The organism is Occallatibacter sp. FHG110214_02, assembly GCF_059115385.1.
The window spans coordinates 1-57671 of record NZ_JBZYWK010000004.1 but is presented as its reverse complement, the minus strand read 5'-3'; the positions used below and the strand labels follow the sequence as shown (position 1 = coordinate 57671).

Here is a 57671-nt window from a genome sequence, read left to right as displayed (position 1 = left end):
CCACCTGTTGCTTCACTGCATCAATCAGCACCAGCGTTCGGTGAGCGTCTTGCCCTTTGTAAATCTCGGGATCAACCCAGATAGAAAAGAACTCCGCGCCTAGGTTGCCCTTTTTCGCGGATTCAAGGTTGAGCTGTCCACCCTTCAGCGGATCGCTCATGTCGAAATTCTCATCAACAAACCGCTGCGTTGTGTCGGCATGCGTGTCAATCACAATCGCCGAGCGGTGTACTTCTTCAGGCGTAAGCTTTTTGGTCATCTTCGGGGAGGTGTTCGTCTTTGCAACAGGTTGAGATGCAGCCTGGGCCATCATCATGCCCGGCAGAACAGCAAGTAGTGTAAAAGTCGAGACGGATTTGCGCATAGGCTTGGCGTAAGTATAGCCCGTCACCACTCCAGCCCATGGGTCTTATTCTCTCCGCCGCCGTCCAGCCCCTTTGCGTGCGCCAGTCACATGCCGCTTGTTCAGCTGTGTCTCACGCAACTCCCCGCGTCTTCCGCGTGCGCGCCGTCGCGGAGGATGCAACACCGCGTATACCTTCCGCTCCGCTGCCGTAGGGCTCGTAGCATATCGCGGATCAAACATCGCCACCACAGCCGTTGCTCTGTCCTTATAAGCCCGCGCCCAGCGGCTATCCAGCAAGCTTTTTTGCACGTCATGCCAGTACTGCGCACTCGGCGCAACCGCCGTAATGTTTCCGGCATCATCCGTCTGCTGCCGGTTAATCAGCCCCAGAAACGTCGTGAACTCTTCCATATTCACGCCCATCTGGTACACAAGCTGCGTCATCCCCATCTGCTGGCTGGCCGTCAGTTCGCGAAAATACCTCGTATAAGCCTTCGCGTTAATCGCCGCCTGAACTACTCCAATTCGCGTCAACGCCTGCGCATCAGTCTCTGTAATTTGCGGATCAAGCGTCATCATCTGCGACCGAAAACCAGATTTCCCCCACGAATCCAATCGCTTGTAATAAACCCTGAGAATCTCCTTTAGCTTTTCCGGAGGCAGCCCCGCCGCCTGCCACAACTCCGCAGACGAAGGCTCAATAAACTGGTTCAGATTCGCAATATCCTTCTGCGGATGCACACGCTCCGGCAAATCCAAACTGAACCCCGCGCCAATCAGCGGCTGCGCTGTATGCGGATCGGGGTACGCCGTCAGCACCCATCCCTCATGCCGCTTGTCTTGCAAAATATCTACGAGATCATCCACGCTGAACTTCACGTCGGACTTTTTGAAAGCCTCAAGCCGTGCCAGCGCCACGCCATCGGAGGGCCCAGTCTTAACGGGAAGGGAGACGGCAGGCGGCAGATCCTGATCCGCTGTTACATCCGGCGTCTGTGTCGTAGCTGGAGCTTGTGTTTGCTGCGTATTCGGGTACGAAGGCAGATACTGCGCTCCCGCCGTCGCCGCCCCAGCCAATAACAACGCCGCCACCAGTCTCATCCCGTGCTTTCCCCCCTGCTTTCAACATTCCCTGATAATTACGATGCCGGAAAACAGCCGAGGGCACAACCTGCAACGCCCTCAAACCGTGCAAAGGTAATCAGAAAGCTCACAGAACCCACAAAGTAATTCCGTACCCGGTTTTCCTCACCCAATCCCTCCGCACCCCAATCGCATTCGCAACTAAAATAGAACTACCGCCATGCCCGAGTTCACACATCTTCATCTGCATACCGAATACTCCCTCCTCGACGGCGCCTGCGATATCTACAAGCTCATCGACCGCGTAGCCGCGCTTGGCCAGAAGGCCGTCGCCATGACCGACCACGGCAATATCTATGGCGCGGTCCACTTCTTCGACGCCGCTAAGAAGAAGGGCATCAAGCCCATCCTCGGCTGCGAATTCTACGTGACCAAAAACGAGGACCATCGCGCCCCGGTGCAAATTGAGCGCGGAGAAAAAGAGTACAACCACCTCCTCGTCCTCGCCGAAAACGAAGAAGGCTACCGCAATCTCATCCGCCTCACCTCCGAATCGTCGTTGCACGGCTTCTATCGCAAGCCCCGCATCAGCAAGCGCTTCCTTGCAGAAAACGCGAAGGGCCTGATAGCCACGACTGGCTGCCTCAGCGGAGAAGTCTGCGAACTCCTTGGCGAACAAAATGACTACGAAAAAGCAAAGGCTGTAGCGCAGCAGTATCAGGACATCTTCGGCAAGGGCAATTTCTACATCGAAATCCAGGACCAGGGCCTCGAAGCCGAGCGCAAGATTCACAAAGACCTTTTCCGCCTCGAGAAAGACCTGGGCATCCCCATGCTCGCCACCAACGACTCGCACTATCTCTGCGGTGACGACTCCCATGCGCACGACGTGATGCTCTGTGTACAAACCGGCGCAAAGGTCCATGATCACAACCGCTTTAAATTTGACTCCGACCAGTTCTTCGTCAAAAGCGCCGATGAAATGGCGCGGGTCTTTCCCGACCATCCCGGCGTCCTCTCGCGCACCATGGAAATCGCCGAGCGCTGCAACCTCAAGCTCAGCGCCGTAGACAATCCATTCCCGCAGTTCGATGTGCCCGAAGGCGAAACCATCGACAGCTTCTTCGAGCAGGTCTGCCGTCAGGGCTTCCAGAAGCGCATCGACACATCGATTCGCCAGCTTCAGGACCGCGGCCAACTCCGCAAGTCCATCGCCGAGTACGAAGCCCGCCTCAACTACGAAATCGGCATCATCCACCAGATGAAGTACTCCGGTTACTTCCTCATCGTGTGGGACTTCATCAAGTACGCCCGTGACCACGGCATCCCCGTCGGCCCGGGCCGTGGCTCCGGCGCAGGCTCGCTCGTTGCCTATTGCATGGAAATTACCAACATCGACCCCATGCAGAATGTCCTCCTCTTCGAGCGCTTCCTCAACCCCGAGCGCGTATCCATGCCTGATATCGACGTGGACTTCTGCATGAACCGCCGCGGCGAAGTCATCGACTACGTAACCCGTAAGTATGGCCGCGATCAGGTAGCGCAGATCATTACCTTCAACACCATGGCCGCCAAGGCCGCTATCAAAGACTGTGGCCGCGCTCTCGACATGCCTTATGGCGACGTAGACCGCATCGCCAAGCTCATCCCCGCGACTGTCGGCATGACCATCGACAAGGCGCTCGAAGACGTTCCCGATTTCGCGAAAGCCTACAACGGCGAAGCCCAAATCCGCGAGCTCATCGACACAGCAAAGAAGTTAGAGGGCCTCGTCCGTGGCCAGGGCGTACACGCCTCCGCAGTCGTCATCGCGCCGCGTCCGCTTATTGACCTTGTTCCCGTAGCCAAAACGAAAAACGACGAAATCGTCACCGCCTATGACATGAAGGCCGTCGAAAAGATGGGCCTTCTCAAGATGGACTTCCTCGGCCTGACGACGCTCACCGTCATCACCGACTGCCTCGCGCTCATCAAACAAAACCGCGGCATTGATATCGATATCGATAGCATCCCCCTCGACGACGAGGAGACCTACAAGAAGATCTTCCAGACCGCGCTCACATCGGGCATCTTCCAGTTTGAATCGAACGGCATGCGCGACATCCTGCGCCGCTACAAGCCTGACAAACTCGAAGACCTCACTGCGCTCACAGCCCTCTTCCGCCCCGGCCCAATCCAAGGCGGCATGACCGACGACTTCATCGAGCGCAAGTGGGGCCGCCGCAAAGTGGAATATATGCTCCCCGAGCTGGAAGGCATCCTGAAAGAGACCCTTGGCGTCATCGTCTATCAGGAACAGGTCATGCAGATCGCCAACGTCATCGCCAGCTACTCGCTCGGCGAAGCCGATCTGCTGCGCCGCGCCATGGGTAAAAAAATCCCCGCGGAGATGGCCAAGCAGCGCGAGCGCTTCATGTCCGGCGCCGAAATCAACAAGCACCCCAAGAAAACCGCCGGCGAACTCTTCGACCAGATGGAAAAGTTCGCAGGTTACGGCTTCAACAAGTCGCACTCGGCTGCTTACGGCCTTGTCTCTTATCAGACGGCATATCTCAAAACAAAATACCCGGTCGAATTTATGGCCGCGCTTCTAACATCGGAAACCTCAAAGCCCGAAAACGTAGTCAAGTACATCGCTGAGTGCAAAGAGATGGGCATTGCCGTTGAGCCACCTGACGTGCAAATTTCCGGCTCGCAGTTCACGCCTAAAGGCGATGCCATCCGCTTCGGCCTCGCTGCAGTAAAGAACGTAGGCGGCAACGCCATCGAATCCATCATGGCCGCTCGTACCGAACTCGGTGGCCGCTTCAACAACATCTGGGAGTTCTGTGAAAAAGTAGACCTCCGCGTCATGAACAAGCGCGTCATCGAGTCGCTTATCAAAGCCGGTGCGCTCGACTCCCTTGGCAAGCGCGGCCCGCTCTACGCCGCCGTAGACAAGGCAATGGAGCAGGCACAGAAAGCGCAAAAGGACGCCGAGCATGGACAGACCGGGCTCTTCGGCCTCTTCGACGACGTAGCTCCCGCATCCCACAAAACCGACGATCTCCCGCGCGTTCCCGACTGGGATGAAACTGAGCGCCTCGCCAATGAAAAAGAAGTTCTCGGCTTCTTCGTCTCCGGCCACCCGCTTGACAAGTACGCTGACAAAATTCGTAATCTCCCCGGCGTCATCTCCATCGCGGAAGCCCTCGAACGCAAACCTCCTGAGCGCCGCTGGGGCAAAGAGATGGACCCCTCGGACGAGCTGCAGATCGCCGGCCTCATCCACGGTCTGCGCGTGCAGAAAAGCAAGCGCGACGGCAAGCTCTATGCGCAAGCAGTGCTTGAAGACTCCAGCGGCAAAATTGATCTCATTGCTTTTGCCCGCGATTACGAGCGTCTTCAGCAGCAGCTCAAAATTGAAGCCCCTGTTCTCATGCGCGGCGTGCTCATGGGAGAAGAAGAGGCTGCGCCCAAGTTGTCCATCACGTCTATCCAGCCACTTGACGGCGTGCAGATCAAGCTTCCCGGAGCCCTCCGCATCCGCATCAACCTCGACAGTGTTTCGCAAGAGACTTTCTCTACGATTCGCTCGGCTGTGGACTCGGCTCCCGGTCCTGGAAAAATCATGTTCCACCTTGAAAAGAAAGGCCAGTACGCTGTGATTCTTGAGCCGGAACAGATGTCCGTGGCTGCGGACAAAGGTTGGATTGAGCGCATGGAAGAACTGACAGGCAAGGGAACTGTCCAGTCCGTTGGTTGACGGCAGTGCGACTGTGCATCTCTGTGTGTATGCGCACAGTGGGGGCCTTCCCCCAGATTGTTTGTTTTGTTTGAGTTGAAGAGGATTGCACAGGGACTGTGCAGTTTCTTTATTCCTGAACTGTGGAACTGTGCAGAAGGCAGGGATAAGGGACAAGTTGGTTGTGCCTGCCATTGAGTGCATTAGGTTCTCCTTTCTTTGTGGGATAGCTGGAAATTGGGGAACTCGCGGTATAGGTATCCCCGGTCTCCAACTGTAGGGACTGGGGCCCCCGTGGATTCGTGGCGGATTTGCCGCGGCGGAAAAACAGAACGGCCCGATTCCTTGGGAATCGGGCCGTTTGTTTACTTATTTTTAGTTTGGCATAAATGACCATAATTGAGCGCAAAGTTGACGAAGTTTTTTGCGTAATCAAATCAATGACTTAGAAGATATTTTCCGTAAAAGGGCTTGACAGGGTTTTTCCACAGACACGGGAGCTAAGGAGCTTCAGGGAACGAAGCGCGCTTGTCTTTTTTTAGTGACGAACCGCCCGCCCAGTTGAGATACTGTCACCCACCGACGGGGCTTTTCCTGCCACCGTTACTGGGATTTCACAAATTCACATCATGACTGTTTGAGAGGTACAGGATACACTCCATGTCCCGTCTTCCTTTGTCTCTGCTCTTTGCCTTAACGGTTCTCTGCATTTTTATTCCATCCACCCCGGCGCAAAACGCAATCAACGCACCACGCATTGTGTCGGCTATCGATGAGTCCGCGCGCGTCACCCTCAAAGGCGGAGTTCCCGGCCATGCCCGTCCGCAATTTGATCGTGGCCGCGCCTCTGCAAGCGCACAGCTAACCAGCGTACGCCTTGTTCTAGCTCGCTCCGCACAGCAGGATGCGGCCCTGCGCAAATTCATGGGCGAGCAGATTAACCCATCCTCGCCCAACTATCACAAGTGGCTCACGCCGCAGCAATTCGGAAAGCTCTACGGCCCGTCCGACGCTGATATCAGCACGCTCGTCACCTGGCTCCAGGCGCAGGGCTTTACCGTGCAGCCCGTCGCTCCCGGCCGCATCAGCATCGCCTTCTCTGGTTCAGTTGCACAGCTTGAAGCCGCCTTCCAGACTGAAATTCATTCCTTCGATGTCAACGGCGAAGAGTTCCTCGCAAACGTCAAGAACCCCAGCATCCCCGCCGCTCTTGCGCCTGTCATAACTGGTGTTGCCAAACTCGACACCATCCAGCCCCGCCCACTTCACGTCGTCGTCGGCATGGGCCAGTTGAATGCGCAGACAAAGCGTCTGGCGCCGATTGAGGAGTCCTCTCAAATCAGTGGAGCAAGGCCATTCCTCACCACCTGCACCACCGACAGCAGCGGAAATTGTGAACAATACGGCCTCTATCTCACCCCTGCCGATGCGGCCAGCATCTACGATTCGCCTAACAGCTATAACGAAAAATTCACATCTTCGGGCACTCCCCAATACACCGGCTCTGGCGTTACCATCGGCATAGGCGGCAACTCACCCATTCAGGCCTCCACAGTAGTCAACTATCGTTCTCGCTTCCTCGGTGACACCACCGCGCCTACTATCACCAATCTCGTTTCCAATCCCGCTACCAACCCCAATGACACGGACGAAGCTTATATCGACACGGAGCTGGCCGGCGGCATGGCTCCCAAAGCGGCCATTCATTTTTACACCTCTGCTAACCTGACTGACGCCATCGAGCAAGCAGCCACCGACAATACGGTCGATATTTTCAGTCTCAGCTTCGGCTCCTGCGAAATGGGTATGGGCGCGGCCAGCAATACCTACTTCAACAATCTCTGGCAACAGTTCGCCGCACAGGGAATCGCCGTCACAGTCTCCACCGGAGACTCAGGCTCTGCCGGGTGTGACAACGACAATACCGAGCAGGCTGCGCAATCCGGTCTGCAGGTCAGCGGCTTTGCCTCTACGCCATACAACATCGCCGTCGGCGGCACGGACTTCTACGCCCTGCTGACGGATTTCAGCACCTATGTGGACACCAGCAGTTCCGGCAACGCTTCCACGTACTATCGCACTGCGGGAGGTTACATTCCTGAAGCAACCTGGAACGATTCCACCACTGCCAATGGTCTTCTAGCGCAGAATGCCCCTAATATTGACTCAAAGACCGGAAAGACCAACATCGTAGGCGGCTCAGGCGGCAAAAGTTCCTGCATTACCACCTCAAGCAGCGTTGTTAACGGAGTTGTCACAACCACCTGCGCCAGCGGCTACACGAAGCCATCCTGGCAGCAAGGCCCCGGAGTGCCTTCTGACAACGTACGGGACCTCCCCGACATCTCCCTCATGGCTGGCAACGGCTATGACAATGCCACATGGCTTGTTTGCACGGACACCACTGGCACCTCAGGCTCAACTACCATCACAGCCAATTGCTCAGACACCACCGTGAATGGCCAAAGCACGTTCTTCTTCGTTGGCTATGGCGGAACCTCCACATCCGCTCCCGCTTTTGCCGGAATTCTCGCCATGGTGCAGGAAATGGAGGGCAGCCGTCTCGGCATTGGCGCTGTGCAAACTCTGTATCAGCTCGCCGCCTCGTCCCACGCTGCTGCAGTCTTCCACGACACAACGCAGGGCAACATCTCAGTCCCATGCACGAGTGGATCTCCCAACTGCAGCAAGAACACAGCGGGCAACTATTTCCTTACCGGCTATGACACGGCTACTGGATACGATCTGGCTACGGGCCTGGGTAGCGTGGACGTAGCGCAGCTAATCAACTTCTGGCAATCTCCTTCGGGAACGCAAACGGCGACAGTTTCGCTCGGCAGCTCGATTCCATCTACCGTCTCCGTCAATGACTCGTTCTCTGTTCCCGTCACAGTCACCGGCTCTTCCGGCACTCCTACTGGCTCTGTCCGGCTGGTCATCAACTCCTTCTTTTACGGCGCGGTCTACACTGCCTCGAAGACACTGGAAAATGGAGCTGCCACGTTTACTGTGCCACCATACGCATTGCGCCAGGGCGATAACATCATCTATGCCAGCTATGGTGGAGACACTACCTACGCTTCGGCAGTCAGCGGAGACCCGTCCTTCACCGTCAATCCCATTACGCCCACGGTGACAGTTACCCCCTCGGCTGCCACTATCGGCAGCAGCGCTTCCTTTACTCTCGCAGTCAGCGTCAGCGGGCCGTCGGGCGCGCCCGTGCCCACCGGTTCTGTCGAAGGCTGGGCAGACAACAAAAATTTCCTTGTTCCGCAGGAACTCGTAAACGGTTCTTACACCTTTACAGTCCCTGCCAACTCGCTCACTCCCGGCAGTACGCCAATCGAGGTCGATTACGGCAGTGACGGCATCTACGGCAATGCCAGCGGCACAACCACCGTCAACATCACCGCGCCGGCAACGTTCTCGCTTAGCGGCTCCACGCCGAGCTTCATCTCTGCCGGCGCTTCTGCTTCTTCTACCATCACTGTCACCACATCAACCGCCTACGCAGGCTCCGTAGCTCTTACGTGCGCGCTGACATCTTCACCAAGCGGCGCACAACACTTACCCACGTGCATCGTTACCAGCTCCCCGGTTTCGCTCAGTTCTTCCGCTACCAGCGCAACCGCAACGGTAAACTTCTCCACTACCGCGGCATCTGCTGTCCCCGGTAAACTCGCAAAATCCAATGGGCTCAGGACCGGAGCCGCAACACTTTTAGCACTGCTTGTGTTCCTTGGAATCCCAGCCCGTCGCCGTGCCTGGCGCACCATGCTCGGCGTCCTCATCCTCATAGGGGCCCTCGGCGCCATTTCGGCCTGTGGAGGTGGCGGTAGCGGAGGTGGTGGAGGAGGGAACTCCAATCTAGGCACCACAGCTGGAACCTACACCTTCACGATCACCGGCACAGGAACCCCAGCCGTCACCCCTGCGCCCACCACTACCATCACCCTCACGGTGAACTAATCCCAAACACAAAACGGCCCGTCCGCAAGGACGGGCCGTTACATTTCAGATATCACAGCAGAATCGGCGGAGCAGGGAAGCGACCAGCAGTTGTCTGCTCTCGCCCCTGACTTACTTTACATTCCGCAGCTTATTCAGCAGGTCCTGCGGATGCACGGGTTTCGCCAGAATCTCAAAGTCATACCCCTGGGCCCGCGCCTTTTCCAGCAGATCGGCTGTCGCCGCTTGCCCGGAAAACAGCAAAATCTTAATCGAAGGCAGCAGTTCGCGAATCTTAATGGCGGCGTCGATGCCGGTCAGGTCGGCCATAATGACGTCGGAAATCAGCATATCGGGCTTAAACTCGGGTGCTATCTCAAGCGCTTTCTCGCCCGTATACACTGCACGCGCTTCAAAGCCGCTCTGGTTCAAAATCATCGCCAGCGTATCCGCAATGACGCGTTCGTCATCGGCCACCAGCACTTTAGGTTTAGAAGAAGTTTCGGACATAGTCTCCTGTTACCGTTCTCGATTTCTCAGTGACTCCTGGAGGCAATCCGTAGGCAGAATCATGGACAATGTCTTCTTTTGACACACTAACGAACCTGAGCAGCCAAGGGACTTCTCCCAATGATACGCTGAATCAGGAGCACTACCGTTCCACGGTTACACGCAAAAGTGCATCCCATCCATTCGAGTGATGCCTGATTTACCCGATTGCAACTCATTCATTCTACACTCGTCTTATTCGTCTCAATTTGAATTTTCAACCGTAGTAATAGAACCCTTCGGTACTGGAGTCACGTGCATGAGCGAGGCAACCATCCCCAACTCGACCGCCGCGCAAACCGGCAATCCGTCCGAAGCCATCATTCGTGCTGAAAAGATCGAGAAGTATTACGCCCAGCCCAGCGAAAACCGCATTCAGGTTATCGCGGCTACTGATCTCGAAATCCTCCCCGGCGAAATCCTGGCAGTCCTCGGTCCCTCCGGCTCCGGTAAATCCACCATGCTCCGCATGATGACAGGCCTTTCGCGCCCTTCCGCTGGCCAGGTTTATTGGCACGGCAAACCCATCGCTGAGGCACAGGTCAACGTCTCCATCGTCTTCCAGTCCTTCGCGCTCTTCCCCTGGCTCACCGTCCTTGAAAACGTGGAAGCCCCGCTGCAGGCCCGCGGAGTCGCTCCCGACGAGCGCCGCGAACGCAGCCTCCACATGCTGGAAACCGTCGGCCTCGAAGGCTTCCAGGCTGCCTATCCCAAGGAGCTCTCTGGCGGCATGCGCCAGCGCGTAGGCTTTGCCCGCGCCCTCGTCGTCGAGCCGGAAGTCCTCTTCATGGACGAGCCCTTCTCAGCACTCGACGTCCTCACCGCCGAAAACCTTCGCTCAGAATTACTGGAGCTATGGTCGAAAAAGACCATGCCTACCCGCGCCGTCTTTATCGTCACGCACAACATTGAAGAAGCGGTGCTCCTCGCCGACCGCATCATCGTTCTGGGCCGCAACCCTGGCCATATCCGCACAGACTTCCGAGTGCCTATTCCGCAGCCCCGCGACCGTAAATCGCAGGCCTTTACCCAGCTTGTCGATTACATCTACAAGGTGCTAACGCGCCCCGATGTAACGCCCGCCGAGGTGCCTACGCAACCCGATGGCCGGCCTATCCGCGACCAGCGCCAGATGCGCTATCAGATGCTGCCGCATGCCCGGCCCGGCGGTATTGCCGGCCTACTGGAACTGCTTATTGACCACGGTGGCCGCGACGATATCTACCGCCTCGCTGACGACCTTGCCTTTGAAATCGATGACTTGCTACCTATCGTGGATGCTGCGCAGCTTCTCGGCTTTCTCAAGGTGGAAGAAGGCGACGCCGCCATCACCGAATCCGGCGCGGATTTTGCCAACTCCGAAATTCTTCGCCAGAAAGAGCTCTTCCGCGAAGCAGCCACCACCAACGTGCTGCTGCTCCGCCAGATTGTTCGCGCCATCGAATCGAAATCCGACAACTCCGTTCCCGAAGACTTCTTCCTCGACATACTCGACGAGCAGTTTTCCGACGAGGAAAGTCTTCGCCAGCTCGACACCGCCATCAACTGGGGCCGTTACGCCGAGCTCTTCGACTTCGACGCCACCCGCCGCCGCTTCTTCCTGCCGAGCGATGAAGAAGAGGAAGCCGAATCCCTCACTAACGGAGACGAAGAGTGAAGCTTCAGCACCCCTTCGCGCGCTCTCTCGTTACCGTACGCCGTTCGCCATTCGTCATTGATGTTGGCGTGGCCTTCTGTGCGCTTGCGCTCTTCTTTGGTGTGCTTCACATCGCGCATTACTGGCTCGGCTCGCCCGCTCCTGTTGTGCCCATCTCGCACTCGGCCCGTGCGCTGCCGGTCTACGCCTTTTACTCCATCATGCGCATTGGCATTGCTTATCTGCTTTCGCTTGTCTTTGCCATTGCCTATGGATACATCGCTGTTTACAACCCGCGCATTGAAGCATGGATGGTTGCTGTCCTCGACATTCTCCAGTCCATCCCCGTTCAAAGCTTTCTTCCGCCGGTTGTCCTTGCCATGGTCGCTCTCATCCCGGGCCGTCAGCTAGGCATTGAACTGGCCGTCATCCTGCTCATTTTCACCGGACAGGTCTGGAACCTCGCATTCAGCTTCTACTCTTCGCTCAAATCCATTCCCCGCGAGATGACGGAAGCCTCACGCATCTATCGCTACTCCGCATGGCAACGCTTCTGGCAGCTTGAAATGCCTCACGCTACCATCGGCCTTGTCTGGAACTCCATTGTCTCCGTGGCCGGCGGCTGGTTCGCCCTCATGCTCTGCGAGATGTTCACCATGGGCGACCGCAACTTCCAGCTTCCCGGCCTCGGCAGCTATATGCAGTCCGCTGCGGAATCCGGCGATGTAACTTCGCTCATCAGCGGTATTGCTACCGTCATTCTTATCGTTGTATCCACGGACCAGCTTCTATGGCGTCCGCTCATTGCATGGAGTGACAAGTTCAAATTTGAGCAGGCGGAGTCCGCTGATCGCGTCGGCTCGCCCATCCTTGAACTCCTCCGCCATTCGCGCCTCAGCGCCGTTCCGGGCCGCATCTGGACAAGCCTCGAAGAGCCTATTTACCGCCGTCTGGCGCTGACCACAAAGCGTGTTAAGCCTATTGACGATGACGGCAGCAAGCGCCAAGGCTCTATCGTCTTCTGGACGCTTCTTACGGCGCTCCTCATTGCCGGCGCATGGGCAGCCCTGCAGGCTATAGCCATGCTCCACACCATCACCACGCATGAGCTGTTGTCGCTTCTTGCCGGAGCCTTCGCGACCTTTCTTCGCGTGAATGCGGCCCTGCTTATCTCCGCCCTTTGGACCATTCCTGTGGGCGTAGCTATCGGCTTCAATCCGCGCTTTGCGCGCATTGTGCAGCCCGTTGCGCAGGTTATGGCGTCGGTCCCGGCATCGGCTTTCTATCCGGTTATTCTTATGGGACTGGTAAAGATTGGCGCGGGCATTGGTGTCGGCTCTGTTGCGCTTATGCTGCTGGGCACGCAGTGGTACATCCTCTTCAATGTCATCGCCGGAGCTATGTCCATCCCTTCGGACCTTCGCGAAGTTACGCGCCTCTTTCACTTCTCTCGCTACCAGCGCTGGACGAAGCTCATTCTTCCCGGCATCTTTCCGTATCTCGTTACCGGCATGGTCACAGCCAGCGGCGGCGCGTGGAACGCTTCTGTCATGGCTGAGTATGCTCATGTGAAAAGCGGCATTTTGCAAACCACCGGCCTTGGCGCGCAAATCACCTCTGCCACCGACGCGGGGCGCTTTCCCATCATTCTGCTGGCCACCATTCTTATCTCGCTCATGGTCGTCACCATGAACCGCCTGGTATGGCGACGCCTCTACCGCCTGGCCGAAACCCGCTACAAACTCGAAGCGTGATTCCGGCTCGGTGGCACGGCAGTTTTATTTGCCTTTGTAATCGAAAAACAGGTCAGGGAACTCCTGTCTCAGCGCGTTAATCTTAGGCCGGTCACAGACTAAGATGTATGGATTATCAGCATTATGCAGCGCATAGTCCTGATGGTAGGACTCCGCATCATAAAAGCCCTTCAGCGGCGTTACCTGCGTCACAATCGGCTTGGCAAAGACATGCGCCGCATCAAGCTGCGCGATATATGCCGTGCTGAGCTTTTGCTGCTCCTCGCTGGTGTAGAAAATCGCTGAGCGATACGAGGTGCCTACGTCTGGTCCTTGCCGGTTGAGTTGTGTGGGGTCATGCGCTACCGAAAAGAAAATCTGCAGCAGCTTTCCATACGTAATCTTTGACGGGTCATAGACCACCTTGACGGACTCGGCGTGTCCGGTTCGTTCCGTTGTCACCTGGTCATAAGTTGCCGAAGCTGCGGAGCCACCGGAGTATCCCGCCGTAGTCGCAACCACGCCTTTCACGCGTTCAAAGACGGACTGGATTCCCCAGAAGCACCCTCCCGCAAAGATGGCAGTCTCTTTCCCAGGAGCCTTCGCGAGGGGAACGTCCGTTTGCGGAGCGGGGATCCCCATCCGCGTCTGCGCCGGCATGCAACCGGCAAGTCCAAGCGCAAAAATCGCTGCCAAGAAGTTTCGCCGAACGGAAACAAAACGAATCATACAAACCTCCACGTACTGCACTCTATTATTCGCTCGTACAAGCATAAAAGTTACGTGCTGCCCAATTCTTCCTGTTCCAAAATTCATAAGCCCTGTTGTAGGATGTTCTGGCCATGACGCAGACACAGGCCACGCGAGCCAAAATCGAAAGCATCGCGCCCTTCTTCCTCGTCAGCAATGTCCCGCAGACCATCGCGTTCTACCGCGACAAGCTGGGCTTTGAAGTGATGCACCAGCACCCTGAGAGCAATCCATTCTTCGCCATCATCAGCCGCGACGGCTCAATGATCTTCATCAAGTCAGACTCGAACACACCGCCGTTGCCAAACTCTTTGCGCAACCACGAGATAAAGTGGGACACCTATCTCTACGTCCCCGCCCCGGAAGCCCTCGCCGCTGAATTCACATCCGCAAACGTAATCTTCCACAAGCCACTCGGCATCACCACCGAGAACCTGCTCGGCTTCGAGCTAGCCGACCCCGACGGCTACATCCTCTTCTTTGGCCGGCCCAACTAACGCATCTTTGTACCCTGCACCCCACACCCTGTACCCTGTACTCATGATTCGAGTAGGCTTAATCGGCTTTGGCCTTGCGGGCCGCGTCTTCCACGCGCCACTTCTCGCCTCGGTAGAAGGTTTCGAGCTCGTCTCCGTCGTAGAGCGCACTACCAACGAAGCCTCCAAGCGCTACCCCGGCATAAAAACCGTCCGCAGCGTCGAAGCGCTCCTCGCCGACCCTACCCTCCAGCTCATCATCGTAGCCGGGCCCAGCAACACGCACTACGGCCACGCCATTCAGGCCCTTAACACTGGCAAGCATATCGTCGTGGACAAGCCCATGGCCATGCACTCCACGGAGATCGCCGAAATCCTGGCTTTGGCCGCATCGAAGAAACTCTTCGCCATCCCCTTCCAGAACCGCCGCTGGGACAGTGACTTCCTGACACTCCAGAAAGTGATGCATGAAGATTCTCTCGGCCGTATCGTCCATTTCACATCCCGCATGGACCGCTGGAATCCTGGCGCACCCCGCGTGCCCTGGAAAAACGACGCCTCCAACGGAGGCATCCTCTACGACCTCGGTACCCACCTCGTTGATCAGGCTCTCGTTCTCTTCGGCAATCCTCTCGGCGTCTCCGCCGAAGTTGTCCGAGAGCGCGACGGAGAAGGCCCCAATGACTCGTTCGTCATTCGTCTCCGCTATGCCGCCCACCGCGTCACTCTGGGCTCCAACCAGCTTTCCGCCATCCCCAGTTTCCGCTTCAGCCTCCGCGGAACCAAAGGCGGATTCCGTAAAAACGGCATCGACCCGCAGGAAGCCGCACTCAGCAAAATCACCCGCATCGACAACCCCAACTGGGGCCACGAGCCCGTCTCCGAATGGGGCACCAAACACATCGACCTCGACGGCGGCATCGACACCGAAACCGTAGAATCCATCCCCGGAGACTACCGCCAGTTCTACATCGGCCTCCGCGAAGCAATAGAATGCCACGCAGCAACCCCCACCAACGCCGCCGAAGCCTGGCGCACCGCCAAAGTCCTCGAATGGGCCAAACAAAGCTCGGATGAACGCAAAGAAATCGAGTGCGACTGGTCCACCGACCCGCGCCAAGGCTGCTTCGTAATCTACGGCTAAGGTAGGCCAGGGCTTTAGCCCTGCCAATAAGCAGCCTAAAAAGAAAAGGGCCTTCAGGCCCTGAGGCATGCGTCTTGCCGCTTTAGGCATCAACTCCATAACAGCGGTCGAAGAAGGATGTCATTCAATCAATGGTCAGTAGACAACAGAAAATCGGATTGCTTTCGCGAATAAACCGCGGAAAGGTGGTTATGCCATCGTTCCTGACCTCACTTTCAAGGGCATTAGAGTGTGCCGTGGAAAGGGATGCCCTTCAATCTCTGCCTGAGACAGATTTACTCTGGAAAATATACAGCGAAGGATATGGTCAGGCAGTTGTAGGAGCAGAATCGAGCTATAGATATATGTTTAGCGAGACAGAGGCCGCAAATATATTTCCGGTGCTGGAGTGCTTATCTTTTTCTCTTCAGGGTGAGACTGCATTCTTGCTGACAAAACAGAGCGAAATCTGTGGCGCTGTTGAAATAGATGTTTCTAATCTTCTCAGGCATTGGAAATCGATGATTAGCCTTGATGGAGACTCGGTCATGCTTGTTTCAAAAGATCGAATGCAAGGTTTCTTGATCGATTTCAATCCCGATGACAGGCACTGGCACTACGAAATTGCTGTTTGGGGAACTCGTTGGACCTCGCTGATCGAGGCCTGCAATCGCAGCTAGTTTCCTGTCTACGAACTATTACAGCTCCCGCCGCCCTTCCATAGCCCGAGCCATCGTCACCTCATCCGCATACTCAATATCACTTCCAGCAGGCACGCCGGTCGCAATCCTCGTAACCTTCACGCCACTCAACTTCAATGCCGAAGCCAACCAAGCTGCCGTAGCCTCACCCTCCAGCGTAGGACTCGTAGCCAGAATCACCTCATCAATCCCGCCACTCTCCACACGCTGCACCAACCCTTGAGCGCGCAATTGCTCCGGCCCCACACCATGCAGCGGAGAAAGCGTTCCATGCAGGACGTGATAAACCCCGTTATATCCTCGCGTCCGCTCCACCGAAGCAATGCTGGTAGGCTCCTCAACAACACAAACCATCCGCTGGTTCCGTGCCGGGCTCGCGCAATAAACACATGGGTCAACATCCGTAACGTTGTTGCAGATGGAGCAAAGCCGCAGACTTGCCTTCAGCCCCTCGACAGCCTCTGCCAGCGCACGCGCATCCTCATCGGACCCGCGCAGCAAATGGAACGCAAACCGCTGCGCGCTCTTCGTGCCCACTCCCGGCAGCTTCTTCAGTTCTTCAATGAGCCGCGCCATCGGCTCCGCATAACGTGACACGTTAGACCCTCAGCTCAAATCGTCCTGTAAACAATTCCCGCAAACACATCGGGAGTCAGCGCGCCCTTGGCCCAAACCGCATCAAACTCCGCCGTAGGCTTTTTCGCAATCGCTTCCTGTTCGGTGGCTCCGCTCTTCTTCAACGCTGCGACCTTCTCGCGCACGCCGCGCAGCATATCGCAGAACTGCTCCAGTTGCGCCTTGGTTCCCAGCGCTCCATGCCCCGGAACAATCTTCGTCTGCGTTCCGGCCATCGCCAGAGCACGCTCATTTGCGTGAATCATTCCGTCAATTCTGCCGCCCGTCCCCTCATCAATAATTGGATACATCCCGTTGAACCACGTATCCGCCACATGCAGCACATCGGCATTTGCAAAATGGATGAAGATGTCCGAGTCCGTATGCGCCGGCGCAAAATGTCCCAGCTTCAACTGGTCGCCGTTGTGCCAGATGCTCATCTCATCATCAAACGTCATTACAGGCAACGCCGCCGCCGGAGCAGCAGGCAAGTGCATGTTGAACAGTTGCAGCACGGAAGGCTTCGACAGCCGCTCACGTGTCTTTACATGCGACAGGATGCGAAACCCGGCCTCGTGCATTCCTGCATTACCGTCCGTGTGGTCAATGTGCCAGTGCGTATTAATAAGCAGGCTCGCCGGGTCGTTCCCTAAAGCATCGAGCGCAGCCTTCAGCTTTGCAGTCGCCGTGGAGAAACTCGAATCAATCAGCAGCTTTCCATCCGGGCCTGTCTGCGCCACCATGTTTCCACCCGCACCCTGCAGCAGATATACGTTGCCTGCAAGCTTCGTCGTCTTGATTGGCGTGCTTGCCGCAGCCGTCCGCATCTGCGTAGCGCGGTCTGGAGCAGCCTGCGCCATCATCCATCGCGGAACCAGCGTTGCGGCCCCCGTCGCTACGCTCAACCCAAGAAATCCCCTGCGATCCATCGCCTCTCCTTATTCCAGCCCCGGAATATTCAATCCACCCAACACGCCCTGCATCGCAGTCTTCATCGCATCCTCGGCTCTGCGTCCTGCGTCATTCACCGCGGCCACAATCAGGTCTTCCAGCATCTCCACGTCGGCACTCGAACCGCTCAATCCTGCCACGGCAGAAGGATCAATCTTTATCTTCAGCAGTTGCTTCTGGCCATTCACCGTAGCCGTCACCGCACCGCCGCCGCTTGAGCCTTCAGCAATCGTCTGCTCCAGCTTCTTCTTCAGTTCATCCTGCATCTTGCTTGCCTGGCTCAGCGCTTCAGCCATCTTCAACGGATTCATCATCTCTGGAATCTCCAAACTTACTTCGCTCGCAAATCGACTACGCTGCGCACGTCGGCGTTAAAAATCTCCTTCGCTTTCTGCACCAGCGGATTATTCAAAGCCTCTTCCTGAATGCTTCCCTTGATGGGAGCCGCGGCAGCTACTGCGCCTGCGGTCATACCTTCTCCAGGAACTACCATGAACCGCGCTGGTCCGCCGAGTTTTGCAAGCTCCGCGCGGATGATTTTTTCTGCCGCTGCGTTAAAGGTCAGGGCCATCATCTTCTTGCCCATTGCCACTTCAATGCGTAAATTCGCAGCATCCAGAATCCAGTTGCCCGCACCAAGCAGCATGGAAGCAGAGCCATGCCCATCCTCGGCCAGTGCCCGTACCACGCCATCCCGCAGCACATCTACGCTTACAGCGCCTGCAGCAGACACTAATGGCGCAGGATCAGCAGCAACAGGTTCTTCAACCACAACAGCCTCGGCAGGTTCTTCCACTGCGACAACTGCAACAGGCTCGGGGACCGCGACAGACGCAATGGGCGCAACAGGTTCGACGGCAACAGCGACTGGCTCTTCTTCCACCACTGTCTCGTCGGCCTTGGTCTCGACCACTGGAACTATAACTGGCTCTTCAACAGGCACAGCCGCACCCACGAGGAAGGGCATCGGCGCACGCGAAGGCTCTACCGCAGGCTCCTTTGCAACAGCAACAACCGCGGAAGCTGCACTCTGCTTAATCGTCGGTCCACCACCCCAGTTTCCGCCTCCACCAAACGGCGAAAGGGAAGGCGCAGCGCTCGGCGGAGCCGCAGGAGCAGCAGTTGCAGGCCGTGAAGGAGGCGCTGAGGCTGGTTTCGCCGGCGCACTCGCTGATACACCCGCTGTCCGCGCAGGAATGCCTGGGCCCGCCGCGCGCGCAGCACCAGCAGCGCTCAAAAACTCTTCCAGCGGCAACAGCCTCTGCGCATGTACCAGCTTCATCAGGCCCAGTTCCAAATGGAATCGCTGCTCCTGCCGGTAATTCAGCTCATCAAATGTTCGCAACACAATCTGCAGATTCCGCGTAAGCTCTTCTTCGGTAAACAATGCAGCAGTGCGCGCCGCACGCGCCCGTTCATCACCGGAAATTTGCAACAGCTCCGTCTGCTCACCGCCCAGCTTGGCCATCAGGGCATTGCGCAGGTAGCGAGCCATCTGTCGCGCCAGCGACGATGGGCTGTGCCCCGCGTTCAGCAGGACATGCAACTGCTCCATCAGCGAAGCGCCTTGGCCCGCTGAAACTGCTTCAAGAAGCCGCTCAAAGACAGCATTCGGAACTGAGCCCATCAGGTCGCGAATTTGCGCGGCTGCCAACACCGCCTTGCCATTTTCAACGGGGGCCGAAGCAATCGCCTGGTCCATGATGGAAAGCGCATCGCGCATCGAACCATCCCCAGCCTCAGCCAGCAACGCCAGGGCAGCATCTTCCGCCTCAACCTGCTCACGTGTCGCAATGCCACGTAGCTGCGCAAGAATGTCCTCAAACTTCACCGCATGAAAGCTGAAGTGCTGGCACCGTGACCGAATTGTCTGCGGAATATTCTCGGGCTCCGTCGTCGCCATCATGAACACAACATGCGACGGTGGTTCTTCCAGCGTCTTCAGCAGGGCATTAAACGCTGCTTCGGTAATCTGGTGCGCTTCGTCGAGAATGTAAATCTTGTACTTGTCTCTGGCAGGCGAGTACCGCGCCGCATCTCGCAGTTCGCGAATCTCATCAATGCCGCGATTCGTCGCCGCGTCAATCTCAATCACGTCAACAGCATTACTCTGACGAATCTCAAGGCACGAATCGCAAGCGAGACAAGGTTCCGGAGTAGGGCGTTCTGCTGAGCCAATCGCCGTGCGGCAGTTCAGCGCGGATGCAAGAATGCGAGCAATTGTGGTTTTACCAATGCCACGATGGCCGCTGAAGATGTAGCCATGCGCAATGCGCCCCTGCTGCAAGGCATTGAGCAACGTGCGCGTCACATGATCCTGGCCCGCCACATCGGCAAACTTTTGCGGACGATACTTCCTGGCCAGAACCTGATAACCCATTCCCACGCTCCTCAATGTCTCTTAGTGGATTGTATAAGGTGGCGCGGATAGTGACGAAGGACGAGTGACGAAGGACGAAAATACATTTTTCCGGTTAGTCTCTACCTTTCAGCGCAAGGAGCTTTAGCCGAATGAAAAAAGGCCGCCGGGAATTTCCCAAGCAGCCTTTTCGTCCTTTGTCACTCGTCCCTATTTTTTAGCTTTCTTCCTCTTCTTAACTTCCTCTTCCGAAAACATCGTCCCCCGGCACTTAGGCGTTCCGCAGTTGCAAAGCTGCTCATCGTCATCGCCGTCATACAGGTGGTAGTCGTAAGTAATCTCAGAGCCTGCGGGAATTTCCCGAAGCGCCTTAATCCACACCCGCCCCTCTACCACTTCCGTCTCGCAGTTGGGCGTGCAGCTATGGTTGATAAACATTGCCGTGCAATGCCCGTCTATAACAATGTCGCCCCGCCCCAGTCCAAAGAGATAGGTAAGCGGCGCGTCCTGGTAAAGCTCGTCGGCCAGCTCTTTGCTGATGCGTGGGCCCGTATATTCCGCAATCCGGCGGCCTCTCGTGATGCGGGTGGTGGTGTAGCAGCCGGCGGCGTGAATAGCGGACGAGCGAACGATGAGTGCCATAAGTATGCGATGCTTTCCTTAGGTGATTTTTCGGTTGGAAGAGACCTTCTGGAAGGCATCCTAACATTGAAGGGCTTGTTGAAAAGGAGCAATCGAGGCAGGAATGCACCAGCGGCATCAAACTCGCATAATGATCCTCGCCGCACTGGCACTTTTCGTCGCAACGGGGCAAGGAATTCAGGCTCAGGCGAACCAGCAAAAGCCTGTCAACCAACAACAGCAACCTGCTCCCGCCAAGCCTGCCAGCAATCTGGACTTTCCTGAAGATACCTCCAACGTGCCTGTTGTTCCCAGTAACGGTGGCGCGCCTGCTGCAGCCGCCGCCGACAACACGCCGCCGCCCCCGTTGCCCTCAGGGGACGCCGACCCTGTTCGCTCTCCTGACGAAACAACCTCTGTTGGAACCGCTGCTGATGGTGATTCTTCCAGCTCGTCCAGCGCTGCGGCCCTCGCGCACATGCCCGACATTGCCAACGAGCCGGCAGTAGACACAACGCAGCCGCATCACGCAGCTGATGACAAGCCGAAAAAGGTTCCCGGCCTCTTCAACCGTGGTAAAACCCCGGAAGAAGCCAAGCAGGAAACATCAGAAAGTGACCTCGACGTAGGCAACTACTACCTGAGCACGCACAATTTTCAGGGCGCTCTCTCACGCTTCCAATCAGCCCTGGTCCTCGACCCCGAAAACCCCGATGTCTATTGGGGCCTTGCCGAAACCCAGCGCAACCTGAAGGACTACGCCAACGCCAAGCAAAATTACCAAAAGCTCATCGACTACGATCCGACAAACAAGCATGCCAAGGAAGCCAAGAAGCTGCTCAAAGAACCGGAGCTAGCTAATGCCACGCCACAGAAGTAGTTAGAAACCTGCCCAGCGCAGGTAGGCGTGAATGATGCTGTTTCCCCAGAGCACACTCACAATGCCGCCAAGGGAAAGAAATGTTCCCAGAGGCAATCTCTGCGCTCCCCAGTTTTGATTTCGCAGGCGGGGAATAAACAGCATTCCCACTGCGACCAGCGCTCCCATCACAACGCCAAGAAAGAAGGCCAGCAACGCTCCCGGCAGCCCCAGCCACGCGGCCAGCATCGCCATCAGCTTCGCATCGCCCAGCCCCAACCCCTCTTTACGCCGAACCAGCCAGTAGATCCACCGAATCGCCAGCACCAGGAAGAACGTCAGCACAACTGCCACCAGCGCCTCCCATGCCGCCAGCCGCGCTGTCAGACCCTGCAGCCACCACGAGCGGTCCAGCGGAGAAAGCGTCGTTGTCAGCACAAACCCCAGCACCGTTCCCGGTATCGTCAGCCAATCCGGCAGCCACAGGTGTTCCGCATCCAACGCCGCCAGAGCGACCAGCAGCCAGCAGAGCGCCATTCTGCCGAGCGTGCTGGCGATGGAAATGTCGAAGTAGCTACCCCGCCAGTGAATGACATAGGAAAACCGCCAGGTCAGCATTGCCCACAGCACGCCAACGGCGGCCTCCACCACCACATATCGCACGCTAATCCGAACGCCGCATGTCCGGCACTTGCCGCCAAGCGCCAGCCAGCTCAAAACCGGCACATTCTCCCACCAGGTCAGCGTCCGTCCGCAGGCGCGGCAATGCGAGCGCGGCATGACCACACTCTCGCCCGCTGGCCAGCGGCTCAGCAGAACGTTCAAAAAGCTTCCAAATGCCAGCCCCAGCAGTCCGGCTAAAACTGTCCCAAAAATTCGCATCGTGCAGAAGGTGAGTATACGTTCCTAAGACGCTGCAACTCACGGAACCGCTTATCGCATCAAGCAGTTTGCTGGTTCTGTCACGAGGTCGCTATGCGCTCCAGCCACCAGGCCACCGCTGCCAGAGCAAAATAAAACACCAGTGCCAGCAGCTCTTCTCCGTGTAAATCGCCCGGTGGCGGACCAAAGTTATTCACCAGTTGCACCGCTTCCAGAACTATCGCGAAAATTACGAAGCCCAGACGTCCCTTCCGAATTCTGCGCAGATAAACTGCCAACCCGCCAAACAGGACGGCGGCCTCCAGCACGGTTCCCAAAACGGCATATCCCCAAAGCCCAAATCCTACCTTGTACTGGTTTCCAATCAGCGGCAAATCCGGGGCATGCACCAGCAAATCCAGCACCCAATGCGAAAATACCGCCCCGCCGACGGTCCACGCTGTGGCCCATCCATCCTTCGGCCTTGCCAGCCGGTAAGCCACCGCCGTGAGTATGGACGACAGCAGCACCGTATCCAGCCCATGCGTCCACGGCATGTAATACAAATCGAGCGAACTCAGTGCCAGAAACCCCGGCACAATCCGGAATTTCTCAATGCCAAAATACGTCAGCATCGCCCACGCAATATCAATTGCCTGCACGGCGACAAACAGCACCCACAGCGGAACCCGCTTCTCCGCAGCCTTCAGCCCAAACGCAGCCCCGTAGTGTCCTGTAAACACGCGTACTCTTCCTCGTTGCTCTCAATCAGAAACCGCACCACAGCTACGCATGTTTCGGAATCATAGTTCCGCCTCGTGCAAACCGTTTTGACCATATCGCGTTAAAATGAACAAGATGGATTCCGCGCCCAAGCAGTCCAACCAGCCTCCAAGCGCTCCCGCGCAGGAGTCCGTTCTTGTATCCAACCCTGCGCAATCTGCAGACCTCTTCGCGCAGTCCGTCGAAATTATGGCCCGCCTTCGCGCTCCCAATGGCTGCCCGTGGGACCAGGCCCAAACCCTCGACTCCATCCGTAAGTACACCCTTGAAGAGACTTACGAGGTCTTTGACGCCATAGAGCGTCGCGACTACCTGCACCTCGCCGAAGAACTAGGCGACCTCCTGCTGCAAGTCCTCTTCTACTCCGAAATAGCCGCCAACGAAGGCCATTTCACCATCGCGGACGTTCTCAATCACTTGAACCGGAAGCTAATCCGCCGCCATCCCCACGTCTTCGGAGAGGAAGCCTCCCGCGCTGCTGGCAACAACGCCCCCGTAGATTCCAACGCGGACAGCGCCGAAAAAGTCCTCCGCAACTGGAACGAAATCAAGGCTGCGGAAAAGGCTGCAAAACCGGCCCCAGCTAGCCAATCCCGCCTCGACGAAGTTCCCCGGGCTATGCCCGCCCTCTCAGAGGCCGCCAAGCTCGGTTCTAAGGCTGGTAAATCCGGCTTTGACTGGCCGGATTGGCGCGGGCTTCTTCCGAAAATTGCCGAAGAGACCGCCGAACTGGAAACCGAAGCTGCCGCAGATCCGGCTGATAAGCAGGCCATCGAATCCGAACTCGGCGACATTCTCTTTACCGCCGTTAATTTGGCCCGCCATCTCCGCGTAGACCCCGAAATGGCCCTCCGTGGCACCAATCTCCGCTTCCGCCAGCGCTTTGCGGAAATGGAGCGAACCGCCTCCAGGCCTCTCGAAGACCTGACCCCGGACGAACTCGAATCCCTATGGGCCGGAGCCAAAAAGACCCTAGCCAGCAAGGCACTCCCAAAACCATGAGCCAGCAGAAAGACGCCATCCAAATCCGCAGTTGCCAGGGCCGTGACGAATTTGAAGCCTGCGTCCAGCTCCAGGTGGAAACCTGGGGCTACGACCCGGCAGACCTCATTCCCAACCGCACCTTCATGCTGGCGCAAAAAATCGGTGGCCAGGTCATCGGAGCCTTCGACACCAGCCTTCCCGGCGAACCCGAACATGGAAGTGCCGCCTCTTTAATCGGTTACGCCATGGGCATTCCCGGCATTAAACCGCCCAACACCCCTGGCGACAGATACTACATCCACTCCCACATGCTGGCCGTCCGTTCCGCATACCGCAACCGCGGCCTCGGCGCCCGCCTCAAGCTCGTCCAGCGTGAAGAAGCCCTTTCCCGCGCTATCCGCCGCATGGAATGGACCTTCGACCCTCTCGAAATCAAGAACGCTTTTCTCAATATCCACAAGCTCGGCGCAATAATTCGTACCTACCATGCCGATTTTTATGGTGTATCCTCTTCTCGACTGCAAGGCGGCCTGCCCACAGACCGTCTCGTTGCCGAGTGGTATCTGGATTCACCTCACGTCACGCAAATACTGAACTCCGGCCCCCGCGAGCTGTTCGATATTCAAGAGCGTATCACCGTCCCGGCCTCCATTTATGACTGGAAAGCCTCTGACGCCACCCGCCACCTCGCAGCCCAGGTTCAGTTAGAGAACCGCCACAGGTTCCAACAGGCTTTTTCCCAGGGCCTCGCCGTAGTCAGCTTCACACGCGACACTCAGGGAAATGGAACGTTCGAGTTAGCCCCATTTGTTCAGGTAAAAACTGGCATCTAAGACGTAAGACGCAAAAGGAAAAATCCATACCATGAAAATAGATGGCATTGTTCTCCGCGAACTGCACATCCCCCTAGTACGTCCCTTTGAAACCAGCTTCGGCGTAACACGCGACCGCCGCGTCCTCCTCGCCGAAGTCCGCTCCGAAGGTCTCATCGGCTGGGGCGAGTGCACTGTTGGCGAGCACCCCCACTTCTCCGAGGAATATACAGACGGCGCATGGGACGTCCTGCTGCGTGAACTCGGTCCCAAGCTGGCCGCAGCGGAAACTGTCGAGCACGGCGGCGAAATGCCTGACCTCTTCCAGCAGGTTCGCGGCCACCGCATGGCCAAGGCCTCGCTTGAAAACGCCATCTGGGATCTCGAAGCCCAGCGCGAAAGCATTCCGCTTGCACGTCTCCTCGGCGGCGTCCGCGACGTCATCCCCTGTGGTGTCTCCCTCGGCATTCAGAAATCCATTCCCGAGTTGCTCGACGTCATCGAAAAGGAACTCGCCGCCGGTTACCAGCGCATCAAGCTCAAGTGCAAGCCGGGCTGGGATGTTGAAGTTTTTGAGAAGGTCCGCAATCGTTATCCCGGCATCACCTTGAGCTGCGACGCCAACTCAGCCTACCGCCTGCGCGACGCCGACCACATCGCAACATGGGACCAGTTCGACTTGCTCATGATTGAGCAGCCCATGTGGCACGATGACTTCTACTACCACTCCATCCTGCAAAAGCGCCTTGAAACTGCTATCTGCCTCGACGAGTGTATCCGCAACCGTCGTGACGCCCTCGCTGCCATCGAGATGGAGTCCTGCCGCATCATCAACATCAAGCTGGGCCGTGTCGGCGGATTCTCGGAAGCCATCGCCGTCCACAACGCCACGCTGGAACGCGGCATCCCCGTATGGTGCGGAGGCATGCTCGAATCCGGCATCGGCCGCTCCCACAACATCGCCATCTCCAGTCTCGAAAATTACTCCCTCCCCGGAGACGTCTCCGCCTCCAAGCGTTACTGGAAGGAAGACATCATCGAGCCTGAGGTTACAGTGAGCAGCCAAGGCGAAATCACTATCCCTGACACTCCCGGTCGAGGCTATGAAGTCAAGTACGATCTCATAGAAAAGCTGACCGTCCGCAAAGAAACCGTCCGCGCTCTAGTCACTGCATAAATAAAGAAGGACGAAGAGAACATGCACAGAGTCTGAGCTTTGCGGTTTTTTCGTCCTTCATCCTTTGTCACTCGTTCCTATTCCACGGAACAAATACCCGCCCAATCCGTACACTACAAACGGCAGTGCAACTTTCCCCGCCAATCCGCGTCTCAATCCGGAGAGGCAGATTGCGCAGCAAGTCAGCATCTGCCGGAGGAATATAGAAGTGACACCTCAAGAACAGCAGCTTTTAGAGCAGCTAGCCCAGCGCATCAACGAGACCAGGCTTACCGAAAAGGATCCTGAAGCCGAAGCCTTTCTAGGCAAAGAGTTGGGTAAAAACCCCGACGCGCTCTACATCTTCGCGCAAACCGTGCTCATCCAGGACATCACTCTCCAGCAGGCCAACTCGCACATCGCCGATCTCGAACGGCAGATCGAAGAGCTTCAGCAGCAGCTTGAAGCCGATGAGCAGGAAATCGGCCAGCTTCAGCAGGAGGTCCAGCAGCGGCAGCAGCCCGCCAAATCAGGCAGTTTCCTTGGCCGCATCTTCGGCAACCCTCAACCCGGCGCACCTCCACCGCAGTCGCAGTTCCAGCCCGTGCCGCAATCCGGCTACCAGCAGTCTGCCCCGGCCTATCAGCCGGTCCAGCAATACGCTCCTCCGGCACAGCAATATCAACAGCCGCAATACATTCCCGCACCCCCCATGGGCGGCATGCCAATGGGAGGTCCAATGATGGGCGGTCCCGTCGTCATGGGTGGCCAGCCCAGTTTTCTTCAGGGAGCTATGCAAACCGCAGCAGGTGTAGCCGCCGGAACTCTAGCCGTAGAAGGCGTTGAGTCTTTGCTTCATGGTTTCGGAGGCCATCATGGTGGAGGTTACGGCCTGGGCGGATTTGATGGTGGCTACGGCGGCCAGCGACCCGTAGAAGAAGTCATCAACAACTATTACGGAGACGACCGGGAACGCGAGCACGAACACCACGACGGCAGTTTCGACACAGGTTTTGGCGGTGAAGAACACTCGCACCACGAAGGCGCACGATTTGCCGACACCGGCAGCGACAATTTCGCCGACCCTGGCCTCAACAGCGAGCTGGATGATACCGACAGCTTCAATGACACCGGTAGCTACGATGACTCAAGCAATTTCGACGACAACAGCAGCTTCTAGCTAAGCCGCATAAGCAGTTGCTCCACAGCATCGCAGGCGGAAACGGCACCGCTTTCCGCCTGCATCTGTTTCTGCATCTCAGCAGCCCGTGCCGTAAATTTTTCTTCCGCAATCAGCCTCTGCAACGCTGCAGCCGCGCGCTCCGCAGAGTACTTCTTACGCGCAATCCTGAGCCCACTTCCAATTCGAGTAATCCTGGCCGCTTGATCCGGTTGATCCCATCCAAAGGGAACAATCAACATTGGCCTTCCTGCCAGCATCGCCGCACCTGTTGTACCCACACCGCCTTGGTGCACAATCACCGCACATCGCGGAAACACCAGCGAATAAGGCGCATATCCAATAATCACTACGTCCGGGTCGCCCGTGTGCATCGCGTCATCCGCGCCAATCAGCAGCGCTCTCCGCCCCACGCGCTTCGCCGCTGCCAAACTGGTCTCATAAAATTTCCCCGGAGAAAACACCGCCGTCGAGCCCTGCGTAAAAACAATCGGAGGCTCGCCTTCGGCAAGAAAGCGTATCAGCTCATCCGAAAGTTGTTCCTGCCCATCTGTCTTGTCATAAAACACAAACCCCGTCTGCGCTGTATTCACAGGCCAGTCCCGCTGCGGCTCGGCAAGCGAACGCGAAAACATCGCCAGTACCAGCTCCGGAGAAAACTTATCGCTCAGCAGAGGATGAACTCCCGGCCCCAATCCCTCTTCGCGCCGCAGCTCCCGAACCGGCTTCCACCAGTGATTGGTAGCGGCAGCACTCAGCCGTAACATCATGCGATGAACTCCCGCCCCCGTCCATCGCAGATACTCCAGCTCTTCCGCAGGCGGAAGCACCGGCGGATCATAAACAGAAAAGAAAGTACACGGCGACAGAATCTCCGATGCCCAGTGCAGATGCAGCTTTTCCGCAACCAGAGGAGCCGCACACACCAGTTCTCCCGCAATCATCAGATCAACATTCTGTGCAGCCGCAAGCAGGTCGTCATAAGTCTCGCGCAGATATGGCAGCACACCCTCACGCAGCAATTTCTCCGACCCGCGCCGAATGTCATTGAACTGCGCAATCAGATTGCTATCCGTTGGGTCCCACGCAGGCCGCAGTGGCGCAAACTCCATCCCCAGCGCTTCTACCCTCTCGCGGTAATACGGAGTGCTCGCAATGCGAATGAAATGCCCGCGCAGCTTCATCTCCAACGCGAGCCCAAAGACAGGATGCAGATCACCCAGCGAGCCAATACTGGCAAAGAGAACACGTCGTTTGAGTAGTGGATCCGGCATAGTGTTCCGCAAGGATGATCGTAGCCGCTTCCCGGCGAAGGGAAAAATCTGCTTTTATTTTCTACTCCCTATTCCCTGTCTTTTGCTTCTTCCCCCAATCAAACCGCCGCCCCACAATCGCCTTTACCATCCAGTGATCCGTTGCAGACGTGGCCCCAATCCCCACGCCAACGTTAATCTCCCACTTCGGTGAAACATTCAAATCCGTAGCTGCAAAAATCTGCTGCTGTTGGTCATGTAACGAAGCAATGTCGGCAATATTCCCATAATCCGCGTAATACTCAACCCCCGCCGTAACCTTCTTCGTAAAGTCGTAGCTCACCTTCACGTTTGGAGCAAACCCGACGCCCTCACCCACGCCCGGCCCATGCCACGACCTCTCAAGCGCAGGGTTAATCGCCCAATACCACCGCCCCGACTGCTTATCGACAATCGGACGAATCTCCCACGTCCACGTGTCCTGGTCAAACAGCGCCCGCTGATAACCAACCTCGGTAGAAAGGCTCACCCCCACCGGCCACCGCCAGTTTTCCGGTACGCGTACCCGCGGACGAATGTGATCGCCCACCCACTGCACGCCCATGCCATTCTGCTCGCTGGTAAAAACGTAAAAGCCAACCTCAGCCCAATCATTCAAGCCCTGCGTAATCTCCAGCGTTTCATGCTCCGCATGATGCGTTGCTGCTACGCCATCCATCATCGGATGCCCCACAGCCGTGAAATTCGAGTGCATCTCCACCATCGTGCTGCCTGCGGGAACCGTTTCCGCTCCATACACCTGGATCTCATAATTTCCCTGCGCGTGCGTCGCCGTCGCCGCGCCCATCAAGCAGAAAAGCAGAGCTAAACGTAAAAATGAGGATTTCAATGGGTCTCCCAAATCAAACGAAGTGAAATGTCTGTCATCCTGTGCATGATGCACACTTCATGCAGAATTGAGTGGTCTCATCCTGAGCGTAGCTGTTCTTCCATATGGAATGAAGAGTCAGATGCTTCTCTCTCGTTGAGTCCACCATCAAGCCCACCATCAGGCTAGGAGCCATACTCAAACACAGTCATAAACCCCAGGTCCATGTGATCCTGCTGATGACAGTGAAAGAGTGTGTTTCCAGGATTATCGGCAATCACATCCACTTCCGTTAGCGAGTTCGCTTTCGCAATCACCACATCTTTGAAGACGCCACTCGTAGCCCGTCCGTCCACGCGCCGCAACTCAAACGCATGGCGATGCAGATGCACCGGATGATCATCCATGCTCTTGTTATCGAAAACCAGTCGATTCCGTTTTCCCCGAGCCAGCTTCAATCCCAAATCTTCCGGAAACGACTTCCCGTTAATCATCCACTTGTTCAGGGCTCCATGGCCGTTAAATTTCGATGTGAAGATCATCGGCGTTGTGTTATCCGCTGCAACCTCTTTCACCACCGCATCTCCAAACGCCGCATAATCCCAGTGCAGGGAACCGGGCTCCATCCAACGTGCCGCTCCGGAAGCCCCCGCATACTCCACAACCACACCCATCCCCGCGCCGCGCAGCTTCGCATCCACCTCGCCCATCACCCACACTCCGGGGGCATTCATCTCCACTATTGCTGAAACTCTTTCCGCGGGTCCAAGCCGCAGTGCATTTACGCGAGTCTGCGTAGGTACAGGCCGTCCATCCAGCGCCACCACCCGGAACGAATGTCCCGCCAGCGCCACCCAATGCGTCACAGTAGCGCTCGCATTCAGCACATGCAGCAGCACGCGCTCCCCAGTCTTCACGCGAATAGGCTCACCCGCCCCCAGCATCTTCCCATTCACGGAGCCGTAGCGATACTGAACCTCCTGCGCCCCATCATCACTCGATACAAAATAGGGCTCCCACTCATGCAAAACCACAAACTCCTCGCGGCCATATGCACCGGGATTCTCTTTCGGTTCCACATACAGCACCCCAAACTGCCCGGAATACAGTCCCCGCTTCAAATCCCGCCCTGCAGCAGTATGCGTGTGATACCAGTGCATCCCCGAAGGCCGCGCCACAAACTCCACGCGCTGCGAGCCGCTGGCAGGACACATGGGCGTCCCTTCTTCCATAGCCCCATCCACATCGGAGGGAATCCACTGCCCATGCCAATGCACAATCTCAGGCCGAGCCAGCTTGTTCACAATCTCCACCGCCACCCGCTGCCCCTCACGCACCCGAATCAGCTTCCCCGGAGCCATCCCGCCATACGTCACTGTCTTAATCACGCGCTTCGGGGCAATCTCCCACTCCGTCTCTGCAATCTCAATCGAGTAGTCCGCCGCCGAAACATTCGCAGCCTGTGCCCAGAGCGCATCCCGCCCCATGAGTACCAAAGGCGCCGCTGCCCGGACACCCAATCCTAAAAACTCTCTCCGCGAAGATCGCATGGTTTCATTGTCCCCCCGCGAAGCCCTTCTCGTCCTTCGTCACTCGTCTTTCGTCCCTAACTGATATACTTACAACGTCGGCGCCAACCCGCGCCCCTGTTCCACTTACAACACGATTCAGAGGTTTTCCCATGTCCGGCCATTCCAAATGGGCCACAATTAAGCACAAGAAGGGCGCGCTGGACGCCAAGCGCGGCAAGATCTTCACCCGCCTCATCAAGGAAATCACCATCGCCGCCAAAAATGGCGGTGGAGACCCTGACGGCAATCCGCGCCTTCGCACCGCTGTTCTCGCTGCCAAGGCCGAGAACATGCCCGCCGACAACATCAAGCGCGCCATTCAGCGTGGCACCGGCGAACTCGAAGGCGTCAACTACGAAGAAATCACCTTTGAGGGCTACGGCCCCGGCGGTGTTGCTATTGTCGTTGATGTACTCACCGACAACCGCAACCGCACCGTCTCCGAAATCCGCCACATGTTCTCCAAGCAGGGCGGCAACCTCGGTTCCACGGGCTCCGTGCTTCACATGTTCTCCAAGAAGGGCCTCATTGCCATTGAGAAGGGCGCAGCCGACGAAGAGACGCTCATGAACATCGTCCTTGAGCACGGCGGCGAAGACCTCAACGACGAAGGCGAATCCTGGGAAATTCTCACCGATCCCGCTTCCTTTGAAGCCGTCTCGGAAGCCGTCAAGGCCGCCAATATTCCCACGGTAGCCAGCGAAGTCACCATGATCGCCAGCACCTACACCAAGCTTGAAGGCGCACAGGCCGCCGCCATGATGCGCCTCCTCGACGCCCTCGAAGACTACGACGACACGCAGAACGTCTACTCCAACTTCGACATGGACGAAGTAGAGGTAGCAGGCTAGCCAGTTCTTCAACCCAAGAAGAGAAGGCCGCCTGCATCAAGGCGGCCTTTTTACGTAATTTGCAAACGGGGCTGGTAGGTCAGGGCTTTAGCCCTGACAATAGCAACAACAAAAATGACAGGGGCTTTATAGCCTCTGAGATATGCTTTTGGAACTCTTGCGGAGAACCACATTGACCCGATTCACGAAACTCCTTCTTGCGCTTCTCATCCTCTCCACCGGCGCTCTCAAGCTCACCGCGCAGGCCGTCAACCCCGTTGCGGAAGTTCGCAACACGCGCCCTTGGGAAATCGCCCCTTTTGTGGCCTATGAAAAAGGCATCGGCGACCGCTCGGACTTCAACTTCCTGCAGGGCGGCGTAGAAGTCGGCAAAGTTATCACCCCTGTCATCCATGCGGGCATCGTCAGCGGCCAGTTCCAGTTCGCCGGCAACATTATGCCCCTCTGGCAAGCATGGACACCCTCCCCGCACACCGAAAACTACAACTGCGTCCTCAGCAACGACCAGCCCGGCATCTGCCCCGAGCCCGTAGGTGGCGGCCACTACACCGGTGTCTCCATTACGCCCGTCATCTTCCGCTGGAATTTCCTGACCCGCTCGCGCCATATTCAGCCGTGGTTCCAGGCCGCCGGCGGCCTCGTCTACACCACCCACAAGTTCCCACCGGACATCCTCTTTCCTCACGGCGATCCCGGCGGAACCTCCGTCTGGAACTTCACCCCGCAAGGCGGAGTCGGTGTGCATTACTTCGTAAAGCCGCGCCGCTCCATCGACCTCGGTGTTAACGCTGTGCACATCTCGTCCTCCTCGCTGGGCGACCGCAATCCCGGCGTCAACGCCAGCATCCAAATCCAGGCAGGCTACACCTTCTGGAAGTAGAAAGGCAGGGACTAGGGAACAGGGAGTAGGGAATAGCAAACAACTTGCTATTCCACAAAGCCGTTTGGCTTTCTACTTCCTATTTCCCTAATCCCTACTCCCTTGGAATGAGCACAGCGAATCCCATCATCGAAGCCGTTCCCAACTTCTCAGAAGGTTCGGACGTGCGCAAGGTCGAGGCCATCGTTGCCGCCATGCGCGTCGATGACGTGCATCTGCTAGATTGGTCCATGGATGCTGACCACAACCGCTCCGTCGTTACCATCGCCGGCCCGCCGCAGGCGGTCGTAGAGTCCGCCATCCGCGGAGCAGGGAAGGCCGCTGAGTTAATTGACCTGACAGTGCAGCAAGGCGTCCATCCCCGCATCGGCGCAGCAGATGTAATCCCATTCGTTCCCATTTCCGGCATCAAGCTGGAGCAGTGCGCCCTCCTCGCCCGCCAGGCTGGCATGGAAATCTGGCGTCGCTTCGGCGTGCCCGTCTACTTCTACGAAGCCGCCGCCTCGCGTCCCGACCGCTCCAACCTTGAAGACGTTCGCAAAGGCCAGTTTGAAGGTCTTCGCGATATCGTTCGCAAAGACGCCCACCGCCGCCCCGACCTCGGCGGCCCCGGCCTCCACCCCACAGCCGGAGCATCCGCCGTAGGCGCGCGCAAATTCCTCGTCGCATGGAACATCTACCTCGACACCGCCGACGTAGCTATTGCCCGCACCATCGCCAAAGATATACGGGCCTCCAGCGGCGGCCTCAAAGGCGTGAAAGCTCTCGGCGTGCAGGCCCACGGCCGCGCCCAGCTAACCATGAACATCACCGACTTTGAGGTAACCCCGCTCTCACGCGTCTACAAGCGCGTAGCGGCGCTGGCCGCCAAGCACCGCACCGCTCCCATCGAAGGCGAAATCATAGGCCTTGTCCCCCAAGCTGCCTGCGAGCAGGACTCCGACTGGATGAGTCAGCTAAAAGCCTTCGACCCCGAAGCCAAAATCCTCGAAAGCCGCCTCAAGAACCCCCTGATCTGGCCCAAAAAATAGCCCAGGTACTCCTGCAGCCTCTCCAGTCGTTGTTTTTCTGTACCCGATACCCCACACCCGATATCCTGTTTTCCCAAGCGTTTTCTCCCACTAATGCGTCCAATCAAAAGGAACGATAAAATAAAGGGAGCGGCATTCCCGCCCAACAGAAGGAAGACCGATTTTGCGTAACACCCTGAAACTCATTCCCTTGCTCTTCGCCCTTGGCGTCACGGCCCACGCTGCCCAGCTTTCTTCCGACGCCCGCGCCGCCATTCCCCGCGAAGTCCGCCAGCTCGTCGTCATCGACTACCGCGCCATGCAGAACTCCGATACGGCCATGCAGCTTCGTGATCGCGTCATGCCGCCCGATCTCAAGCAGTTCGACGACGCTCTCCGCCGCTCTGGCCTTAACGACAATCACGACGTCGATCAGCTCGCTTTTGCCATCTTCCGTCCCGCCGGTGCAGGCGACGAGATGGTCACCCTCGGCATCGCCCAGGGCCAGTTCGACACCGATTCCATCCTTAGCGGCTTTAAGAAGAAGGGCGTCAAGCCCCGACTTCAGGGAACTAACAAGATCTACCCTATGGGCAAAACCGGCATGGTCCTCTGCTTTGTCGATCAGTCCACCATGATCTTCGGCGGCACCGATGCGGTCAAAGCCTCGCTCGATACCCGCGACGGCAACCAGCCCAGCCTGCTCTCCAATCCGACGCTCATGAGCGCCATGCAGTCCACTGACTCCGCTGCACTCTGGAGCATCCTCGACGCCCTCGGCACCCAGAACATGATGAAGCAGGTTCTCGGCGAAGCAGGTTCCGTTGCTGACTACGAATCCGTTCGCAAGCGCCTGCAGGTTTCCTGGTACGGCATGGACTTTACCCACGGCGTCCGGTTTGATCTCACCATCGTCACCGGCGACAGCTTCGCTGCGGCAACCATCTCGTCACTTCTCAACGCTGCCGTGGTCTACAAAAAGGTTACAGGCGCAGATGCCGAAAAAGCTGCACTTGCGGACACGGATGTAAGCTCCAGTGCCGGCAAGCTGCTGGTACACTTCGCAGCGTCCGACAATGACTTCGCCAGTCTCCTGAAATCGCCCCTCTTCCAAAGCATGGTGCGATAAAGACAGGGAGTAGAAGACAGCAAACAAAAGCCCCGCGTCAAAGCGGGGCTTTTTCATTTCACCCCATCCACAAATGTGGGTGGGGCATCACTCCTGCCAGCTACTCGGTCTTTGCTTTTACTGTTGTTTTTCCTAGTCCCTTGTCCCTATTCCGTAGTCCCTGCCTTTTACAATGAGTTAATGCCCGCAGTGCAGCAAGTAGATCTTGTCGGAGTAGGACTCAACGCCACCGACACCCTCATCCCTCTCAAGCAATTTCCCGTCAACGGCCAAAAGCTCGAGTACGAGCGCGCCACCGTAATGGCTGGCGGCCAGGTCGCCTCTACCGTTGTGGCCTGCCAAAGCTGGGGCCTCACGACGCGCTACGTTGGCAAGTTGGGCCGCGACGATGCTGGCCGTCTTCACGAGCGCGAGTTCCAGCGCCTCGGTGTAGAAGCGCAGCTCGTCTATGCCAAAGAAGGTTCCAGCCCGCGCTCCCTCATCCTTGTTGATTCGACGGGCGAGCGCACTGTTCTCTGCCAGCGCGACCCGCGGCTCCGCCTGAAGTCCGCTGAGTTGCAGCGTGAATGGGTTACCAATGCTCGTATTCTTCATGTAGACGGTTTCGATACCGAGGCAGCTATTCAGGCCGCTCGCTGGGCCCATGAAGCTGGAGTTCCTGTAGTTGCCGACCTTGACGAAGAATACGAGGGCATTTACGAGCTTCTGCCGCTTGTCGATTACCTTGTTGTCAGCAGGAACTTTCCCACGCAGATTACCGGCCACGACGACCTTAACAAGTCTCTTGCGGAGCTTCATCAGCGTTTCCGCTGCAAGGTTACTGCGGCCACGCTTGGCCCTGACGGTGTGCTTGCCTGGGACGGGAACGAGTACCATCATCGTGCCGCTTACAAGGTCCCGGTAGTAGACACGACTGGCGCTGGCGACATCTTCCACGCCGGATTCATCTTTGGGCTGTTGAACAACTGGCCTCTCCACCGCCAGCTCGACTTTGCATGCGCTGCTGCTGCCATTAACTGCATGCACACTGGCGCTCGTGGCGGTATCCATGCGGTTGAGGCTATTGAGGCCCAGATGCAAACTGGGGAGCGCTATCCGCTGCAGCCTACGGAAGTGTCGTCCTGAGGGGAAGCGGTACTGCCTGGCCGGTTTTTGGACTGTGCGTTTGTGCAATGCCGTGTGTATGCGCACAGCGGGGTGCTTTTCCAGTTCGTTTGTTTTGTGTGAGTTGCGGCGGGATTGCACAGGGACTGTGCAGAATCTTTATTCCGGAACTGTGCAAAGGCAGGGGATAGGGTATGGGGTTTAGGGTACAAGGGATTGTGCCTGCTATTGACGGCATTGGGTTCTCCTTTCTTTTGAGTTAGCGAATCAGTGAAAAAACAGAAAGGCCCGACTCCATGCGGAATCGGGCCGTTTTTCTCTACTGGTTCAAGTCTAGCAAATTCCAGATAATTGAGCGCAAAGATCGCGAAAGATTTTTCTCTTTTATTTTCAATATCTTAAGGCGTCCCTGTACCTGTTGGGGGCTTGACAAAGGTTTTCCACAGAGGCGGCCTGACGGCTTTGCTTGTCGGCAGTTTGGGCTATTGAATCTGAAAATCTGCCTTATCTCCCGGCAGCAGCACTATCCGAAGCGAGCCCTCCTGATTTTCCCGGAGTGTTGGCCCGGTTATGGATGGCTGGTGTTTGTCCGGAGCTGTGTACTGGACTTTTACCGCTCCTGTTCCAGTCAGATGAATCCCGGACCGCACCGTTTGCCCGGCATCCACGGAGTCTGCCCCAAAACTAGCATCGGGATAGTCCACCTCCAGCAGCCGTACTGCGGCTCTGGTCTGGTTAACTACTGAAACTTCAAACGGATGCGACCTGCACCCTGCAAACCACGCGAAGAACAGCATGGAACTGATAGCTAACAAAGACTTTATGGATGTTTTCACGCCTTCTCTCCGGCTCCAATCTTCTTCTCCAGCCGCTCAATCCGCCGCCAAAGCTCCGGCAGCTTCTGGAAGACCGTTACCGCCCGTAGCCAGACGCGGTTATCAAATGCCGGCGATCCGGAAATCATCTTTCCCGGGGCCACGTCATGCGAAACGCCGGATTGCGCCGTCAGGATTGCGCCGTCGCCAATGGTGCAATGGCCGGCAACGCCTGTTTGTCCGGCAAGGATCGCTTTAGAGCCTACGACGGAAGAACCTGCCAGGCCGGCCTGGGCGCAGAGCAGGGTGTCTTCTCCAACTTTCGACCCATGCCCGACCTGCACGAGGTTGTCTACTTTCGTTCCGGCGCCAATCTCGGTAATGCCTACGGTGGCGCGGTCAATACAGGCGTTTGCCTGTACGTCTACCCGGTCGCCAATCCGTACCGGCCCGGACTGCGGAATCTTTTCCCATTGGCCGAGTTCGTTTTTCGAGAACCCGAAGCCGTCTGCACCGATGATTGCGCCATTTTCCAGCGTCACGTGGTCGCCGAGAACGCATCCCTCGCGGACAACCGCGTGCGCATGCGCAAAGAAGTGGCTCCCCACCTGAACGCCGGGATAGAGCACTACGTGCGGCAGGATTGTGGCGTTCGGGCCGACCCTCACTCCGGGGCCAACCACTACGTAAGCGCCGACGTGTGAATCCGGGCCAATCTCCGCCGTGGCATCAATCGCGGCTGTTGGGTGAATCCCGGCAGGATACGCCGGGGGCTGATAAAAGAACCCCAATGCTCGCGAAAACGCATGGTAAGGATTTTTTAACCGCAGCGTGGGCGTATCGATTTCCGGAAACTCCGGCTCAACCAGCACCGCCGCGGCCTTTGTGGTCTTTGCCAATCCTGCATACTTGGGGTTCGCGACGAAAGTCACTTCGGAAGCTCCTGCCTCCTCGATGCCTTTTACGCCTGTAACCTCAACCTGCGGGTCGCCATGCAACTCCGCGCCAAGCCGTTCTGCTAATTCACCAAGCTTCATCGCACTCGATTCGGACTAGCCGTCCAGGCAATGGCGCCTTGCGGCGCACGAGCCTTGCTAATCTTGTTTGCTAATTACGGTATCAACAAATAGCTGATGCACGCGCCGGTCTTCGGAAAGCTCCGGATGAAAGGTTGCCGCCATGATCTTGCCCTGCTTGACAAGAACAGGGAAGCCGTCGCGCTCGGCCAGCACCTCTACGCCATCTCCTACCTCCGCAATTCGCGGGGCGCGAATGAAGACCATCTCCAGAGGCTCTTCGCCGAGTTTAGTGGGAGCCGTCAGAATGGAAGAGTCGATTTGCCGACCGTAAGCGTTGCGCTCCACCGCCGCATCGAGGAGTCCGAGACTGGTTTGCGCCGGATGACGAACCTCTTTCGCAAGCAGAATGGAACCTGCGCAAGTTCCAAAAATAGGCTTGGCCAAACCGAATTCCCGCAACGCTTTCAGGAATCCGCCGCGCTCCAGAAACTTAAGCATCGTAGTCGATTCGCCTCCCGGCAGAATCAATCCATCAAGATTTGCAAGCTCCTCCGGCTTCCGGATCTCAACCGCATCTGCACCGGCTTCGGCCAGTGCAGATGCGTGTGCGGCATAGTCTCCCTGGATGGCCAGCACGCCAATGCGCGGCCTCTTTGTTTCGTCTGTCAATTTGGACCTCGTACCTTAAGAATGCACAAAAACAAACCGGGGACGCAATGCGTCCCCGGAACTGCAATCGAACTGGCCAGTCTTACCAGCCGCGGGTCTGGAGAAGCTGAGCTTCCTCAAGCGCTGCTGCAGCGAGTCCCTTCATGGTGCCGGTAACCTGCTCGCTGACTTCGGCTACAACCTTCGCATCGTTGTAGTGCGTTGTCGCTACTACAATCGCCTTGGCGCGGGAGACAGCTTCTGCGCGCTCCTTCGGGTCGTTCTCTACGTCGAGCGGCGTGGCGCGCTCCTTCATAAAGATGCCCGAACCAACGAAGATGGCCTCCGCGCCCAACTGCATCATCAGAGCCGCATCCGCGGGGGTGGCAATGCCGCCCGCTGAGAAGTTCGGCACGGGAAGCTTGCCCGTCTGCGCCACCATGCGAATCAGTTCGTAGGGAGCCTGGTGCTCCTTGGCCGCGTGGTACAGTTCCTGCTCGCTGAGAACGGTGAGGGCCTTCATCTCCTTCACGATCTGGCGCATGTGCTGAACCGCGTGCACCACGTCGCCTGTACCGGCTTCGCCCTTGGTGCGAATCATCGCGGCACCTTCGGCGATGCGGCGAAGAGCTTCGCCGAGATTGCGCGCGCCGCAGACAAAGGGAGTCTTGAAGGCATGCTTGTCGATGTGGTGGGTCTCGTCGGCGGGCGTCAGAACTTCGCTCTCGTCGATGAAGTCCACACCCAGCTCCTGCAGCACCTGCGCTTCGGCGAAGTGGCCGATGCGGGCCTTCGCCATCACGGGGATGGAGACGGCGCCGATGATTTCCTTGATGAGCTTGGGATTCGCCATGCGGGCTACGCCGCCCTCGGCACGAATCATTGCGGGCACGCGTTCGAGCGCCATGACCGAAGTTGCGCCTGCCTCTTCCGCAATGCGCGCCTGCTCCACGTTCATGACGTCCATAATGACGCCACCCTTCAGCATTTCCGCCAAGCCAACCTTCAGGCGGAGACTGGTCGAAGTAAAAGCCTTATTTCCGTTCTTTTCAGACATGTTTTTGAACCTCAGCTCGAACCCTTGCACGACAGGAAAGCGGCAACAGGGATGCAATTACCAGTGTAACAGCGAAGCGGGTCCCGCATTTATGAGTCCTTTCTAATCTTTCTGTCTCGCAACTGGTCACCCTCTTGCAAATCTCTCAGGCGTGGCTACTCCAACCAATACGAATCCCGTCAATCCCGCCCCGGCGACTCCGGTTGCTGTGACATCGGCACTCCCACAGAGTTCGCAGGCAGTTTCCCCAGATATTGCGGCATTGAGCGCGGGCGTGCGCTCGGTCATGGGACCGGAAGAGCCCACCGGGCGCGCCCAGGATGTTCTCGCGGGTGAGGGCAGTTCAGAATCAGGCAGCGAAACTTCGGCAGCTATGGAAGAAGAGAATGCGCTGGTTGCATCCTCCGAGGCTGTCGATGCGCTGATCGATCAGGGACTGATTGAGCGTCAGGGAGTAGAGGCAAGGCTTCCCGTGCAGCTTGACGTTGGCATTCCGATTCGTGATTTCCGCGTACGCAACCTCGTAGCGCTGGCTACCGGGGCCGTCGTCGAGTCCCAGTGGGAGCCCGGTGAGGATGTGCCGGTATCAAGCGCGGATGTGCAGTTGGCATGGAGTGAGTTTGAAGTTGTGGATACGCAGTTGGCGGTACGGCTGACGCGTTTGACGTAAACAGCCCGTTCGAAACTGGCTGTCCTGACCCGTCTGACAATCCCTGCCATATAAGAGCAGGAGAAAAACGGAGCAGAGTGTGAATTTGCATCGTGTGAGGAAAGCAGGGAGCGGCGCAGAGCCTGCAGGTCTGGCTCATTGGCTGCTCGGAAAGTTGCGAGGCGCAAGAAGAGCAGAACCGCGCCTTGCTCTCGTGGAGCGTATCAGTCTTGCACCCAAACAGACGTTGTCACTGGTAGAGGTTGAGGGCAAGCGGTTTTTGATCGCCAGTTCCGCGGATGGAGCGTCCTCGTTTTATCCATTGGCAGGAAGCCGGATCGCGAAACCGTGGAATGGAAGAGTGAGGGCCTCATGGTAGCGCTTCTCGCTGCGGGCGTCGCACAGGCTGCTCCGCTCATTCCTGACCTCAACGCGAAGCTGCATCCTTCAGACTCCGCGCCGTGGACCATTGTTTTTGTTCTGACGCTGATTACGCTGCTGCCCGCCATCCTGATGGCCATGACGCCGATGGTGCGGCTGCTTGTGGTCTTTCATTTTCTGCGCCAGGCATTGGGAACACAGACTGCGCCTTCCAATCCCACGTTGCTGGGGCTGGGGTTGATGATGACCTGGTTCCTTATGACGCCGGTGCTCATGCAGGTCGATCAGCAGGCCGTGGAGCCTTATCGACAAGGGCAGATAACAGGCCTTGATGCTATTGACCGGGGAGCACAGCCGATAAAGCATTTCATGCTGCACTATGCGCGAGAGAAAGATCTTGCGCTCTTCACAGCAGCAGGACAGGTAGGCCGGCCCAACAAACCGGAGGACCTTCCAATGCGCGTGGTGATTCCGGCGTACATTCTCTCGGAGCTTAAAGCAGGGTTTGCGATTGGCGCAGTTCTCTTTCTGCCGTTCCTTTTGATTGACATGGTGACAGCCGCAATTACCACTTCGATCGGCATGTTCCAGTTGCCGCCTGTTGTGGTCTCAACGCCGCTCAAGATTCTGCTCTTCGTCATGGTGGACGGGTGGAACCTGCTTGCTGGCTCGTTGCTGAAGAGTTTTTAGAGGAGAACGAGAGATGACACCCGACATGGTTGCGGAATTGATGCGGCATCTGCTGCGGGAGGCAATGATTTTGGCGGCTCCCCTGCTGATTGCAGCGGCTCTGCTGAGCTTTCTTCTTAGCCTGGTTCAGACGCTGACCAGTTTGCAAGATCAGTCGCTAACATCTGTTCCGCGTTTGTTTGCTGTGACACTGATTCTTCTTGTAGGCATGCCGTGGTTTCTTGAGCGGCTTGTGACATACACGAAGACATTGATGGTCGATTTTCATCGTTACGTGGGATAAAGCAGCGTTCCGTTCGATAGATGACACAGGTGTACTGCCAGAGCATTGAGCGAAAAGTCAGGAGCTATCTTTTGACAGATTGGGGCCATTTCTTGAGCGCGTTGACACTTGCCGGTGTACGGGTGAGCGGCATGGTTGCATTTGCTCCATTCTTCTCGTCGAATGCGCTCCCAGTACGTACCAAGGCAGTATTTGTTCTTGCGGTCTCTTATCTGTTGGCTCCTTTGGTTGCAGCCCTGCCGAACGCGCACATCGAAATCAGTTATGAGGGGTTACTGGGTGAAGTTGGCGTGGGGATTTTGTATGGACTCACGCTGGCATTGCTCAACGAAATGCTGGTTTTCGCAGGGCAGATTATGGGCGCACAGCTAAGCTTCTCGCTCGTGAATCTGATTGATCCCACCTCGCCCATTCAGACGCCGCTGCTTGGCGATCTCTTCCAGGTCTTGGGCACATTCGTAGTGATTACTTCGGGGCTGGATCAAATTCTCCTTTCTTCCATGATTCGTAGCTTTCATGCTGTACCACTCGGCGGCTTCGTGCTCTCGCAGGCGAGCGCGCAAGGATTAGTGCGAACAGCAAGCGGCATCTTTCTGGCAGCTGTTGAACTGGCTGCACCTGTGATGGCCGCAACAATGCTGGTGGAGGTTGCGATCGCGCTCCTGGGTAAGTTGAGTCCACAGTTGCCGGTCACCTCCCTGACGGTTCCCGTGAAGACGCTTGTGGGTTTTGTCGTACTTATCGGCTCACTTGCTGTTTGGCCAAGATTTATTGAGATGCACTTTGTCGGATTACTCGATTATGCGCAGTCCCTCCTTGCAGGGTCCGTGACAGCACATGGCGGGAGAGGATAGAGATGGCCGGTGATCGTACAGAACAGGCAACACAACGACGCAGAGAAAAAGCGCGTGAGCAGGGCGATATCCTGCACAGTCGCGAGCTGACTGCGGCGGCAGGAACACTGGCTGGCGCGATGATGCTTGGCGTAATGGGCATGCGTTCGATGGAGGCATGGAAAGGTATTTTTGCCGCATTTCTTTCCCTGGGCAGCGCGCCGCACTGGGAGCAGGCAGAAATCCAGCCGACTATGAAATCCATTCGCGCGCTGTCTCTCGAAGTGCTGAATCCGGTTGGAATGCTCATGGCTGCCGTAGCAATTGCCGCGTTGGGCGTTGCCATGTTGCAAACGGGCGGCGTGCAAGTGCATCCGAATGCGTTGAGCTTCAAGCCGGAGAGGCTGAATCCGGTTTCCAATGCCAAGGGGCTTTTTTCCATGCGCGCTGCCGCACGGCTAGGCAAATCTCTTATCCCTGCTGCGCTTTTAACTGTCTTTGCCATGCAGCGCATGATGCACGAGGCGCAGGTTCCACCATTTTCGACGGGCCGCATCGAGATGGTGGGACAGGATGTGTATGGATTGTTGTTGATGGCGGCCTGGCTTCTCTTCGGATGGGCGGCGGTTGACTATGCCGTGGAGTGGCAGAGCCGCGAGCAGCGCCTGCGTATGAGTAAGCAGGAGTTGCGTGAGGAGCATAAGGAGGCGGAAGGCTCGCCCCAGGTGCGTAGCCGCATTCGCAGTCTACAGCGGCAGATGCGCCGCAAAAAGGTGAAGGAAGATGTAGCCAAAGCAGCAGTGGTGTTGACCAATCCAACTCACTACGCCGTGGCCCTTGGGTTTGATTTTGGAGCGATGGATGCGCCAAAGGTGCTGGCCAAAGGAAGAAACCTGCTTGCCGAGGAGATTAAAGCAGAGGCGCGCTGGGCAGGGGTTCCGGTAATTGAAAATCCGCCCCTGGCCCGTTCGCTCTACCGCTCGGTGGAAGTCGGCCAGGCCATTCCCGTGGACCTGTATGCGGCGGTGGCCACCATTCTTGCTTATCTGTATCGCCAACGAGTAGAAGCCGAACTGCGAGAGCGTGCGGAACGGCAGGCACGTGCCGCACAGGATGCTCGTACAACAAACCGTTCCATTTCAGGAGGTGCCCAGTGAGCACGACTGCACTTGCCCAGCCGCAACAGAATGCCATGCCAATGGGAAGCAATATAACTGCATTTCTGGGCCGGTTCAAAGACTACCTGCTCCCTATGGCGGCTATCAGCGTGATCTTTGTCATGCTTGTTCCGCTGCCGGCTTTTGTTCTTGATATGCTGCTGGCGCTCTCTATGGCTGCGTCGATGATCGTTTTTCTTTCGGCTGTACAGATTCGTCGCGCTGTTGAGCTGAGCGTCTTTCCAACACTTCTCCTCCTGCTTACTCTCTTTCGGCTTTCGCTTAACATTGCGTCGAGCAGGCGAATCCTGTTGCATGGCTCAGAAGGGACGGCTGCGGCTGGAAATGTTATTCAGGCCTTCGGTCAGTTTGTTGTCGGCGGTAATTACGTTGTCGGCTTCGTTCTCTTCCTTGCATTAATTGCAATCCAGTTCCTGGTTGTCTCGCATGGCGCGGTTCGCACGGCGGAAGTCACGGCGCGTTTTACACTCGACGCACTTCCTGGCAAGCAGATGGCGATTGACGCTGACATGAATGCCGGTTTGATTGATGAGGCGGAAGCCCGCCGTCGCCGGCAGGCCGTTGCGCGCGAGGCTGAATTTTATGGCGCTATGGATGGCGCAGCGCGATTTAATCAACGTGATTCGCTGGCCACCATTCTGATTACAGCCATCAATATCATCGCAGGCCTCTTGATCGGCACATTGCAGCAAGGTGTCAGCCTTACGGATGCTGTCAAGACTTATACGATTCTCACCGTGGGCGATGGGTTGGTGACGATGATTCCGTCTTTGCTGGTTTCGGTGGCAGGCGGTATTGTTCTGACCCGGGCTAATTCTGCCGGCATGTTGGGCGGCGAGATTCGTGAACAGCTTTTGGCAAAGCCATCGACACTTTATCTTGCCAGCATTGTTACGGCGGCTCTGTGCCTGATTCCCGGACTTCCCAAGATTGCCTTTCTTCTGGTCTCGCTGGGAATGCTGGTGATTGGGCGGACAATTGCGACGAGATCTGCGGCTCCAGTGGCGGAACAGGGAGTAGCGGCCAAAAAGACGGGGAGCCAGGCACAGTCACAGGACCTGGTGTCTCTGCTCAAGCTTGAAGATCTTACGCTTGAAATTGGTTTTCAGTTGATTCCTTTCGTAGATGAAAAGCAGGGTGGACAACTGCTGCATCGCATACGCTTACTACGCAAGCACCTGTCAACGGAGTTGGGTTTTCTGATTCCTCCGGTGCACATCTCAGACAACCTGAGGCTCAAGCCGCGAGAATATGTGTTTTCCCTGCGTGGCCTTGAGATTGGCCGCTGGCAGACAGAAGGGACACAGTTGCTGGCGGTCTCCGGCGACCCACACCGCAGACCGCTCCCTGGAAGAGAGGCCAAAGAGCCCGCCTTTGGAGTGCCGGCAATATGGATTGCTCCACAACTGGAAGAACAGGCAATCGCCTCCGGATATTCGGTGGTCAATGCAACCACCGTTATCACAACGCATCTGGGCGAACTGATTCGTCAGCACGCGTGGGAGTTGTTAAGCCGCGCCGAAATCAAACGGTTGATGGATTCGCTCAACGATTCTCATCCGCGGTTGATGGAAGAGCTGGTTCCAAAGCTTCTTACACTTGGCGAAGTGGGGCGCGTGCTCGAACAGCTTTTGCGGGAGCGTGTCTCGATTCGTGATCTTGGATCCATACTTGAAGCGTTGATAGAGATGGCTCCGGTAAATAAGAGCACGGAAGCCCTTGTAGAAGCAGCACGGCAAAAGATGGGCAGACGCCTGGTTCAACCACTGCTCGACTCTGATGGACAACTACCTGTTCTCCTGCTGGATGGAGCAATCGAGGATGAGATCCTTGCAGCCTTATCTCCTGAGATGCACGGCAGGATGCCAGTGATGGTTTCAGCGGGAACCCCCTTGGTGAGGCGATTGGCGGATTCTGTGAAATCGCTCATTGCAGCATCCTCACCTTCGGCCCCTCCAGTGCTTCTATGTCCGAGTCCGGCACGTTATTACGTTCGCAGATGGCTTGCGCCACTTTTTCCACGGCTTCCGGTCGTGGCCGCGGCTGAGATTCCTCCGGAAGTGCGGCTAAGACCGGTTGGAACTGTGCGGTAAGCATAAAAACAAACATGTCAGCGGGAACAGGAATGCGAGGGAGGGAAATGCTCGAGACAGCGGGAGCGACAGAGGACCGCAAGGGGCAAGCACACGAAGTATCTGTGGGCAAGTATCCTGTGGCCGACTCGGGAGGCGCAGGGATAACACCGGAGCAGGAACGCGTATTGCTGGAGCATTTGCCAATTGTCAGATTTCTGGCACGGCGCATCCATGAGCGACTTCCGCAGCACGTGGATATTGAAGACTTGATCTCCGCTGGTGTTGTGGGACTAATGGATGCCTTTGCGAAGTTCGATCCGGAAAAGAAGGTTCAGTTCCGAAGCTATGCGCAGTTTCGTATTCGAGGCGCCATTCTGGATAGCTTGCGGACGCTTGACTGGAGTCCACGCGAGCTGAGACGCAAGGGCCGTGCTGTAGAAGAAGCAATTCGAGTGTTGACGGCGCGGTTAGGGCGACCGCCTTCTGAGAGCGAAGTGGCTGACGAGATGGTGCTCTCGCTGGAGGATTACCAGCAGTTGCTTGGGGATCTGAAAGGCCTGGAGATTGGCACGTTACATGTGGAACGCAATGAAGACTCAGGAGACGAGGAACTGGCGTATGTACCAGGAAAGCCTGAAGACGATCCTCTCTTTCATTGTCTACGCGGAGAGCTGGAGGAGCGCCTGGCAGAAGCGATTGCCAAGTTGCCTGACAGGGAGCGCCTCGTGATGACTCTTTACTACTACGAAGAGATGACGATGCGTGAAATCGGATTAGCTCTCGGGGTGGTTGAGTCGCGCATCTCTCAAGTGCATGCCTCGGCAGTAACGAGGCTCCGTGCAGCGCTCAAGGATCTGGCTTCGAAGGGCGTTTTTACGCGAGCGAAAAAGAATAACAGAAAGGAGTAGCGGACGATGGAAAAGATGCTCAAGCAGGATGAGATCGATGCACTCTTTGAGGCTGCGCGCACGCAGGCTCAGTCTGCGGACGATTCAAGTACCGTGACTCAGTCGGAGATAAAAGCCAAGGTGGTTCCATATAGCTTTGCAACTGCTGGGCAAATCTCCGGGGATCAGTTGCGTGCAATCAGTATGCTGAATGATCTCTTTGCTCGCAATCTTACGCATAATCTTGCAGCGTGGCTTCGCACTAAGTTCCACGTCAATCTTGTGTCAGCCGAACAGATTCCTTTCAATGACTTCCTGCTTCGCGTGCCGGAAATTAACTACATGGCTGCGGTGCGCCTGGAGCCTTTAGGGGTTCTTTCCGTGTTGCAGATGGAAATGTCACTGGTTCCCCCGATAGTGGACCTGTTACTCGGTGGTGAAGGGAAAGAAGGACTGTTGCGTGAATTGACAGACATCGAAGAATCGATTCTCGCGAGTGTGGTGGAGATTATCTGCCGCGAACTGAGCATGGCCTGGCAGCCTGTGGGGTTGAGCTTTAATTTTGAGCGGCGGCAAATGCAAACTCAGGCGGCGCGCATTATGCCGGTGACGGAAAAGATTCTCTGCCTGAGCTTTGAAATTCGCATGCCTCATAACTCAGGTCTGCTTAATCTGGCCTTCCCCGCGGTCGTAGCTAATACGGTCTTGCGGAGGTTGACTTCGGACTGGGGCCGTTCACGCCGTCATGCCCCTGAAGTGCGGGCTCGCATGGAGTCCACTGCGCAGAAGATTCATTTTGGCGCTTCATTGCAACTTCCTTCTGTGCGGGTGCCGCTCCACCGGATAGAAACCATGGAGCCGGGAACACTCATACCACTGAATATTCCGGCCAGCACGTTACCAGAATGGCGGGTAGGCGGGCAGGTGTTGGCGCGGGCAGAGGCGATTCGTAAGGACACACAGCGTGCGGCGCGCATCGATAGCCGAATGGAGGTAGAACTCGGATGACAATGACGTATCTGGATTGCTGGAAGAAAGCTGCCGCGGCATTGTTGCCACAGGCATTGGCGGGCGAACCTGAATTTCTGGAGTCCCTGCCCAAACCCCTGACTGCTGGCTCATTTGGTTTTGCTGTTACGATCCGCGGTGAGCAAGAAGGACGCTTTGCGGTAGTGCTCGATGCAGGCCTGTTAGATACATCCCTGATGGGCGAAGGGGTGGATCAGAAGGCTGCGTGGAGTGAACTGCTGCGCGAGGTTGCTGAATCGGCAGCCGGCGAGATGCTGGCCAAGACAGGGCTGAAGCTGATCGTTGAGAAAGTAGATGAAATTACTGCGGAAAATAAGATCTCCCAGGCTTTCCAACTGAAGACTGCGAATGGCTCCTGGACGATTCTGGTACGGAATGAAGTAAGTGCACCAAAGCAAGTAGAAGCGACAGCTAAGGAGAAATCTCAACCAGTAACAAAAAAGACAGACACGGCAGCAGCTTCTGGACCCAGTCGCACAAGAGTTGAGCTACTGATGGATGTAGAGCTTGAGGTGACTCTTCGTTTTGGCAGCCGCGAGATTCCTCTGGGAGAGTTGCTGGAGCTTGGCCCTGGGGATGTGGTGCAACTGGACCGCCATGTGAATGATCCAGTGGATTTGATTGTTGCAGACAAAATTGTGGCTCGTGGAGATGTGGTGCTGGTGAATGGGAATTTCGGACTGCGAGTAACCGAAGTGGCGGAGCCTCGGCTGCGTCTGGAGACAATCCGATGCCTGTTTTAAGTAAGCGAAATGCTCCTAACGCGGATATGATTGCGACGGTTTTGAGGCAGGCACTGGCACGGGAAGCTCCCGAAGCAAGGAGTGTTAAACCTGAGCCGAAACGTAATCGCTGGCTTGAGACCTGCACCAACCCTGCTTGCCGCACCGGCTGGATGCAAGTGTGGCGTAATCGGACGGTTCCTGTTTTTGAAGAGGGATGGACCTGTTCTGAAGGTTGTATGGCAGACCTCGTCCGCCTCGCTGTTTTGCGCGAGAACAAAGGTCGCACGGATGCGCGGCCTGCGCATCGGCACAGGTTACCGCTTGGTTTGCTGATGCTGGAGCAGGGATGGATTACGGGGGAGCAATTACGTGGCGCACTTGAGATGCAACGCAAGCACGGTGATGGCCACTTAGGGAAATGGCTGGTAAAGCAGTATGGTATTAGCGAAGAACTGGTGGCACGAGCATTAGCGCTGCAATGGAGTTGCCCGGTTCTCAGATCGCAGTCGCTTCGCTCAACCGCGCCGCTTGCATTGTTCATGCCACGTCTATTCGTGGACGCTTTTGGCGTGGTGCCGTTTAGGCTGGCGGCTGGTAAGGTTCTTTATCTTGGGTTTGAAGATACTTTAGATCCAGTCCTGGCTCGCTCTGTCGAGCGTATGACTGGCATCCGCACGGAATGTGGGGTCGTGACGGATTCTCAGTTCAGTCGATACCATGAACGAGCGTTGCGCGTACAGTATCCCGCGGTGGAACTCGTTGAAGCTGTGAATGAAGAGACCTTGACGCGGGTTTTGACAAGAGCCATTGAAAAGGCAAAGCCAGCAGAGTCCCGTCTCGTCCGCGTTCATGAGTTCCTCTGGTTGCGCATGCTTCATCAGTCCAAGGAAACCGAAGCTTTGAAAACCGGCGATATTCAGGATGTGATCTGCACGATTGGCAGATAGGCCATTTTCGGTCTAAACAAAAGCATGTTCAAGTACTCACGAGATAGGCCGATAGGGGAAATAGAGAAGGGGACTGGAAAGGCATGAGTGAGATTAGCACCTTGATTGTGGATGATTCTTCTGTAATGAGGAAGATTGTGGAGCGGGCTCTTCGGCAGGCAGGGCTCGATGATTCCCTGGTTGTGCATGAGGCGTCGAGCGGCAGTGAAGCGCTTGACGTGCTTAAAAAATCGAAGGTAGACATCATTCTTTCCGATATCAATATGCCGGTGATGGATGGGTTGGAGTTTTTGCGCCAACTGAAAGCACAAAACCTGGCTCCGGGCGTGCCGGTCATTATGATTACGACCGAGTCAAGTGAAGAACACGTGAAGCAGACAATTCTGGCAGGCGCAGTCGGCTATATTCGCAAGCCGTTTACGGCGGAGCAGGTGAAGGAACGGGTTCTGCCTTTGATTCGCGTTGCATAAATATTGAGGGATGAAAATCTGCGCGTTGCCTGGGGACGTAAACAGTTCAAGCGGGATGAATACAAAATAAGTGCATGGAAAGGGTAATGTGCGATGGCCGTTTCATTGCGTGAATCGGTGGATCTGATTTCCGATCCGCGAAATTTGGATATTAGTGTGAAGGAAGTATTCCAGACAATGTTTGGAGCTTCTTGTGAGCAGGTAGAAAAAGGCGCGGCTGGTAATCATCCAGAGTCAGTAACGGCTGTTGTGGGTTTTGGAGGGCTACTGAGCGGTGCTTGCGTCTTTCATTCGGATGCGGCGACGGCATTGCAGATTACCGGAAGAATGACAGGGATGGAATTTACCGAGCTGGATGACACCGTGAAAGATGCATACGGAGAGATATGTAATATGCTCGCGGGAACATGGAAAGGACGTGTTCCGAACCTCGCAGGAAATTGCGGGCTTTCCGTTCCCGCAGTCATTACGGGATGCGACTATGACATTCACGTTCAGGCTCCCGAGTTTCGCGTACAGCATTTTTATCGTCTGGATACGGAATACTTTGACGTAACAATTATTTGCGATGGCCTGAAATAGATTTCGACTTTATTCCTTTCCTCCGGCATGCCCTCACACATGCCGGAGTCTTTTTTGAAATTATGATTCCTCTCTAATCTTTCTCCGTGTCTTTCGGTTCTCTATTTGCACATCCCCTTAGCGAGGGGAGAACTCGCATGGGGAGTGGTTACTATGCAGCGTTGACTGGTCTCGTAGCCAGGACGCAGGCGCTTGATACCGCAGCAGGTAATTTGGCGAATGCGCAGACGCCGGGCTATCGCGCAGAGCGTGAGTATTTCCGTTCGGTCTTGCTGGGGCAGGATGCCGTTGATTCCCAGCTCGGTCACACGGTTAACAATTTTGGATTGCTGGGTGGCGATGTGTTGAACATGGGGCAAGGGGCAATCAGCCAGACCGGCAACCCACTCGATCTCGCCATCGAAGGTCAGGGATTCTTTGAGATTCAAACTGCGAACGGTGTTCGCTTCACTCGTGACGGAAGCTTTCATCGCACAGCCAAAGGTGCGCTTGTAACGGGACGTGGTGAGACGGTTTTAGATGTTAACGGTAAACCCATCACGCTTCCTCCGGGGCAGGTGTCGATTGGTTCCAATGGCGCTGTCTCTGTTGCGGGAGGAGTTGTGGCGACAGTGGGCGTCTTTTCCTTTCCTGCAGGTACGCAACTGAAGGCGGAGGGAACGAACCGTTACATTGCACCTCAGACAGTTAAGCCTCAGCTTGCAGGAGATGCTTCCGTGCATCAGGGAGCTATCGAGGCTGCCAATCAGGATGTGATTCAGGGAACGCTGGACCTGATAGTTGTGCAGAGACAGGCCGAGATGATGCAAAAGGCTCTGACTACCTTCCATGTTGATTTCAACAAGTTTGCAACGGAAGACCTTCCGAAGGTGTAAGAGGGGCTTTGGTTGCGGGCCGTAGCTGGCCTTAATGCAAATGAACATAGCAGGCAGTAACAAGGACTCCTGAGCGGTTCAAGGTTCACTGCCATCGAAAGGGAGAGCAATGATTCGAGCACTTTACACGGCGGCAAGCGGCATGAGCGCGCAGCAGATGAATCTGGATACGATCGCGAACAATCTTGCCAACTCGGGCACAACGGGATTCCGCCAGATGCGTCTTCAGTTTCAGGATATGGTGTATCAGAATCTTGTGACGCCGGGCGCGGCGCAGAGCCAGTCAACTGTCTCCGCTGGCCTGCAGATTGGCCTTGGTACCAAGTCGGCTGCGACAGAGGTGATTAACTCGCAGGGCTCTTTGAACGAGACGGATAATCCGCTCGATATGGCGATTGAGGGCCAAGGCTTCTTTCAGGTACAGCGTCCTGATGGCACGATTGCCTATACGCGCGCCGGGCAGTTTCATCTCAATAGCCAGGGAACAATTGTGACTACGGACGGTGATCCGCTTGTACCGCAAATCACGATTCCTCCAAGTGCAACGGCGGTAACGGTTACGCAATATGGCGTGGTGAATGCGACGCTACCCGGGCAGCAGAATCCTTCGCAGTTGGGACAGATTCAGCTTGCAACTTTTCCCAATCCTGGTGGGCTTGAAAACATGGGCAGCAACTTGCTTACGGCTACGCTCAGCTCAGGAGATCCTGTGCTTGGCAATCCGGGCGGTGCGGAGGGCGTAGGCACACTGCAGCAGGGATATCTTGAAAACTCCAATGTGGATGTGGTCACAGAGTTTGTGCAGATGGTGCTGGCGCAGCGTGCCTACGAGTCGAACTCGAAGGTCATCAAGGCTGCGGATGATATGTATTCGCAGGTTAACAACATGACGCGATAAGCGAAAGCAGGCCATGAAGAACGGTATCGAGTTCTTGAAGCAATCATGGAAGGCGGCGGCATTCTGCCTGTTGGCTGTGCTGTCAGTTGCAGGGCAGCAGGCGGCGCTTGTTGCGGGCGAAATTCATGATCCATCGACGGGAGCTGTGTGGGCGTTGATGCGTGATGATGTTCATCCCGGCGGACCGGCGCGTTGGGTGCTTGTTGTACCGGGGAATGGGAACAATTTCAGCCCTGCCGACAGAAAGCTGTTGATTCATGCGGGAGACAGGATTGTTGTCGAAGAGCACTCGGCTGTTGCAGATGCACGACTGGCTGCCATTGCACTCACATCTGCGGCAAAAGGAGAAAGCCTGCAGGTGCGCATGGTGATTGGCGGTGCTGTTGTTACGGCATCGGCAATGACAACAACGGTTGCCGGACTGGTGACGAAGGGAAGGGCAACGGAGGCAGAGCGATGAATACTCCATGGAAAACTTGTTGCCGGCTGATGATTCTTGGTTGCTTACTGACTGCGGCGGCACCATCTTATAGCGCCGGGGCCAATTTTCTAAAAAAGAAGCAGCCGCAGGGAGCAAAGGATACGCCTCCGGAGACTGCACTCAAGGCCTATGTACAGCGCGTTCATGCGCAGCAGGCTGCGGAAGTGCGGGAACCGGGGTCGATCTGGATTCCAACAGGGCAACTGGTGAGGCTGGGAACGGACGTCAAGGCTTATCGTTTGCATGATGTGGTTTCAATTATCGTGACCGAAAGCCTGGCCGCCTCCACAGATGGACAGGTGAAGAACTCACGTGCTTCCAATGCGAACTCTGGGCTTACTTCTCTCTTTGGCGCTCTCAAAGCCAGCAATTCGTTGCAGAACCTTGTCGGGATGAATGCTTCATCTGGACTTACCGCGCAGGGGCAGAGCACGACTAATTCCAGCTTGGTAACAACCTTTGGCGCCGAGGTGGTGGATGTGCTGCCGAACGGAATGCTGGTGGTGCAGGCGACGCGGGAACTGACCTTCTCGCAGCAGACACAACTTATCAAGCTGCGCGGGCTGGTACGTCCTGAGGATGTAAGCGCGCAGAACGAAGTTCTTTCAACGGCTATGACCGATCTCGAACTTGAGGTTACGGGCAAGGGCATCATCAACGACTCAACATACAGGCAGAATCCGCTGACGCGATGGCTGGAAAAACTGCTGGTGTTCTAGGTGCGGAGAACAGATGAATTGCTTGAGGAATTGGAAAGGTCTCTACAAACTCATTCTTGTCGTGATGCTCTGCATGACAACAATGACTGGATGGAAACACACATACTCACAGCAGACGCGCGTGAAGGATATTGCTTCCATTGAGGGCATTCGCGATAACCAGCTTGTTGGCTACGGGCTTGTGGTTGGGCTGCGCGGCACGGGAGACTCGCAGCAGACTGTCTTTCCTGCACAGACACTCATCTCGGCTTTGGAGAAGATGGGCGTTACAGTGCCGCAGTCGGGTGGCACGCAGTCTGCGCAGAATATGCAGATTCGCAACATGGCTGCGGTTTTTGTCGTGGCGACGCTGCCGCCATTCAGCCGCTCTGGAGCGAAGATTGACGCGACCGTTTCTTCTGCGGGAGATGCGCGTTCCCTGGAGGGCGGCGTGTTGCTGATGACGCCGCTCTATGGACCGGATGGGCAAATTTATGCGCAGGCGCAGGGGGCGCTTGTGCTGGGCGGGTATGCGGTTGCGGCAGCAGGCAATGTGCGACAAATGAATCATCCCACGACGGCACGTATTCCGTCGGGGGCGCTCGTCGAACGTGCGGTGCCTTTTGACCTTAGCCAGCTCAAGACGTTGAATGTGGTGCTGAACGACGCAGACTTTCATACTGCCGAAAGCATGGCGGGAGCTATCAACAAGGCTCTTGGAGATACTCGTGCGCATGCAGTAGACAGCCGGCGGGTTGAGATTATGCCAAAGTCTTCCGAAGACCGTGCGGCGCTGCTCGACGTGGTGGAAGGAGTACAGGTTAGTGTCTCGCCGCGCGCCAAGGTTGTGGTGAATGAAAGAACAGGAACTGTCGTGATTGGAGGCATGGTGCGCTTGCAGCCTGTCTCGATTCTGCACGGTGGGCTGGCGGTGAATATTATTTCGGAGCCGATGGTTTCGCAGCCCGGCCCATTCAGCAATGGGACAACACAGGTGGTGAACCAGACAACGGTGCAGGCACAGGATCAGCCTGTCAATCGCATCGAACTGAAGCAAGGAGCGACCGTCGAGGATCTTGTGCAGGAGTTGCAACGGACGGGCGCGGGCGCACGAGATGTGATTTCGATTCTGCAGGCAATGAAAGAAGCGGGTGCTCTTGAAGCAGACCTGGAGGTGCTCTGATGTCTCTTACGATATCTTCCGCAATGCAGCTTGCAGCCAGTACACAAGCATCCGGCAATCCCAAGCTGGTCAACGCCGCGCACGAGTTTGAGGCGCAGTTGATGAAAGAGCTGATGAAGCCTCTTACCAGTAACGCCGCCCCCGGCGATGATGGCGAGGATGACGATGCGGGGTCTAATGGGGCTCTTGGAGAGTTTGCTTCGGAAGCTTTGGCGCGCGCATTGAGCGAGCAGGGCGGCTTCGGGATTGCTGACAGGATTCTTGGGCAGTTGGCGCAGAGGCAAGGAGGCGTTTCTGTTTCTGCGAATTCCAAAGTGGAATTATCGCGTGCAAATGGGAAAGCACGAATGAAATCTTCCGTTACTTCTTTACCGTGACTGACGTAATTGAGATGACTCACCGATAACTGTATAGGGAGGTAGTTCTGTGGAGATACGCAGCAATTTAAAGAGCGGTGCAGAGGGGCTGACCTCGATTCTTGGTGTTACGGAAGCCGCTTCTTTGTCTTCTTACGGGAAGAGTTCGCGTTCGAGTGAGAGTGCTGGAGATTCCGGTCTTGATGGAGACTGGGCTACGTTAAGTTTCGCAGGAGGCAAGATGGCGCAGGCCGCGAGCGATGCGGGCGTGCGTGATGACAAGGTGTCGGCGATTCGTTCCGCGCTTGCGTCGGGGACTTACCAGATTCCTGCGAATGTGGTGGCGGCAAGTGCGGTTGGAATCATGCTGAGTGAGCAGGCCGGGCGATAAGAACTAGTGGAGATGGGGCCAAGGATGAGCGTAGCAGGGAAGCAGCAGGGCAAGTCTGAGCTGAAGCAATTGGTTCGTGAGGCATCGGAGGCGCTGGCACGGTTGGACGCGGAACGGCTTGAAGAGCTTGCGCAGTGCTGCAGGGCTCTGAACCGCAACTGGAATCAGGAGTTGCGTAAGGGGGAGAGCAGCACGCAGGGGCAGGTGGAACTGGCAAGGCAGACACGGGAGGCTGCGGGTGAGTTTGTTGTCTTTACCCGTGTTCTGCAGTCAACGCGTGCCAACCTGGACGTGATGAAGCGGCTTCACGGAATGCGTGAAGAGCAGTTGGAGTACTAGGCAACGCAACCTGGCTCTTATGGGCCATACCGGAGAGGATTGATGGGTACAATCAGCACGGCATTCAGCATTATTTCCGGGGCGCTTGATGCGGATCAGGCAGCGCTAAGCATAGCTTCAGGCAACGTGGCGAATGCAAACACCGATGGATACACGGAAGAGCGGGCTACGTTTCAAGAGAACTCCCCGGTGACGATTAACGGCGTGGCCTATGGTGATGGCGTGACCGAGACGGGCGCAAGCTCTGTGCGTGACCGCGTGCTGGAAGGCCGTATTGACCAGCAGCAGCAGATGGTTTCTTCCTCTACAGCGCGCCTGAATGCGCTGCAGACGCTGGAGACGCTTTTCACGCCCAATTCGGGATCAAGCTCTGCGACGACGGGCGGCGATATCGGCACGGATATCACGAACTTCTTCGATGCGTTCTCCTCGCTCGAAGGGGACCCTACAAGCAATGCGCTGCGACAGGCGGTTCTGTCTGACGGCAAGATTCTTTCCGGCGATATGTCCAACACGGCAAATGCGCTTGCCGGCCAGCAGTCGGCGATTGACCAGGAGGCGGCCTCTGTCGCTACGCAGGTTAACTCGCTTACATCGGCGATTGCGCAACTAAACCAGCAGATTCAATCCACGTCGCCGAATGGTGATGCAGGGACGTTGGAAGACCAGCGTCAGTATGACTTGAACCAGCTTTCTCAGTTGATTGGCATCAACCAAATCACCACGGAAGCCAACGGAATTACCGTTACGACGGCTTCGGGGCAGGTTCTTGTTGCCAAGAATCAGAGTTTTCCGCTGACTACGGGCAAGGTGAATGGAGTGACGCACTTTTTTTCGGGCTCCACGGACGTTACGAGCGAGCTTGCCGGCGGTGGTGGTGAGCTGGGCGGCTATCTGACAGCGCGGGATAGTGATATTCCGACAGTTATGTCGGCGCTCGATAATCTTGCTTACTACATCTCTACTTCTGTAAATGCGCAGAACAATGCGGGCACGGATTTTAACGGCAATGCGGGCGCAGACATTTTTGCTGAGCCTGCGGAGGTGAGTGGCAGCGCGCAAGGCATGTCTGTGGCAATGACGGACCCGAATGGCGTGGCTGCGGCAGCCGGTGGAGCTGCGGCTAAGTCCGGTGACAACTCGAATGCTGTGCTGCTGGCGGGAATCGCTTCGCAGGCTAGTACGTTGCCGAATGGTTTGCCGCCGAATAACTATTACTCCGATCTTGTGACGGCACTTGGTTCAACGATTACCGAGGTACAGACGGAGAACACTGCGCAGCAGGCTTCGCTGACGCAGCTTACAACGCAGCGCAACTCGCTTTCGCAGGTGAATCTGAATGACGAGGCGGCATCGCTGACCAATCTTGAGCGAAGCTACCAGGCCGCAGGGCAGTTCTTCACGATTATGAATTCTGTGATGGCCTCTGCTCTGAACCTTGGAGAACAGACGGCAGTCGCTTAACGCATTATTCAACGACAAAGGGAGACGAAAGCAATGCGGGTTGATCCCAGTTACACTACCAACCTGGTGAGTGCGCTTGATAATGCGCAGGCCAATGAACAGCAATACTCCTCGGAGCTGTCGAGTGGCGTACGTGTTACTTCGGTCGGTACGGACCCAGTGGCGGCGGGTGAGAATGTTCTGCTGCTGAACCAGATTCAACAGGATGACTCTTTCACGAGTTCCGCAAACCAGGTTACGGGTCAGTTGCAGGTGGCCGACAGTGCGCTTGGGTCCGTGATTGCTCAGCTGACGCAGGCAATCTCCCTGGCGACAAGCGCGAATAACGGCACGTTGAATGCGAGCCAGGTGAACTCGATTGCCAGCGAACTGCAGGGAATTCGCGGAGAAGTGATGCAGTTGGCGAACACCAGCTACCAGGGGCAGTATATTTTTGGCGGCAGTTTGACTTCGACGGCTCCTTACTCCTCCTCGACTTATGATGGGGATGCGACGGTGAACTCGCTGGTGACGCCGAATAACCAGAAGATCCAGTTGAATGTGCCGGGGGCACAGATATTCAATGGCAACGGCAACGCCGCTGTGAGTGTTTTTGGTGCGCTGGATGCGCTGATTGCGGATTACTCCAGCGTGACTTCGACTACTCCACTGAATGAAACTCAGGCTTCAGCCGATACTGCAACGCTGAATTCCGCGTTGAACTGGGTTTCGCAGCAGCGAGTGACGATTGATAACTCGATCAACCAGCTCGGCTCGGCTTCCTCTTCCGCGGCAAGCGAGGGCATCCAGTTAACCTCGGCGC

The 57671-nt window shown here is 56.5% G+C and carries 58 protein-coding genes (1 of these 58 running past the window's edge); 40 read left to right on the top strand and 18 right to left on the bottom strand.

Annotated elements, in window-relative coordinates:
* Window positions 1-391, bottom strand: the 5' portion of a protein-coding gene (locus AC5S3R_RS05315) for a dipeptidase (RefSeq protein WP_494265937.1). 956 nt of this gene lie to the left of the window's left edge; only the first 391 of its 1347 coding nucleotides appear in the window; the start codon lies at window positions 389-391; the stop codon falls past the left edge of the window.
* 18 nt (window positions 392-409) lie between these two features.
* Window positions 410-1447, bottom strand: coding sequence for a lysozyme family protein (locus AC5S3R_RS05310; RefSeq protein ID WP_494265933.1), 1038 nt, complete (start codon window positions 1445-1447; stop codon window positions 410-412).
* 202 nt (window positions 1448-1649) lie between these two features.
* Between AC5S3R_RS05310 and dnaE the strand changes: the two genes are divergently transcribed.
* Both dnaE and AC5S3R_RS05300 read left to right on the top strand, forming a co-directional pair.
* Window positions 1650-5174, top strand: coding sequence for a DNA polymerase III subunit alpha (gene dnaE / locus AC5S3R_RS05305; RefSeq protein ID WP_494265931.1), 3525 nt, complete (start codon window positions 1650-1652; stop codon window positions 5172-5174).
* A 639-nt stretch (window positions 5175-5813) separates the two neighbouring features.
* The gene (locus AC5S3R_RS05300) at window positions 5814-9122 is read left to right on the top strand and encodes a protease pro-enzyme activation domain-containing protein (protein ID WP_494265929.1); all 3309 of its coding nucleotides are present in this window, start codon (window positions 5814-5816) and stop codon (window positions 9120-9122) included.
* A gap of 111 nt (window positions 9123-9233) precedes the next feature.
* Here AC5S3R_RS05300 and AC5S3R_RS05295 read toward each other — a convergent pair whose 3' ends face one another.
* Complete coding sequence (locus AC5S3R_RS05295; RefSeq protein ID WP_494265927.1) at window positions 9234-9611, bottom strand: response regulator; 378 nt, start codon at window positions 9609-9611, stop codon at window positions 9234-9236.
* Between the two features lie 298 nt (window positions 9612-9909).
* Here AC5S3R_RS05295 and AC5S3R_RS05290 point away from each other — a divergent pair, with 298 nt between their 5' ends.
* Entirely contained in the window at window positions 9910-11307 is a 1398-nt protein-coding gene (locus AC5S3R_RS05290; RefSeq protein ID WP_494265925.1) for an ABC transporter ATP-binding protein, read from the top strand.
* Window positions 11304-13040: an ABC transporter permease gene (locus AC5S3R_RS05285; RefSeq protein WP_494265923.1), complete on the top strand. Its 1737-nt coding sequence runs from the start codon at window positions 11304-11306 to the stop codon at window positions 13038-13040. Before AC5S3R_RS05290 ends, AC5S3R_RS05285 begins: the two co-directional genes overlap by 4 nt.
* 24 nt (window positions 13041-13064) lie before the next feature.
* Here the strand turns inward: AC5S3R_RS05285 and msrA are convergent, their stop codons facing one another.
* Entirely contained in the window at window positions 13065-13748 is a 684-nt protein-coding gene (msrA, locus tag AC5S3R_RS05280) for a peptide-methionine (S)-S-oxide reductase MsrA (RefSeq protein ID WP_494265921.1), read from the bottom strand.
* A 113-nt stretch (window positions 13749-13861) separates the two neighbouring features.
* Here msrA and AC5S3R_RS05275 point away from each other — a divergent pair, with 113 nt between their 5' ends.
* The 3 genes from AC5S3R_RS05275 (at window position 13862) to AC5S3R_RS05265 (ending at window position 16048) form a co-directional block, all read left to right on the top strand.
* A complete protein-coding gene (locus AC5S3R_RS05275; RefSeq protein WP_494265920.1) occupies window positions 13862-14266 on the top strand; it encodes a VOC family protein in 405 nt (134 codons plus the stop codon).
* 43 nt (window positions 14267-14309) lie between these two features.
* Window positions 14310-15389 (top strand): Gfo/Idh/MocA family oxidoreductase, encoded by a 1080-nt coding sequence (locus tag AC5S3R_RS05270; RefSeq protein WP_494265918.1) that lies wholly within the window; start codon window positions 14310-14312, stop codon window positions 15387-15389.
* A gap of 191 nt (window positions 15390-15580) precedes the next feature.
* The gene (locus tag AC5S3R_RS05265; protein WP_494265916.1) at window positions 15581-16048 is read left to right on the top strand and encodes a hypothetical protein; all 468 of its coding nucleotides are present in this window, start codon (window positions 15581-15583) and stop codon (window positions 16046-16048) included.
* Between the two features lie 18 nt (window positions 16049-16066).
* Here the strand turns inward: AC5S3R_RS05265 and recR are convergent, their stop codons facing one another.
* The 5 genes from recR to AC5S3R_RS05240 form a co-directional block, all read right to left on the bottom strand.
* A complete protein-coding gene (gene recR / locus AC5S3R_RS05260; protein ID WP_494265914.1) occupies window positions 16067-16666 on the bottom strand; it encodes a recombination mediator RecR in 600 nt (199 codons plus the stop codon).
* 14 nt (window positions 16667-16680) lie between these two features.
* On the bottom strand, window positions 16681-17613 hold the full coding sequence (locus AC5S3R_RS05255; protein ID WP_494265910.1) for an MBL fold metallo-hydrolase: 933 nt from the start codon (window positions 17611-17613) through the stop codon (window positions 16681-16683).
* Window positions 17614-17622: 9 nt separating this feature from the next.
* Window positions 17623-17949, bottom strand: a complete 327-nt coding sequence (locus AC5S3R_RS05250) for a YbaB/EbfC family nucleoid-associated protein (RefSeq protein WP_494265908.1) — start codon at window positions 17947-17949, stop codon at window positions 17623-17625.
* A 17-nt stretch (window positions 17950-17966) separates the two neighbouring features.
* Window positions 17967-20015 (bottom strand): DNA polymerase III subunit gamma/tau, encoded by a 2049-nt coding sequence (gene dnaX, locus AC5S3R_RS05245; RefSeq protein ID WP_494265906.1) that lies wholly within the window; start codon window positions 20013-20015, stop codon window positions 17967-17969.
* A gap of 189 nt (window positions 20016-20204) precedes the next feature.
* Complete coding sequence (locus AC5S3R_RS05240; protein WP_494265904.1) at window positions 20205-20636, bottom strand: SET domain-containing protein; 432 nt, start codon at window positions 20634-20636, stop codon at window positions 20205-20207.
* Between the two features lie 103 nt (window positions 20637-20739).
* Here AC5S3R_RS05240 and AC5S3R_RS05235 point away from each other — a divergent pair, with 103 nt between their 5' ends.
* Complete coding sequence (locus tag AC5S3R_RS05235; protein WP_494265903.1) at window positions 20740-21495, top strand: tetratricopeptide repeat protein; 756 nt, start codon at window positions 20740-20742, stop codon at window positions 21493-21495.
* Here AC5S3R_RS05235 and AC5S3R_RS05230 read toward each other — a convergent pair whose 3' ends face one another.
* The gene (locus AC5S3R_RS05230; RefSeq protein ID WP_494265901.1) at window positions 21496-22356 is read right to left on the bottom strand and encodes a prepilin peptidase; all 861 of its coding nucleotides are present in this window, start codon (window positions 22354-22356) and stop codon (window positions 21496-21498) included.
* Window positions 22357-22436: 80 nt separating this feature from the next.
* The gene (locus AC5S3R_RS05225; RefSeq protein WP_494265899.1) at window positions 22437-23078 is read right to left on the bottom strand and encodes a hypothetical protein; all 642 of its coding nucleotides are present in this window, start codon (window positions 23076-23078) and stop codon (window positions 22437-22439) included.
* 106 nt (window positions 23079-23184) lie between these two features.
* On the opposite strand from AC5S3R_RS05225, the gene mazG reads away from it, so the two are divergent.
* From mazG to AC5S3R_RS05205, 4 genes are all read left to right on the top strand, one after another.
* Entirely contained in the window at window positions 23185-24120 is a 936-nt protein-coding gene (gene mazG, locus AC5S3R_RS05220) for a nucleoside triphosphate pyrophosphohydrolase (protein WP_494265897.1), read from the top strand.
* Window positions 24117-24935: a GNAT family N-acetyltransferase gene (locus AC5S3R_RS05215; RefSeq protein ID WP_494265896.1), complete on the top strand. Its 819-nt coding sequence runs from the start codon at window positions 24117-24119 to the stop codon at window positions 24933-24935. The genes mazG and AC5S3R_RS05215 overlap by 4 nt, the downstream gene beginning before the upstream one ends.
* A 31-nt stretch (window positions 24936-24966) precedes the next feature.
* On the top strand, window positions 24967-26091 hold the full coding sequence (gene menC, locus AC5S3R_RS05210; RefSeq protein WP_494265894.1) for an o-succinylbenzoate synthase: 1125 nt from the start codon (window positions 24967-24969) through the stop codon (window positions 26089-26091).
* A 208-nt stretch (window positions 26092-26299) separates the two neighbouring features.
* Entirely contained in the window at window positions 26300-27250 is a 951-nt protein-coding gene (locus AC5S3R_RS05205) for a DUF2076 domain-containing protein (RefSeq protein ID WP_494265892.1), read from the top strand.
* Here the strand turns inward: AC5S3R_RS05205 and AC5S3R_RS05200 are convergent.
* The 3 genes from AC5S3R_RS05200 to AC5S3R_RS05190 all read right to left on the bottom strand — a co-directional run bounded on the left by AC5S3R_RS05200 (window position 27247) and on the right by AC5S3R_RS05190 (window position 30891).
* Complete coding sequence (locus AC5S3R_RS05200; RefSeq protein WP_494265890.1) at window positions 27247-28524, bottom strand: glycosyltransferase; 1278 nt, start codon at window positions 28522-28524, stop codon at window positions 27247-27249. The genes AC5S3R_RS05205 and AC5S3R_RS05200 overlap by 4 nt on opposite strands.
* A 61-nt stretch (window positions 28525-28585) precedes the next feature.
* Window positions 28586-29392: a hypothetical protein gene (locus AC5S3R_RS05195; RefSeq protein ID WP_494265888.1), complete on the bottom strand. Its 807-nt coding sequence runs from the start codon at window positions 29390-29392 to the stop codon at window positions 28586-28588.
* A gap of 164 nt (window positions 29393-29556) precedes the next feature.
* Window positions 29557-30891 (bottom strand): multicopper oxidase family protein, encoded by a 1335-nt coding sequence (locus AC5S3R_RS05190; RefSeq protein ID WP_494265886.1) that lies wholly within the window; start codon window positions 30889-30891, stop codon window positions 29557-29559.
* Window positions 30892-31052: 161 nt separating this feature from the next.
* On the opposite strand from AC5S3R_RS05190, the gene AC5S3R_RS05185 reads away from it, so the two are divergent.
* From AC5S3R_RS05185 to AC5S3R_RS05165, 5 genes are all read left to right on the top strand, one after another.
* Window positions 31053-31793 carry a YebC/PmpR family DNA-binding transcriptional regulator gene (locus AC5S3R_RS05185; RefSeq protein WP_494265884.1) on the top strand — a complete coding sequence of 247 codons (741 nt, stop codon included), beginning with the start codon at window positions 31053-31055 and terminating at the stop codon, window positions 31791-31793.
* A 172-nt stretch (window positions 31794-31965) separates the two neighbouring features.
* A complete protein-coding gene (locus AC5S3R_RS05180) occupies window positions 31966-32673 on the top strand; it encodes an acyloxyacyl hydrolase (protein ID WP_494265882.1) in 708 nt (235 codons plus the stop codon).
* 107 nt (window positions 32674-32780) lie between these two features.
* Window positions 32781-33704: a glutamate formimidoyltransferase gene (gene ftcD, locus AC5S3R_RS05175; RefSeq protein ID WP_494265880.1), complete on the top strand. Its 924-nt coding sequence runs from the start codon at window positions 32781-32783 to the stop codon at window positions 33702-33704.
* A 163-nt stretch (window positions 33705-33867) separates the two neighbouring features.
* Window positions 33868-34812, top strand: a complete 945-nt coding sequence (locus AC5S3R_RS05170; protein WP_494265878.1) for a hypothetical protein — start codon at window positions 33868-33870, stop codon at window positions 34810-34812.
* A gap of 180 nt (window positions 34813-34992) precedes the next feature.
* Window positions 34993-35937: a carbohydrate kinase family protein gene (locus tag AC5S3R_RS05165; RefSeq protein WP_494265876.1), complete on the top strand. Its 945-nt coding sequence runs from the start codon at window positions 34993-34995 to the stop codon at window positions 35935-35937.
* A 461-nt stretch (window positions 35938-36398) separates the two neighbouring features.
* Here AC5S3R_RS05165 and AC5S3R_RS05160 read toward each other — a convergent pair whose 3' ends face one another.
* The 4 genes from AC5S3R_RS05160 to pdxS form a co-directional block, all read right to left on the bottom strand.
* Window positions 36399-36752, bottom strand: coding sequence for a hypothetical protein (locus tag AC5S3R_RS05160; protein ID WP_494265874.1), 354 nt, complete (start codon window positions 36750-36752; stop codon window positions 36399-36401).
* A complete protein-coding gene (gene lpxD, locus AC5S3R_RS05155) occupies window positions 36749-37768 on the bottom strand; it encodes a UDP-3-O-(3-hydroxymyristoyl)glucosamine N-acyltransferase (RefSeq protein ID WP_494265872.1) in 1020 nt (339 codons plus the stop codon). The genes AC5S3R_RS05160 and lpxD overlap by 4 nt, the downstream gene beginning before the upstream one ends.
* A 57-nt stretch (window positions 37769-37825) precedes the next feature.
* Entirely contained in the window at window positions 37826-38419 is a 594-nt protein-coding gene (gene pdxT / locus AC5S3R_RS05150; protein ID WP_494265870.1) for a pyridoxal 5'-phosphate synthase glutaminase subunit PdxT, read from the bottom strand.
* A gap of 82 nt (window positions 38420-38501) precedes the next feature.
* Entirely contained in the window at window positions 38502-39455 is a 954-nt protein-coding gene (gene pdxS, locus AC5S3R_RS05145; protein WP_494265868.1) for a pyridoxal 5'-phosphate synthase lyase subunit PdxS, read from the bottom strand.
* Window positions 39456-39606: 151 nt separating this feature from the next.
* Between pdxS and AC5S3R_RS05140 the strand changes: the two genes are divergently transcribed.
* The 23 genes from AC5S3R_RS05140 to AC5S3R_RS05030 all read left to right on the top strand — a co-directional run.
* Window positions 39607-40125, top strand: coding sequence for a FliM/FliN family flagellar motor switch protein (locus AC5S3R_RS05140; protein WP_494265866.1), 519 nt, complete (start codon window positions 39607-39609; stop codon window positions 40123-40125).
* A 79-nt stretch (window positions 40126-40204) separates the two neighbouring features.
* Window positions 40205-40483, top strand: coding sequence for a flagellar biosynthetic protein FliO (locus AC5S3R_RS05135; protein ID WP_494265864.1), 279 nt, complete (start codon window positions 40205-40207; stop codon window positions 40481-40483).
* Window positions 40477-41175, top strand: coding sequence for a flagellar type III secretion system pore protein FliP (fliP, locus tag AC5S3R_RS05130; RefSeq protein ID WP_494265862.1), 699 nt, complete (start codon window positions 40477-40479; stop codon window positions 41173-41175). The genes AC5S3R_RS05135 and fliP overlap by 7 nt, the downstream gene beginning before the upstream one ends.
* Window positions 41176-41188: 13 nt before the next feature.
* A complete protein-coding gene (locus AC5S3R_RS05125; protein WP_494265859.1) occupies window positions 41189-41458 on the top strand; it encodes a flagellar biosynthetic protein FliQ in 270 nt (89 codons plus the stop codon).
* Between the two features lie 92 nt (window positions 41459-41550).
* Window positions 41551-42312, top strand: coding sequence for a flagellar biosynthetic protein FliR (locus AC5S3R_RS05120; protein WP_494265855.1), 762 nt, complete (start codon window positions 41551-41553; stop codon window positions 42310-42312).
* A gap of 2 nt (window positions 42313-42314) precedes the next feature.
* Window positions 42315-43448, top strand: a complete 1134-nt coding sequence (locus AC5S3R_RS05115) for an EscU/YscU/HrcU family type III secretion system export apparatus switch protein (protein ID WP_494265854.1) — start codon at window positions 42315-42317, stop codon at window positions 43446-43448.
* Between the two features lie 35 nt (window positions 43449-43483).
* The gene (locus AC5S3R_RS05110) at window positions 43484-45562 is read left to right on the top strand and encodes a flagellar biosynthesis protein FlhA (RefSeq protein WP_494266142.1); all 2079 of its coding nucleotides are present in this window, start codon (window positions 43484-43486) and stop codon (window positions 45560-45562) included.
* Between the two features lie 104 nt (window positions 45563-45666).
* Window positions 45667-46452 (top strand): FliA/WhiG family RNA polymerase sigma factor, encoded by a 786-nt coding sequence (locus AC5S3R_RS05105; protein ID WP_494265852.1) that lies wholly within the window; start codon window positions 45667-45669, stop codon window positions 46450-46452.
* A 6-nt stretch (window positions 46453-46458) separates the two neighbouring features.
* Complete coding sequence (locus AC5S3R_RS05100) at window positions 46459-47439, top strand: flagellar motor switch protein FliM (RefSeq protein WP_494265850.1); 981 nt, start codon at window positions 46459-46461, stop codon at window positions 47437-47439.
* A 2-nt stretch (window positions 47440-47441) separates the two neighbouring features.
* On the top strand, window positions 47442-48203 hold the full coding sequence (locus AC5S3R_RS05095) for a FliM/FliN family flagellar motor switch protein (RefSeq protein ID WP_494265846.1): 762 nt from the start codon (window positions 47442-47444) through the stop codon (window positions 48201-48203).
* Window positions 48191-49132 (top strand): cyclic di-GMP-binding domain-containing protein, MshE-related, encoded by a 942-nt coding sequence (locus AC5S3R_RS05090; protein WP_494265843.1) that lies wholly within the window; start codon window positions 48191-48193, stop codon window positions 49130-49132. The genes AC5S3R_RS05095 and AC5S3R_RS05090 overlap by 13 nt, the downstream gene beginning before the upstream one ends.
* 83 nt (window positions 49133-49215) lie before the next feature.
* The gene (locus AC5S3R_RS05085; protein WP_494265841.1) at window positions 49216-49602 is read left to right on the top strand and encodes a response regulator; all 387 of its coding nucleotides are present in this window, start codon (window positions 49216-49218) and stop codon (window positions 49600-49602) included.
* Between the two features lie 93 nt (window positions 49603-49695).
* Complete coding sequence (locus tag AC5S3R_RS05080) at window positions 49696-50184, top strand: chemotaxis protein CheX (RefSeq protein WP_494265839.1); 489 nt, start codon at window positions 49696-49698, stop codon at window positions 50182-50184.
* Between the two features lie 137 nt (window positions 50185-50321).
* On the top strand, window positions 50322-51059 hold the full coding sequence (locus AC5S3R_RS05075) for a flagellar hook-basal body protein (protein ID WP_494265837.1): 738 nt from the start codon (window positions 50322-50324) through the stop codon (window positions 51057-51059).
* Between the two features lie 109 nt (window positions 51060-51168).
* The gene (gene flgG, locus AC5S3R_RS05070; protein WP_494265835.1) at window positions 51169-51957 is read left to right on the top strand and encodes a flagellar basal-body rod protein FlgG; all 789 of its coding nucleotides are present in this window, start codon (window positions 51169-51171) and stop codon (window positions 51955-51957) included.
* A gap of 13 nt (window positions 51958-51970) precedes the next feature.
* Window positions 51971-52417, top strand: coding sequence for a hypothetical protein (locus AC5S3R_RS05065; RefSeq protein WP_494265833.1), 447 nt, complete (start codon window positions 51971-51973; stop codon window positions 52415-52417).
* A 29-nt stretch (window positions 52418-52446) separates the two neighbouring features.
* The gene (locus AC5S3R_RS05060) at window positions 52447-53157 is read left to right on the top strand and encodes a flagellar basal body L-ring protein FlgH (protein WP_494265831.1); all 711 of its coding nucleotides are present in this window, start codon (window positions 52447-52449) and stop codon (window positions 53155-53157) included.
* A 73-nt stretch (window positions 53158-53230) separates the two neighbouring features.
* Window positions 53231-54319 carry a flagellar basal body P-ring protein FlgI gene (locus AC5S3R_RS05055; RefSeq protein WP_494265828.1) on the top strand — a complete coding sequence of 363 codons (1089 nt, stop codon included), beginning with the start codon at window positions 53231-53233 and terminating at the stop codon, window positions 54317-54319.
* Window positions 54319-54696, top strand: a complete 378-nt coding sequence (locus tag AC5S3R_RS05050) for a hypothetical protein (protein ID WP_494265826.1) — start codon at window positions 54319-54321, stop codon at window positions 54694-54696. The genes AC5S3R_RS05055 and AC5S3R_RS05050 overlap by 1 nt, the downstream gene beginning before the upstream one ends.
* 49 nt (window positions 54697-54745) lie before the next feature.
* Complete coding sequence (locus AC5S3R_RS05045; RefSeq protein ID WP_494265824.1) at window positions 54746-55066, top strand: flagellar biosynthesis anti-sigma factor FlgM; 321 nt, start codon at window positions 54746-54748, stop codon at window positions 55064-55066.
* A gap of 24 nt (window positions 55067-55090) precedes the next feature.
* Window positions 55091-55405: a hypothetical protein gene (locus AC5S3R_RS05040; protein WP_494265820.1), complete on the top strand. Its 315-nt coding sequence runs from the start codon at window positions 55091-55093 to the stop codon at window positions 55403-55405.
* 42 nt (window positions 55406-55447) lie between these two features.
* Window positions 55448-56869, top strand: coding sequence for a flagellar hook-associated protein FlgK (flgK, locus tag AC5S3R_RS05035; RefSeq protein WP_494265818.1), 1422 nt, complete (start codon window positions 55448-55450; stop codon window positions 56867-56869).
* Window positions 56870-56902: 33 nt separating this feature from the next.
* Window positions 56903-57671, top strand: a 769-nt coding sequence (locus AC5S3R_RS05030) for a flagellin N-terminal helical domain-containing protein (protein WP_494265816.1), incomplete at its 3' end; no start/stop codon positions are given.

Coding starts and splice junctions, on each gene's coding strand:
- AC5S3R_RS05310 (WP_494265933.1), bottom strand. CDS start 1,447: ATGAGACTGGTGGCGGCGTTGTTATTGGCTGGGGCGGCGACGGCGGGA.
- dnaE (WP_494265931.1), top strand. CDS start 1,650: ATGCCCGAGTTCACACATCTTCATCTGCATACCGAATACTCCCTCCTC.
- AC5S3R_RS05300 (WP_494265929.1), top strand. CDS start 5,814: ATGTCCCGTCTTCCTTTGTCTCTGCTCTTTGCCTTAACGGTTCTCTGC.
- AC5S3R_RS05295 (WP_494265927.1), bottom strand. CDS start 9,611: ATGTCCGAAACTTCTTCTAAACCTAAAGTGCTGGTGGCCGATGACGAA.
- AC5S3R_RS05290 (WP_494265925.1), top strand. CDS start 9,910: ATGAGCGAGGCAACCATCCCCAACTCGACCGCCGCGCAAACCGGCAAT.
- msrA (WP_494265921.1), bottom strand. CDS start 13,748: ATGATTCGTTTTGTTTCCGTTCGGCGAAACTTCTTGGCAGCGATTTTT.
- AC5S3R_RS05275 (WP_494265920.1), top strand. CDS start 13,862: ATGACGCAGACACAGGCCACGCGAGCCAAAATCGAAAGCATCGCGCCC.
- AC5S3R_RS05270 (WP_494265918.1), top strand. CDS start 14,310: ATGATTCGAGTAGGCTTAATCGGCTTTGGCCTTGCGGGCCGCGTCTTC.
- AC5S3R_RS05265 (WP_494265916.1), top strand. CDS start 15,581: ATGCCATCGTTCCTGACCTCACTTTCAAGGGCATTAGAGTGTGCCGTG.
- AC5S3R_RS05255 (WP_494265910.1), bottom strand. CDS start 17,613: ATGGATCGCAGGGGATTTCTTGGGTTGAGCGTAGCGACGGGGGCCGCA.
- AC5S3R_RS05250 (WP_494265908.1), bottom strand. CDS start 17,949: ATGATGAATCCGTTGAAGATGGCTGAAGCGCTGAGCCAGGCAAGCAAG.
- dnaX (WP_494265906.1), bottom strand. CDS start 20,015: ATGGGTTATCAGGTTCTGGCCAGGAAGTATCGTCCGCAAAAGTTTGCC.
- AC5S3R_RS05240 (WP_494265904.1), bottom strand. CDS start 20,636: ATGGCACTCATCGTTCGCTCGTCCGCTATTCACGCCGCCGGCTGCTAC.
- AC5S3R_RS05235 (WP_494265903.1), top strand. CDS start 20,740: ATGCACCAGCGGCATCAAACTCGCATAATGATCCTCGCCGCACTGGCA.
- AC5S3R_RS05230 (WP_494265901.1), bottom strand. CDS start 22,356: ATGCGAATTTTTGGGACAGTTTTAGCCGGACTGCTGGGGCTGGCATTT.
- mazG (WP_494265897.1), top strand. CDS start 23,185: ATGAACAAGATGGATTCCGCGCCCAAGCAGTCCAACCAGCCTCCAAGC.
- AC5S3R_RS05215 (WP_494265896.1), top strand. CDS start 24,117: ATGAGCCAGCAGAAAGACGCCATCCAAATCCGCAGTTGCCAGGGCCGT.
- menC (WP_494265894.1), top strand. CDS start 24,967: ATGAAAATAGATGGCATTGTTCTCCGCGAACTGCACATCCCCCTAGTA.
- AC5S3R_RS05200 (WP_494265890.1), bottom strand. CDS start 28,524: ATGCCGGATCCACTACTCAAACGACGTGTTCTCTTTGCCAGTATTGGC.
- AC5S3R_RS05185 (WP_494265884.1), top strand. CDS start 31,053: ATGTCCGGCCATTCCAAATGGGCCACAATTAAGCACAAGAAGGGCGCG.
- ftcD (WP_494265880.1), top strand. CDS start 32,781: ATGAGCACAGCGAATCCCATCATCGAAGCCGTTCCCAACTTCTCAGAA.
- AC5S3R_RS05165 (WP_494265876.1), top strand. CDS start 34,993: ATGCCCGCAGTGCAGCAAGTAGATCTTGTCGGAGTAGGACTCAACGCC.
- lpxD (WP_494265872.1), bottom strand. CDS start 37,768: ATGAAGCTTGGTGAATTAGCAGAACGGCTTGGCGCGGAGTTGCATGGC.
- pdxS (WP_494265868.1), bottom strand. CDS start 39,455: ATGTCTGAAAAGAACGGAAATAAGGCTTTTACTTCGACCAGTCTCCGC.
- fliP (WP_494265862.1), top strand. CDS start 40,477: ATGGTAGCGCTTCTCGCTGCGGGCGTCGCACAGGCTGCTCCGCTCATT.
- AC5S3R_RS05125 (WP_494265859.1), top strand. CDS start 41,189: ATGACACCCGACATGGTTGCGGAATTGATGCGGCATCTGCTGCGGGAG.
- AC5S3R_RS05115 (WP_494265854.1), top strand. CDS start 42,315: ATGGCCGGTGATCGTACAGAACAGGCAACACAACGACGCAGAGAAAAA.
- AC5S3R_RS05110 (WP_494266142.1), top strand. CDS start 43,484: ATGCCAATGGGAAGCAATATAACTGCATTTCTGGGCCGGTTCAAAGAC.
- AC5S3R_RS05100 (WP_494265850.1), top strand. CDS start 46,459: ATGGAAAAGATGCTCAAGCAGGATGAGATCGATGCACTCTTTGAGGCT.
- AC5S3R_RS05095 (WP_494265846.1), top strand. CDS start 47,442: ATGACGTATCTGGATTGCTGGAAGAAAGCTGCCGCGGCATTGTTGCCA.
- AC5S3R_RS05090 (WP_494265843.1), top strand. CDS start 48,191: ATGCCTGTTTTAAGTAAGCGAAATGCTCCTAACGCGGATATGATTGCG.
- AC5S3R_RS05085 (WP_494265841.1), top strand. CDS start 49,216: ATGAGTGAGATTAGCACCTTGATTGTGGATGATTCTTCTGTAATGAGG.
- AC5S3R_RS05080 (WP_494265839.1), top strand. CDS start 49,696: ATGGCCGTTTCATTGCGTGAATCGGTGGATCTGATTTCCGATCCGCGA.
- AC5S3R_RS05075 (WP_494265837.1), top strand. CDS start 50,322: ATGGGGAGTGGTTACTATGCAGCGTTGACTGGTCTCGTAGCCAGGACG.
- flgG (WP_494265835.1), top strand. CDS start 51,169: ATGATTCGAGCACTTTACACGGCGGCAAGCGGCATGAGCGCGCAGCAG.
- AC5S3R_RS05065 (WP_494265833.1), top strand. CDS start 51,971: ATGAAGAACGGTATCGAGTTCTTGAAGCAATCATGGAAGGCGGCGGCA.
- AC5S3R_RS05060 (WP_494265831.1), top strand. CDS start 52,447: ATGATTCTTGGTTGCTTACTGACTGCGGCGGCACCATCTTATAGCGCC.
- AC5S3R_RS05055 (WP_494265828.1), top strand. CDS start 53,231: ATGACAACAATGACTGGATGGAAACACACATACTCACAGCAGACGCGC.
- AC5S3R_RS05050 (WP_494265826.1), top strand. CDS start 54,319: ATGTCTCTTACGATATCTTCCGCAATGCAGCTTGCAGCCAGTACACAA.
- AC5S3R_RS05040 (WP_494265820.1), top strand. CDS start 55,091: ATGAGCGTAGCAGGGAAGCAGCAGGGCAAGTCTGAGCTGAAGCAATTG.
- flgK (WP_494265818.1), top strand. CDS start 55,448: ATGGGTACAATCAGCACGGCATTCAGCATTATTTCCGGGGCGCTTGAT.